The organism is Rhodoferax sp. GW821-FHT10B06 (genome assembly GCF_059415605.1).
The window spans coordinates 149,025-206,695 of record NZ_JBWKNO010000006.1; the positions used below are offsets into that span (position 1 = coordinate 149,025).

Sequence of the window (57,671 nt, forward strand, 5' to 3'; positions counted from 1 at the left end):
GCGCTGCAACCTGGGCCGTCGTCAAGGCAACGATCTGGCTGGTCTTCAGCGCCGCTACATCCACTGTCTCTATCGCAACTGCCTGCGACGTAGTCAAGACCGCCACATTCGTAGAGGTAAAAGCAGGGACCTGGGCTGTCGTCAAAGCGACTACTTGGTTGGTCGTCAACGCCACCGTTTGACCGGTGGTCAAAGCAGCGATTCCGGCCGTGGTCACGGCCTGGATCTGGTTCGTCGTCAACGCGGCAATGCTGTTGGTGCTCAGCGCCGCAATCTGGCTGGTCTTCAGCGCAGCCACATCCACCGTCTCTATCGCAACCACTTGGTTGGTCGTCAGCGCGGCAACACTGCTTGTTGTCAACGAGGACACTTGACCCGTAGTCAACGCGACAATCTGATTAGTGGTCAACGCGACCACTTGTGCCGTGTTCAAGGCGGCCACACCCGCTGTAGTTACAGCTTGCACCTGATTAGTCGTCAACGCGGCAACGCTGTTAGTGCTCAACGCAACGATCTGACTGGTCTTCAGTGCAGCAATGTCCGCCGTCTCAATCGCCACAACCTGGTTCGTGGTAAGTGCTGCCACACTGGACGTCGTCAGGGAAGATACCTGGCTGGTCGTCAACGCAACAATCTGATTGGTCGTCAGCGCGGTAACTTGCGATGTATTCAGGGCTACGATCTGGCCGGTACCCAATGCAGCAATATCGACAGTTTCAATCGCGGCGACCTGGTTAGTCGTCAATGCGGCAATACCCGAGGTGGTCAATGATGCAACCTGGCCTGTCGTCAACGCTACGATCTGATTGGTCGTCAAAGATGACACTTGACCGGTCGTCAGCGCCACGATCTGGCTGGTCTTGAGCGCAGCAAGATCTACGGTCTCAATGGCTACAACCTGGTTCGTAGTCAAAGCCGCAACTTGCCCTGTACTCAGTGAAGTTACTTGACCTGTCGTCAAGGCGACCACTTGGTTGGTGGTCAATGCAACCACCTGTGCCGTGCTCAAGGCAGCCACACTTGCGGTGGTTACAGCCTGGATTTGATTGGTCGTCAGTGCAGCAACGCTATTCGTGCTCAATGCAGCGATCTGGCTGGTCTTCAGAGCAGCAATGTCCACTGTCTCTATCGCTACGATCTGATTCGTCGTGAGAGCAGCGACCCCCGTCGTTGTCAACGAGGATACTTGGCCAGTCGTCAAAGCAACGACTTGATTGGTGGTCAAGGCAACAACCTGAGCGGTACTCAAGGCGGCTATGCCCGACGTAGCTACGGCCTGGATCTGGTTGGTCGTCAGCGCAGCAACGCTGTTGGTGCTCAACGCAGCGATCTGAGCCGTCTTCAGAACTGCAACGTCCGCCGTTTCGATCGCAACGACCTGGTTGGTCGTGAGCGCCGCAACGCTAGAAGTGGTCAGGGAAGATACTTGACCAGTCGTCAAAGCCACGATCTGGTTGGTGGTCAGCGCCGTTACTTGGCTTGTGGTCAGTGCCGCAATGCTGGCCGTGGTCACTGCCTGGATCTGGTTGGTAGTCAGCGCCACCACTGCCGCAGTAGTCAACGCGGCAATTTGGGACGTCTTCAGAGCAGCGATGTCAATCGTTTCGATTGCCGCCACCTGGGTCGTCGTCAAGGCCGCGATATCTGCAGTCGTCAACACCGAAATCTGAGAAGTTTTCAGCGCCACGATCTGGTCGGTCGTGAGGGCTCCGACTTGTGCCGTGGTCAGCGCAACGATGTCACTGGTTCCCAGCGATTGGATCTGGAACGTCGTTAAGGCTGCAATTTGCGCAGTGGTTAGACCAGTAACAATACTCATTTTTCAACCCTTCGACACCGGGATGTCAGCACAATGATTTTGAAGAGTGGCACCCCAACCAGGCGTCCACCCCGTCTCTCAAGCAACTCAACCAGGAGTTTTCAGGCCCTAAAAGCCATGGAACACAAGTTGCGCTTTGACACATATCTTTTCTTTTCGACATGTTTCCCGGCAACTTTAGCCCGGTTTGAATAAAAAAATTTAACCTTTGGAAACATAAAAATAGCCAGCCAAAGACAAAGAACTTGGTGGCTACCCTCTCAGCAAGCCCGCCTCACGCCGAACTTCACGATTCGCAACATTATGTAACTTTACGATACAGAAATGCAATTTGATATGCCTCGTTTTGTGTGCTCTTTTGCACGCCGTTGACCTTCTTGAGCCTGGGCCGGACTCAATTGCGACTCTGAACGCTTCTGATTTGCAAGCGCAGCAGCATCCCCACCAGACGCCGCGACCACGAACCATTTGTGGGCCTCTATCGGGTCTGCAGCCACCCCCTCACCGATTGCATACAAAAGCCCCAGCCGAGATTGCGCACTAGGTACGCCTTGCTGCGCGGCCTCATGCAACCAATAAAACGCCTGCTCGGCATTTTTTTCCACACCCTCACCCTTGCTGTACATCAATGCCAGGTTGTACTGGGCTTCGGGATCTTGCTGCTCTGCTGCCTTGCTCCACCAGAGCACTGCCTGCTCAGGCTTCTTGGTCAACGCATACAGCACACCCAAGGTCGACTGCGCCGCCGCAAAGCCCTGGTCCGCCGCTTTTTGACACCAAATAAAAGCTTGCCGCAGGTTGCGTTTGACCTCGCCCCCGCCGCTGGCATACAAGGAGCCCAGATTCCATTGCGCCTTGGCATCCCCCTGTTCAGCCGCTTTCTGGTACCAGGAAAAAGCCAGTTCAAAGTCTTTTTCAGCTCCAAGCCCCTTTAGATACATGCTGCCCAATGCGCACTGGGCCTGCGCATGACCTTGCTCCGCGGACCGCCGGCACCAGAAAAACGCCTTATGCACATCCTGCTCAACCCCCTTGCCGGACGCATATTGCTGTCCCAGTTGGAACTGGGCTTCGGCATCGCCTTGCTCCGCAACCCGCTTAAAACAGGCGGCAGCCACATGCTCCAAACCATTGCTGAACAAACTACCCAAGGTCAACAATGCATGTGCGTGTCCGGCCTGCGCTGCCTGGGTGTACCAGGAGACGCCAGCAAAAAAATCTTGTTCTACGTCCTGCCCGGAACAATAGCGACGCCCCAGGGCAAACTGCGCCTCCGTATCGCCATGCTCGGCGGCCTTGTGGTACCAGGGCAGGGCCTGCTTGTCCTCGTTGTGTTCATACAGCTTAGCCAGCGCCAATTGCGCGCGAACATCGTCCTGTCTTGCGGCGGAGAGATACCACACCTCAGCCTGCCCCAGATCTTTCTGTATGCCAAGGCCCAGGTCATACATCAGCCCCAGGTGGTACTGCACATTGGCATCACCAGCCTCCGCCGCCTCTACCCACTGGCCGCCCGCTTGCCTGCGCTCCGGCCCAGGAGGTTTGGGACGCCCTCGACCACGCGTTTTGGTACGGCCCAGGCCACTGGCATCCAAGTATTCCAGCGCAACTTGTGCAACAGGAGAGCTTTGCTGAACCGCACGGCGGTACCAAAACAGCGCCGCCTCCATATCCTGGGAACCATCCGTGGCGCTGGCCAACAGATCTGCCAGCGCGCACTGGGCAGACGCCAGCCCTTGCTCGGCCGCCAGGCCATGCCAGTACGCCGCCTGTTTTTCATCTTTCCTGGTTCCCCTGCCGGAAGCGAACTGCACACCCAGTGCGTATTGGGCTTCCGCCAGACCCTGCTCTGCGGCCCTGGCCATGCTTTGGTGCGATAGCTCCTGGGAGCCTGCCGCATACAGTCTGGCCAAGCGGTAAAGGGCTTTGGCGTGCCCTTGCTCACCCGCCTTTTGAAACCAGACCGCCGCCTTGTAGTTGTCCTGGCCTATACCCACTCCGCTGGCATAACGGGTTGCCAGCAGATATTGCGCCGCCGCATAGCCGCGCTCTGACGACTGCATGATCCAGTGGATGGCCTGCTCAAAATCCTGCTCCACCCCAATGCCATTGGCATACATCAGTCCTACTTCGTACTGCGCCTCCCGCAGTCCGAACCGTGCAGACTTGAGCGTGTTGATGAAAGTACGCTTCTCATAGGCAGGGCTTCTCAGCGCCATACGCCTCCACGCCCTGGGTGCAAATAGATCGAGAACCTCATGCCGCAGCTCCACCGCCCAGGGCTTTGTACAACTGGGCCGCCGACTCCAACTGCTGGCGGCGCACCAGTGCAGTCGCCTGCTGCGCCGCAACAATATCGCGTTGCGCATCCAGCACCTCCAAATACCCGACCACGCCAGCATTGAAGCGGGCTTCAGCGATATGAAGCCTCTGACTCTGGGCTTTCATATTGGCCAGGGAGGCCTGCAGCTGCCGAGACAGGGCGGCACGGGCAGACAGCAAATCGGCCACCTCGCGAAACGCCTGTTGTATGGTCTTTTCATACTCCGCCACCGCAATCACCTTGCGCGCCTGCGCTATATCCAGGCCTGCAGCCGTACGCCCGCCGTCAAAAATGGGCAACGACATCAAAGGCTGAAACGCCCAAGCCCCGCCGCTGAACAGGCTGAACAGCCCTTGGCTGGCCACCCCCAGGCTGGCCGTCAGCGTAATCTTGGGCAGAAATGCCGCCCTCGCCGCGTCGATGTTCGCATGGGCCGCCAGCAACCGTTGTTCGGCCGACATCACGTCGGGCCGCAGCAACAACACGTCCGCCGGCAAACCTGGAGCCAGCGCGGTGTCCAGGCCCTGTGTTTGCAGCGACCCCGTTTCCGGCAAGGGGTCCACCACCTTGCCCAACAGCAGATTCAGGCGGTTTGCCGCCAGCGTGTGCTGGTGCTCTATCTCCGCCAATGAGGAACGCGTAGTCTGCACCACGCCCTCGGCTTGCTGGAAGACGTAGTCATCCATACTCCCCAGGTCTTTGCCTTTGGAGATCAAAGCCAGGGATTGTTCGCGCAAATCCAGCGTAGAACGCGTCAGCTCCATCAACTCTTTGGTATGCAAAAGCATGAAATACGATGTCGCGATATCGGAGATCAAAGACAGCTGCACCGCCCGCTGCGCCTCCTCGGTGGCCAGATAGCTGGTCCGGGCCGCTTCGGACAGATTCGCCAACCGCCCCCAAAAGTCCAATTCATAAGACACGCTGGACAGAGACAGGTCAAAACGCCGCCCATTCGCCTTTACACCGTCACCGGTCAATTCGGCTGGCGTACGGGTGTCATTACCCGACCCCAGCAAATTCACCGTGGGCAACTGGTCTGCCTTGACAACGCCGTACTGCGCGCGGGCTTCTGCCACCCGCGCGGCAGCAATGCGTAAATCGCGGTTGTTCTGTAGCGCCGTCTCTATCAGTGTCTGTAACTCGGGGTCCGAAAAGAATGCACGCCAATGCGTCTTGGCTGCCGCATGCGGGCTGTCACCGCCGGTCGCCCCGGGCCAGGCGTTGGGCACGGGCAAGGTCGGCCGGTGGAATTCCGACGTTTGCGAGCATGCCGCCAAAAGTGCGGCAGCAAACAATAGGGTGACCCTGAACATGGTGGCAATACGCGTGGGAGTCGCTGGAAGTTTCCAGATTATTACGGCAGCTTGGGCCGTCGTTACGGGCGAAGTGAACCTCAAAACAGGTGCATTTGCCAGGAGTCAAGTCTCGATTTGCCCCTAAGGTACTATGATTTTTAATTGGTATTTAAGGGCTACATGGAATGACGATGGAAGAGAAATTTGCGTCTGCGGTTTTACGCGCCTGGAAACGTGAACTGACGTTTCCGGAGCTGATAGATTGCACCTCGCAGCTGGAGGCACAGAAACACGCACCCCTTGCCATCGTGCTCTACCAAACCTGGCTCAGCCGCAACGACTCGCCCTACGCCCATGCAGTCAACTTCAATCTGGGCGTGTCGCTGTCCAACGAAAACGACCTGCCCGGCGCACAAGCCGCCTACCAGCGGGCCATTGAACTCGCCCCACCCTTTGTGCCACCCCGCTTGAACCTGGGCATGCTATTGGAGCGTATGGGCCAGGTGGACAAGGCCTTGCTGGAATGGCGCTGGGTGGCGCAGAACGTGCCGCCCAGCTCCACCGACAACCGCCCCTACCTCATCATGGCGCTGAACAATCTGGGGCGGGTGCTGGACACCCAGAAGCAATTCCAGGAAGCCATGCAGTTCCTGGAGCGCAGCCTGGAGCTCGACCCGAACCAGCCAGACGCAGTACACCACTGGGTGCATCTGCGCCAGAAGCAATGCCTGTGGCCGGTCTATGCCCCGCTGAAAGGCATCAGCACTGCCCTCATGCAGGAATCGACCTCCACCCTGGCCATGCTGAGCGTGACCGACGACCCGGTGGTTCAGCTGCAGGCCGCGCGCCGCTTCGTCAGCAAAAAGGTCATATCCGACGTACCCAAGCTGGCGCCCAGCACCCGCTACGGCCACGGCAAGCTGCGTATTGCCTACGTATCTTCAGACTTCTGCATGCACCCGGTGTCACTGCTCACCGCCGAGCTATTCGAGCTGCACGACCGCACCCAATTCGAGGTCTATGGCTTCTGCTGGAGCCCAGAAGACGGCTCGGCCATGCGCCAGCGGGTGATCAGCGCCATGGACCACTTCATCCGCATAGACAAGCTCAGCGACGAAGCCGCTGCCCAGCTGATACGCAGCCATGAAATCGACATCCTGGTGGACCTGCAGGGCCAGACCTCCGGCGCACGGGCCAATATGCTGGCCTACCGCCCGGCGCCCATACAAGTTACCTACCTGGGCTTGCCAGCAAGCACCGGCCTGCCGTCCATAGACTATGTGATTGCCGACCGTTTCCTGATCCCGGAAAACATCGCCCCGTACTACTCGGAAAAGCCGCTGTACATGCCGGACGTCTACCAGGTCAGCGACCGCAAGCGCGGCGTCGGCCCGCTGCCCAGCCGCGAGGCCTGTGGCCTGCCCGCCCAGGGCTTTGTGTTTTGCTCGCTGAACAACAATTACAAATACACACCCGAAGTGTTCGATACCTGGATGCGCATCCTGCAGCGCACGCCCGGCAGCCTGCTGTGGCTGCTGTCGGACAACCCCTGGGCCGAGGCCAATCTGCGGCGTGAAGCGCAGGCCCGGGGCATCGCGCCAGACCGGCTGTACTTTGCCCCCCGCGTCTCCCCCGAAAACTACCTGGCACGCTACACCGTGGCGGATCTGTTTTTAGACACCTTTCCGTTCAACGCTGGCACTACGGCCAATGACGCGCTGTGGATGGGCCTGCCAGTGCTGACCTACTGCGGCCGCGCCTTTGCCTCGCGCATGGCTGGCGCACTGCTGACCGCCGCCAAGCTGGAGCAGTTGGTCACTTACAACCTGCAGGATTACGAAGAAAAGGCGGTCGCGCTGGCCAACAATCCCGAGGCCTGCGCCGCCCTGCGCACGCATTTGCAAGGCGAGCGCGAACACGGCGTGCTGTTCGACACTGCACTGTTCACCCGCAATCTGGAAGCCCGGTTCCAGCAGCTCTGCGCCGCGCTGTAACCGGGAAAGAGATTCAGCGCAGCCGGTTCAGCAAACCGGCGGTAGAGCTGTCCAGCCCCGCCACGTCGCCCGACTGCAGCCGGGGCTCGATGTCCTTGGCAAGCACCTTGCCCAGCTCCACGCCCCACTGGTCGAAACTGTTGATGCCCCACAGCGCGCCGCTGACGAACACACGATGCTCCTGCAGCGCAATCAGCGCGCCGAAGCTGGCGGGCGTCAGGTCGTCCAGCAGCAAGAAGGTGCTGGGCCGGTTGCCCGGGAAGTTGCGGTGGCCGCCGGCATCTTCCTTGCCCACCATCAAGGCCTGGGCCTGCGCAACCACATTGGCAAGCAAGGTGTTGTGGTGGCCCGGCAGGCTGTGGCGCGGTTTTTTCACGGCGACAAATTCGACCGGCACCACATCCGTGCCCTGGTGCAACATCTGGAAGTAAGCATGCTGGCCATTGGTGCCAGGCTCGCCCCACAGCACTGGGCAGGTATCGAACGGCAGCTTGCGGCCCTGCTGGTCAACCTGCTTGCCGTTGCTCTCCATCTCCAGCTGCTGCAGATAGGCCGGCAGACGGCGCAGCGCACTATGGTACGGCGCGATACTGCGGCTGGTAAAGCCGTGAAAGTTGCGATACCACACGTCCAGCAAACCCAGGCGTATGGGTAGGTTTTGCTCCATGGGGGCGGTGCGGAAATGTTCGTCCATGGCCTGTGCACCGGCCAGAAAGTCGCGGAAATTGCCCGCACCAATGGCGATGGCGATCGGCAGTCCGATCGCCGACCACATGGAATAGCGGCCGCCCACCCAGTCCCAGAAGCCAAAGGTGGTGCTGATGCCAAAGCTGTTGGCCGCCGTCACATTGGTGGTCAACGCTGCGAAGTGGCGCGCCGTGTCGGTCCCGCCCTGCGCCTCGAACCAGGCCTTGGCCGAACGGGCGTTGGTCATGGTCTCGGTGGTGGTGAAGGTCTTGGAGGCGATGAGAAACAGCGTGCTCTCCACCTTCAAACGGGGCAGCAGCGCGGCCAGTTCGTGGCCATCCACGTTGGACACAAAATGCATGCGCTTGGTCGGCGTGGCAAACGCATCCAGTGCCAGCGTGGCCATCAGCGGGCCCAGGTCGGAGCCGCCAATGCCGATGTTGACCACGTCGGTGATGGCCGTGTCGGCCCGCACTTTTTCGGCAAAGCCCAGCATAGCATCCAGCGTGGCATGCACCTCGGCTAGTTCATTTTTGATAGCAGCTGACGCAGATTCCCCCTGCGCCAGAGCACTTTTTCTTAATAAAAAATGCATCACCGCCCGGCCTTCGGTGGTGTTGATCTTTTCGCCCGCAAACATGGCGTCGCGGTACTGCTCCACCCCGCACTGGCGAGCCAGGTTGAACAGCAGGTTCTCCGTCACGGCGTCGATGCGGTTCTTCGACAGATCCGCAAACACATAGGGCGCGTCCTGGCTGAATGCCTCGAAGCGTTGCGGGTCGGCGGCAAATGCCTGGCGCAGGTCCAGCGCGGCACCAGACTTTTCAAACTGGGCCTGGAGCTGGGTCCAGGCGGGCACGGCGTCACAACGGGGGCGGTTCAATGCGTCCATGTCAGGGGCTTTCTAGGCTCAAGCGGCTTGCAGCAGTTGGTCAAGCTTGATGGCGTCGGCCACAAAACCGCGGATACCTTCGGCCAGCTTTTCGGTAGCCATGGCGTCCTGGTTCAGGGCGAAACGGAAAGCCGCCTCGTCCAGCTTAACTTCCTGCAGTTCCATAGCCTGGGCGGCTTTGACGTCCAGCGCGCGGCTCAACGGCGCATCTGCCTGGGCCAGTTGGGCCAGCAGGTCTGGGCTGATGGTCAGCAGGTCGCAACCGGCCAGCGCCGTAATCTGGCCGACGTTGCGGAAGCTCGCACCCATGACCTCGGTTTTGATACCGAAGTGCTTGTAGTAGTTGTAGATATTGCGCACCGAGATCACACCAGGGTCTTTGGCCTCAGCGTTGTCGGCCTCCACCCAGGCCGCGCCAGCTGTCTTCTTGTACCAGTCGTAAATGCGACCGACAAAGGGAGAGATCAGCTGCACCTTGGCCTGGCCGCAGGCCACGGCCTGGGCAAAGCTGAACAGCAGCGTGAGGTTGGTGCGGATACCGGCTTTTTCCAGCTCGGCTGCGGCCTGGATGCCCTCCCAGGTGGACGCGACCTTGATCAGGATACGTTCCTTGGCAATGCCCTCGGACGCATACATCTCGATCAGGCGCTTGCCGCGGGCCACGGTGGCGGCCGTATCGAAGCTCAGGCGCGCATCGACTTCGGTAGACACGCGGCCAGGCACGATGGACAGAATTTCGCAGCCAAAGCGCACGATCAGGCGGTCGGTGATCTCGTCCAGCGGGCGGCCACGGTACTTGGCCACGGCCTCGGCCAGCAGCGGCTGGTAGTCGGCCTTTTGCACTGCCTTGAGGATCAGCGATGGGTTGGTGGTGGCGTCGGTAGGCAGGAATACGCCGAGCTGCTTGAAGTCGCCGGTATCGGCCACTACGGTAGTGAACTGCTTGAGGAAATCGAGTTGGGACATAGGAGTGTGTTGCCGTTAAAGGTGAAATGCACGCGTACCGGCCAGGCATGCGCGTCGATTGCCAATGCCTGCGGATAACAGGCTCTATTCGCTGAACCAGCGGGCGCCGCAGCCGACGCCAACAGCCGAATGGTACAAACAAAACCGTCCCTAGCTCCCACCAGGGACATCTTTTAGGTTACGAAACCTTACCCGCAAGGCCGGCAAGTACAGCCCCAGGCGGAGTAACAAGGTTACCAACCCAGCTTAGACCCCAGTTTATCTGCTGCACAACCGGGAAAGTACCAAGCTGCAACACCAGTAAAAGTATTTTTCAGCGCCGCATTTGCAGAAACATGAAACTAAGTTACATTGCGGAAATCATTTTGGATGCAACCCCATGAGCTTTGACCTAGTCCTTTTTGGCGGCACCGGCGACCTTGCCTGGCGCAAACTGATGCCCGCCCTGTTCCAGTCCTTCCGCCACGGCACCCTGCCCGAAGGCGGCCGCATCATTGGCGTAGGCCGCGATGACCTGAGCCACGCCCAGTACCGCGAGCTGATCCAGTCCCGTTTCAATAGCGTGGAAGGCGCCAAGCGCCCGAACGCCGAGGAGTTCGACCGCTTTGCCGCGCTGCTGGAATTCCAGCGCATGGATCTGTCCAAGCCCAACGACTACGCCACCCTGGCCCAAGTGCTGCATGACCGCAATGCCGACTCGGTGGTGATGTATGTCGCGACCGCGCCAGCCTTGTTCACCACCGTCTGCGAACAACTGGCCGCCGCCGGGCTGAACAGCGACAAGACCCGCATCGTGCTGGAAAAGCCGCTGGGCCACGACCTGGCCTCGAACCGCGCCATCAACGAAACCGTGGGCCGCTGCTTCAAGGAAAACCAGGTTTTCCGCATCGACCACTACCTGGGCAAACCTTCGGTGCAGAACCTGTTTGCCATGCGTTTTGGCAATGCCTTGTTTGAACCGCTGTGGAAGCGCGCGCACATCGCCAACATCCAGATCACCATTGCCGAAGACCTGGGCGTGGAAAAGCGCGGCGCCTTCTACGAGAACACCGGCGCCCTGCGCGACATGGTGCAAAACCACGCGCTGCAGCTGCTGTGCGCGATCGGCATGGAGCCGCCCATCAACTCTGGCGCCGACGCCATCCGTGATGAAAAGCTCAAGGTGCTGCGCTCGCTCAAGCCCTGGACGCCTGAAACCCTGTCGCAGCACGTCATCCGCGGCCAATATGCCGCGGGCTCGGCCGGTGGCATGAACGTGCCGGGCTACCGCGACGAAGTAGGCGTCAGCCCCGACAGCCAGACCGAAACCTTTGTCGCCCTGCGCACCGAGATCGCCAACTGGCGCTGGGCCGGTGTGCCCTTCTATATCCGCACCGGCAAGCGCCTGCATGGCCGTGATGCGCACATCGTGGTCAACTTCCAGCCCACGCCGCACCCGATCTTCAACGCCCCGGTGGGCGCCGCCAACCGCCTGGTGATCAATCTGCAACCCAAGGACGGACTGGAGCTGCACCTGCTGGCCCAGGCCCAGGGCAACCGCAGCCGCGCCGCCAGCCAGTCGCTGGCACCCGTGCAGCTGGACCTGGACTTTGACAAACGTTTCGGCTCGGAACGCGTGGGCGCCTACGAACGCCTGCTGCTGGACGTGCTGGATGGCCGCCTGAACCTGTTCGTCCGCAGCGACGAGCAGGAAGAAGCCTGGCGTTGGGTCGAGCCCATCATCGAACACTGGAAGAACGACGCCGCCGGCCCACGCCCCTACAACGCCGGCACCTGGGGCCCCAGCGCCTCCAGCGCCATGATCGCACGCGACGGCTTCTGCTGGAGCGAAGAATCGTGATTCCCCCCCAGGCTTCGCGCACTCCGTGTCGCTTTCGCCAACCCCCTACAGGGGGCGATACCAGTGGTCCGGCAAAGCCGGTTCCACGGTATCTCACCTAAGGTCCGCCCCGACCGCCAACCTATGCTAGACAGAATCAGAGCCTCGTTGTCCTCTCTTGCCCCCGCCGAGCAGCGCGTGGGCAAGCTGGTGCTGACCGACCCACGCGCATTCGCCAACCTGCCGGTGAGCGAGCTGTCCGACCGGGCCCACGTCAGCAAGCCCACCGTGGTGCGCTTCTGCCGCAGCATGGGCTATGACGGGCTCAGCGACTTCAAGCTGAAGCTGGCCGGCAGCGTAAGCGAAGGCGTACCCTTCATCCACCGCAGCGTGGACACAGACGATAAAACCAGCGACGTGATGGTCAAGGTCATCGACAACACCGTCGCCGCCTTTCTGAAATACCGCAACGAAGCCAGCACCAGCGCACTGGAAAAGGCCGCCGAGATCCTGGCCGCCACCTACCAGACCGGCAAGCGCATCGAGTTCTACGGCGCTGGCAACTCCGGCATCGTGGCGCAGGATGCGCAGCACAAGTTCTTCCGCCTGGGCGTGAACGCCATCGCCTACAGCGACGGCCATATGCAGGTGATGAGCGCCTCCATGCTGGGCACGGGCGACTGCGTGGTGATCATCTCCAACTCGGGCCGTACCCGCGACCTGATGGACGCCTGCGACATCGCGCGCAAGAACGGCGCCACCACCATCGTCATCACTACCAGCGGCTCGCCGCTGGCCTCGGCCGGCCACGTACACCTGGCCGCCAACCACCCCGAGGGCTTCGAGCGCTACAGCCCCATGGTGTCGCGCCTGCTGCACCTGATGATCATCGACATCCTAGCTACCTGCGTCGCCCTACGCATAGGCAGCGAGCACCTGCAGCCCAAGCTGCAAGAGATCAAAAACAATCTGCGCAACAAACGCTATACCTAGCACTTGGCAAGTGCTGGCAGAAATTTATAGAAAATCAGGCCCCAGCGCAGAATCCACCTGCGCAGGCAGCTATTGATTCAATAGCAAACCTGGCTGAACCTGCTGCGCTGGCAGGCAGCCCAAGCCCTCCAGCGTCGCCTCTACCGCCGCGTCCAGCGCGGTATGCGGCTCGCGCCCCAGCGCCGCCACCAGCTTGGCATTGTCCAAGCGCACCGGCTGCTGCCACAGGTAGCGCATCTCTTGCAACTCGCGCAGCGTCACCACGAAGGGAGCGGCCAGCCGCATCAACCACCACGGGAAAGCCGCCACACGGGGAGTGACACCACTGCGCCGGGCCACCACACGACAAATCGCCTGGGCCATCTGGCTGCCATCGGCATCCCAGTGGCCACCGAAATGGAAGCTGGCAAATGCGTCCAGGCTGTCACGCCGTGCCAGCAAGGCAACCATGGTGCGGGCCACGTCCGGTAGATAAGCCCACTGGTGGCCCACGCCGACGCGGCCTGGGTTGCTGACGCTGCGCACCGCCCGGCCCGGCTTGACCAGGCCCTGGGCAAACCAGTTATTACCGGCCTGCGGACCAAAGAAGTCGCCAGCCCGCACGATCAGCACCCGCGCGCCCTGCTGGCTGGCGGCCTGCAAGCGCTGCTCCAGCGCCACCCGGATCGCGCCCTTGCGCGTCAGCGGCTGCTGGGGTGCGGTCTCGGTCAGCAGCGGGAATGCATCCGGCCCGTAGTTGTAGACCGTGCCGGGCAGCACGATGGTGGCGCGCTCCGCCTTGGCAGCAGCGATGCTGTTGTCCAGCATGGGCAGCACCAGCTCGGCCCAGCGGCGGTAGCCGGGCGGGTTCACCGCATGCACGATGACGCTGCAGCCCTGGGCCGCGGCCAGCACATCGGCCCGCTGCATGGCGTCGCCGCGCAGCCAGTGGATGCCGTCCTTTGTCTCACCGGCCGCCGGCACGCTGCGCTGCATAGCGCGTACCTTCCAGCCGGCGTCGCGCAGCTGGCGGGCCATTTCGCCGCCAATGCCGCCGGTTGCGCCGAGGACCAAAACCGTCTGCTTGTTGTCCATGAGATGCTCCAAAAAAGTAGGGATGGGGCGATTCTGGAAGCAGCTGCATTCAAATGGAATTGCCGAACATGTACCAGCGGCTATACATTTATGCATGGCAACCGATATTGGCTGGGAACTCTACCGCTCGTTTTTAGGCGTCTTGCAGGAAGGCTCGCTGTCCGGTGCCGCCCGTGCGCTGGGCGTGGCCCAGCCGACGGTGGGCCGGCACATCGCCGCACTGGAAAAGGCCTTGAAGCTGCCCTTGTTCACCCGCTCGCAGGCCGGCCTGCTGCCCACCGAGGCCGCGCTGGCCTTGCGCAGCGACGCCGAAGCCATGGCCAGCACGGCGGCCGCCCTGCAGCGCACCGCGGCCAGCCAGGGTGCAGGCGTGCGCGGCACGGTGCGCGTCACGGCCAGCGAGATCATCGGTGTGGAGGTGCTGCCGCCCATCCTGACCCGCCTGCGCGCACAGTACCCCGGGCTGAAGATCGAGCTGCTGCTGAGCAACCGAGTCCAAGACCTGCTGCACCGCGAGGCCGACATCGCCGTGCGCATGCTGCGGCCCCAGCAAGAGCTGCTGGTGGCGCGCCGCATCGGCGAGGTCGAGCTAGGCCTGCACGCCCACCAAAGCTACCTGGAGCAGCACGGCACTCCGCACAGCCTGCCCGAGCTAGCGCAGCACGCGCTGATCGGCTTCGACACCGAAACCCCATTCATCCGCAGCGTCGGCAAGTCCTTGCAAGGCGTATTCCAGCGCGACAACTTCGCGCTGCGCAGCGACAGCGATCTGGCGCACTGGGCACTGATCCAGGCCGGCGCCGGCATCGGCATCTGCCAGGTGGCGCTGGCGCGGCGCAAGCCAGAGCTGGTGCGGCTATTGCCCAAGCAAGCCAGCCTGCCGCTGGAGACCTGGATCACCATGCACGAGAACCTGCGCCACAGCCCGCGCTGCCGCGCCACCTTCGACGCACTGGTCGAGGGGCTGCAGCAACACATCGCTTAGAGTGGCGCATCCTTTTATTACCGGGAGCCCCCATGAACCAAGAGCTGTTTGACCAAGGTCTGAAAACCCGCCGCGAGGTGCTGGGCGCCGAGTATGTGGACGCGGCGATCCAGAACGCCGACGACTTCAACCGCGACATGCAGGAGCTGGTGACCCAGTACGCCTGGGGCGACATCTGGAACCGCCCAGGCCTGGACCGCAAGACCCGCAGCCTGCTGAACCTGGCCATGCTGACCGCGCTGAACCGCCCGCACGAGCTCAAGCTGCACCTGCGCGGCGCGCTGACCAATGGCGTCAGCAAGGACGAGATCAAGGAGGTGTTTCTGCAAACCGCCGTCTACTGCGGTGCGCCCGCGGCCATCGACAGCTTCCGCACCGCCAAGGAAGTGTTCAAAGAACTGGGCGTTTAAGGCAGCACAGCCTTATGCATAAAAATAGTCTCCAGCGTAGGTATTACCTGCGCAAGCAGCTACTCTTTTAATAGCTTATCCGGCATGCACCACCACCAGCCAGGCGGTGGCCTCGCCCTTGCCCAGGTTGCGGATGGCATGCGGCCGGTCCACCGCATAGCGGGCTGTTTCGCCAGGCTTCAGGCGCTGGCGCTCGTCGCCCGACACGACCTCCAAAGCCCCCGTCAGCACGGTGAGATGCTCTCGCGTGCCAGCCTCGTGCGCCTGCGACTCCAACACGCCCCCGGCTTGTAAAGACAGCGCATACCACTCAAACTGGCCTGCCAACTCGATAGGACCCAGGATGCGCAGCTCACACGCCCCATCCGGATTGCGCAATGAAGGCGTGGCATGCGCCGGCACCACGGTGATGGCCGGCTCGGGCGGGGGCGGCGCGGCCCCCAGCAAGTCGCCCAGGGGCACGCCCAGCGCATTCGCCAGGCGCCAGACAACGGCCACCGTAGGGTTGGCCTGGGCGCGCTCAATTTGCGACAGCATGGACTTGGACACCCCCGCCTTGCGCGACAAGGCATCCAGCGACAAGGCCTGGGCCTGGCGCAGCGCGGCCAGGGTCTCGCCCACGCGGGGCGGCTCGGCACTGGCCGCAACGGCCGGTGCTGGGGTGGTTTTGGAAGAACGTTGCACCATAGTTTTGGAAGGAGATTAATCCACTATATTGATTTTTTGTTCGATATACAGCACAATTTCAATTTACTGCACACACCATTGTGCCCGACACACACCCTACCCACCCGGAAGGATCGCCATGAGCACCACTACCGCCCCGTTTTATGCCCATCTGCAACAAGAGCTGGACGGCATCCGTGCTGCCGGTTTATACAAGTCCGAGCGGGTCATCGCCAGCGCCCAGGGCGCGCGCGTGAAAACCCTGGCGGCCGATGGCTCCGCGCGCGAGGTGCTGAACCTGTGTGCCAACAACTATCTGGGCCTGTCCAGCCACCCGGCGGTGGTGGCCGCGGCGGCAGAGGCGCTGCAAAACCGGGGCTACGGCCTGAGCTCGGTGCGCTTCATCTGCGGCACGCAAGATCTGCACAAGACGCTGGAAGCGCGGCTGTCCAAATTCCTGGGCACAGAGGACACCATCCTCTACGCGGCGGCCTTTGACGCCAACGGCGGCCTGTTCGAACCCCTGCTGGGCGAGCAGGACGCCATCATCAGCGACGCGCTGAACCACGCCTCCATCATCGACGGCATCCGCCTGTGCAAGGCCAAGCGCTATCGCTATGCGCACAACGATATGGCCGACCTGGAGCTGCAGCTGCAGCAAGCCCGCGCCGACGGCGCACGGCATGTGTTGGTGTTCACCGACGGCGTGTTTTCCATGGACGGCACCATCGCCCAGCTGGATGTGATGCGCAAGCTATGCGACCAATACGGTGCGCTGCTGGGCGTGGACGAATGCCATGCCAGTGGCTTCATCGGCGCAACCGGTCGGGGCACGCACGAGTACCGCGGCGTGTTCGGTAAAGTGGACATCATCACCGGCACCCTGGGCAAGGCGCTGGGCGGAGCCTCCGGCGGCTTCACCAGCGCGCGGCGTGAAGTCATCGAGCTGCTGCGCCAACGCTCGCGCCCGTATCTGTTCTCCAACACCGTGGCGCCCAGCATCGTGGGCGCATCGATCGCGGTGCTGGATTTACTTGAGGCCTCCACCGATTTGCGTGACACCCTGGCTGACAATACCGCCTATTTCCGCAGCGCAATAGCCCAGGCCGGGTTCGACATCAAGCCAGGTGAACACCCCATCGTGCCCATCATGGTCTATGACGCCGTGGTGGCACAAAAGCTGGCCGCGCGGCTGCTGGAGCTGGGCGTGTACGTGGTGGGCTTTTTCTTTCCCGTGGTCCCTCGGGAGCAGGCGCGCATTCGCGTACAGCTCAGTGCGGCACACACCCGGGCCGACCTGGAACGCGCCGTAGCAGCCTTCATCCAGGCCGGGCGCGAATTAACTCTGATTCAATAAAAGGAACTTGATGGATACCCGGATTCTCATCGTCGGCGCCAACGGACAAATCGGCACCGAACTGGCCCAGGCTCTGGTGCAGCGCCACGGCAAGGAGGCCGTGGTGACCAGCGATCTGGCACCACTGGGCCGCCTGCCCAGCGTACACCACGAAACGCTGGACGCCACCGAGAACGGCGCCCTCACCGAAGTGGTGGAGCGCAACCACATCACCCAGGTTTACCTGCTGGCCGCCGCCCTGTCGGCACGCGGTGAGCAGCACCCACAATGGGCCTGGGACCTGAACATGAAAAGCCTGCTGAACGTGCTGGAGCTGGCGCGCACGCACAAGCTGCACAAGGTGTTCTGGCCCAGCTCGATCGCCGCTTTCGGCCCCAGCACCCCGCGTGACAACACACCACAGCACACGGTGATGGACCCGAGCACGGTCTACGGCATCTCCAAGCTGGCAGGTGAAGGCTGGTGCAACTGGTACCACCGCAACCACGGTGTGGACGTGCGCAGCCTGCGCTACCCGGGCCTGATCAGCTGGAAGACCGCACCCGGCGGCGGCACCACCGACTATGCGGTGGAGATCTTCCACGCTGCTTTGAAGCACGGTCGCTACACCAGCTTCCTGGCCGCCGACGCCGCCCTGCCCATGATGTACATGCCCGACGCCATCCGCGCCACACTGGAACTGATGGAAGCTCCGGCGGAAAAAATACGTGAGCGCGGCTCCTACAACCTGGGCGGCATCAGCTTCACCCCGACCCAGATCGCCGAGGCGATTGCCCGCTACGTGCCCGGCTTCAGCCTGGAATGCGTGCCCGACTACCGCCAAGCGATAGCCGACAGCTGGCCACGCTCCATTGACGACCAGGCCGCACGTAGCGACTGGGGTTGGAAGGCGGAATACGACCTGGATGCAATGGTGCAGGACATGCTGAAGAACCTGCGGCCGCTGGCTGAACGCCGTTAACTCACCCTGCATTCTCAAGGCAAGCGCAGCGAAGCCCCCTCCAGAGAACCCGCGGAACCGGCTTCGCCGGGCCGCTGGGTTCGCCCCCTGCAAGGGGGTTGGCGAAAGACGCGAAGCGCTGCAGCCTGGGGGTGTGCTCAGCCCCTTCCGTAATCGTCCTGCAAGCGCACGATGTCGTCCTCACCCAGGTAGCTGCCGTACTGCACTTCCATGATTTCCACCGGGCCTGTGGTCTTGTTCGCCAGGCGGTGCACTTCACCGATGGCAATGTCCACATGCTGGCCTGGCTGCAACTCGACCACCTTGTCGCCCACCGTGACGATGGCGGTGCCCACCACCACCACCCAGTGCTCGGCGCGCTGATGGTGCTTTTGCAGGCTCAGCTGCTGGCCGGGGTGCACGCCAATGCGTTTGACCTTGTGGCCAGGAGCCTCGTGCATGTTTTCATACCAGCCCCAGGGGCGCTCGGTACGTTCGATGGAAACGGTGCGTGTAGAAGTATTCATGGGTATGGCGATGCTCTCTGCACTGTGTAAAGTAAAGCTGGCAAGCACTAGATAGTAACCCGTAGTTGTCGCCTACCCCATCGCATCCGGCAGCCTGAAACACCAAGCACAAAAACAAGCGCTAACGCAATAAATTCCTGCACATACAGCTATCTATTCAATAGCAAATAGCACCAAGAATTACCCGTTACAGGTAGCAAACTAATACACCCTGTAACACCTTCCCTGGCAGCACAGCGGCTTCAGTACAGGGTCTCGACCTCGCTGGCCAGCAGATAGCCCGCACCCCGCTCCGTCACGATGAGCTGCGGGTTGGCGGCGTCCAACTCCACCTTGATGCGCAGGCGGCGGATTTGCACATCGATGGTCCGGTCATACACCTCGGCCTCGTGCAGGCGGGACATGGACAGCAGCTGGTCGCGCGACAGCACACGTTGCGGTGCACGGCACAGCGCGGACAGCAGGCTGAATTCGCCATTCGACAGCTCCACCGAATCCCCGCCCGGTGCCACCAGGCGCCGGGTGCGCAGGTTCAGCTCCCAGCCGGCAAAGCGGAATGCGCGGCGGCTGTTGTCGCGTTCCGGCAAAGTGGCTTGCACCTGGTAACGGCGCAGCACCGCACGCACCCGCGCCAGCAGCTCGCGCGGGCTGAAGGGCTTGGTCACGTAGTCGTCGGCCCCCAGCTCCAGCCCCATGACGCGGTCGGCCTCCTCGGCGCGGCCGGTCAGCAGGATGATGGGAATGGTGGCGCGCTCGCGCAGGGTGCGGGCCAGCTGCATGCCGTCTTCACCTGGCAGCTTCAGGTCCAGCAGCACCAGGTCGATGGCTTCGCGGTCCACCATCTCGAACAGCTCCCGACCCGAGGCACCGGCACTGACGCGCAAATCGTTGTCCCCCAGGTATTCCACCACCAGCTCACGGATGTTGGGATCGTCGTCGATCACTAGAATGTGCGGGGCAGTCGATGTTTGCATAAATCAGTAGATGGAAATCTTTACAGAGTATCCGGGATTATGGCCAGCACCGCCCACAGGAGTTTCCATCAGATGCAAGAGACCGACACCACCCGCAAAGCCATAGCGCCGCGTATCTGGGCCTGGGCGCTGGGCCTGGGCTTGCCGCTACTACTGGTGGCGGGCGTCGCACTATGGCATTTGCGCAGCGAAACCATAGACAGCCAGACGCGGGAGTTGAACACCTTGTCGCTAGCCCTGAGCGACGAAATGCACCGCACGCTGCAAGGCATCCAAAGCGGCATGCATGCCATGCAGGACGAATTGCGCTACAACCGCATACCGCTTACCGGCGCCGATGCCGAAGAGGCGCTGCGCACCCGCACCGAGCTGATGACCATGGTGCGCTCGCTCTGGCTGGTCAGCCACGATGGACGGGTGCTGGCGGCGTCCACCGACATGCCGCTGCCGGAGCAGCCCGATTTTTCTCCACCCTTGAATAAACTGGATACCGAGACGACCGCAATCGGCCGCTCTCATCCCGAGCAGAACCGCACCACCACGGCCGTCACGCTGGCCGCGCAGTTCACCACTCCGCAGCACCATGGCTGGATTTATGCAGCCCTGCCATCGAATGCCCTGCTGGGAGCTTTCACCGTGGCGTCCCAGGCGCCAGACGCACATATGTCCGTGTTCCGCCAGGATGGCGTGCTGCTGGCTGCATCCTATGTACGGCAATCGTCGTTGAGTGAGCAAGAGATTGCCCAGCGCCTGGCCAACCACCAACGCACAGCCGTCCACGAATTCCCGGACGGGCGCAAGTATCTGGTGGCCTTGCGGCGCCTGCCCAACTATGGGCTGGACGTGGTCATCACCCGGGATCTGGACGTCATATTGGCCCCATGGCGCGACACCGTGAAAATCACCCTGGCCAGTATTGTGCTGCTGCTTGCCATCATGGGCATCGCGGTGTTTCTGGTAGAGCGCGCCGACCAACGCCGCATTGCCGCCCAGCAGGCTTTGCAGGCCCAGGTGTCGCGTGCCAGCAAGCTGGAGTCGCTAGGCGTGATGGCCGGCAGCGTAGCGCACGACTTCAACAATGCGCTGGCGGCCATTGTCGGCTTCGGTGAAATGGCGCAGGACGCGGCCGCGCCCGGCAGCGCCCAGGCCCGTCACATCGACAAGGTGTTGCAAGCCGCTTTGCGTGGCAAGTCGCTGGTAGAACGCATCCTGTCATTTGGTCGCGGAGGCGGCTGCACCTCCACCGTGTTCGAACTCGAACCCATCATTGAAGAAGTGCTGACCCTGCTGGCCGCCACGCTGCGCCCGGGCGTTGTGCTGCAGCGCGGCCTGGAGGCACATGGTGCCCTGCTGCGCGGTGACCCGACCCAGGCCTTCGAGGCCGTGATGAACCTGTGCACCAATGCCATCCAGGCCATGCCCCACGGCGGCATGGTCAGTGTGCAGCTGGTGCGCAAGACCGTCACTCTGCCCCAGGTGCTGTCCCATACCCAGCTGCCTGCTGGCAACTACCTGGCTTTGACGGTGTCCGACCAAGGAAAAGGCATCAGCCCAGAGGTGATGGAGCGCCTGTTCGAACCCTTCTTCACCACCCGCAGCGCAGACTCCGGCACCGGCCTGGGGCTAGCCGTGGTGCACGGCGTGGTGGCGGAATTCAACGGTGCTATCGACGTGAAAAGCAAACCCCTGCAAGGCGCCCGCTTCACGCTGTACTTTCCGGAATGCACCGATGTGCTGGCCAGCGCCACGCCCTTGCTGCCGTCCGCCCCCTGCGGTGCAGGGCAGACGCTGCTAGTGGTGGACGACGAGCCAGGCCTGGTTGCCATGGCCGAAGAAATACTCGGGAACCTGGGCTACCGCACGGTAGGTTTTACCGACCCGATGGCCGCGCTGCAAGCCCTGCGCGACGGGCCGGAACGCTTCTCGGCCGTGATGACCGACGAAGTCATGCCAACGCTGACCGGCATCCAGCTAACCGATGCTGTGCGCCAATTCGCGCCCCAGCTGCCCATCCTGATGGTCAGCGGCTACGGCGGTGCACTGCTGGCCCAGAGAGCCACCGAGGCCGGTGTATCTCGGCTGTTGACCAAACCGCTGCAACGCGCCGATCTGGCCCGCGCCTTGTCGGAGCTGGTGCGCTAACGGAAAAGGGCTTGTCGATCAGCCGGCATGGCTGATCGACAAGCCCTTTTGACGGGGACAATGTCGACGAGGTCGCTTAGTTCGAGTTCACGTCGATATCGCGCTGGTCTACCGATGCGACCTTGCCGTCGGCGCTGAAGTCCACCTCAAACAGAGCAGGGTTGGAGCCCAAGACACGGTACTCCCACGTTGGACCCGGTTCATTGCCATAACGAACCACGCGTTCGGGTTGGCCCAGGGCCTGCTGCACCGACGCGGCGTCCATGCCGACCTTGATCTGGGTTTCGTCCTGCTGGCCCACCGTGAAACCCGTGGCGGCCTGAGCGGCTGCCACGCCGAACAGCAAACCTGCGGCCAAAAGTGTGCGGGATGTCCAGGAATTGAATGTACGTTGCATGATGGTCTACCTCTTATACATACGGATGGGAAGCTATGCGGGTCTCACGCCATTCCAGCCCTGGAACAACGTGCCTGCAACGCCATGGTGCAAGCATGCTTTCGCACACGCATGACAGCACATCCATTTGCGCGTGACAGATGCAATCGCTTCTGTAAGTAGGTGTTAGCCCTGGGTTAAGCCCAGATAAACACCAGATGAAGCACAGTGAAGATTACATCTGTCATAGAGCCAGCGGGTCACGTCATCAAGTCGTAGGGGCGTGGCGAGAAGATCATGGAACTGCAGAAGCACCTCAACCTGTGACTGCAGCCAAGGAACCACCATGACCGCCCTACTCCATCGCCGAATCGCAGTGCTCGCCCTCGTTGCGGGTCCGCTGCTCTTGATGACCAGCCTGCCTGCAGCCGCAGGCACCACCGACACAGCACTGGGCTGCGCCGTGGAGTCGGCCCTGTCCGCCAGGATGGGCAACGAAGCCAAGGATCTCAGCGCAACGGTGCACAACAGCGATGTCACGCTGCATGGTTGGACCCAACGCCCGCAGCAGGAGGCAAAGGCCCGTGCCATCGCCAGCCAGGTCGCGGGTGTGGGCAATGTGTATAGCCGCATCCGCGTCTTCTCGTCGCGCGACTAGCAACGCCCGCATTCCACGGACCACCTGAAAGCACAGCGCAATGCAGAACACCGAGCACCCCCTGGACACCCGCCCTGGCACCGATGCCCAATTGATCGTCTGTAACTCCGCAGCAGACAAGTACCACAGTGCCTTGCAACGCCTGCGCGATTGGTGGCGCCTGCCGGGCACAGGCCATGCGCCAACCAAGCCTACGCTGCGGCTGCATGTAGACGACCTGCAAGGCAAGCGGGTGGCCACCGTGGCCGACGCCGGCCCGCAACTGGTGCTGGACCTTCCCGCCGGCACCTACCAGGTGACGGCCATCTTGGGTGAGGTCTGCCGCGGTTATACGCTGACGCTACGGCCAGGCGACGCATTCAACCTGCAACTGTGCCACGCGCTGCGAAGCTGAATATCTACCGCCACCAGCATGGCGATGCACAACCCACAGGCTCATGTTGCAGTGCAAAAACAGGGTTAATTCGTAACAAATGGTTAAGTCGCCTTTACGCGCTCAACCCACCGGTTCATCATGCAGACATACCGCCCAATTACGATTTTCCATGTGATACAGCCACATGAATGTGCTGCTTGTGCTCTGCGTTAAAAGCGCGGCCCGCACCAGGAAAACAGTGACCAATATGGGGACAAACACCATGCATCCACAGACATCCGCTACAGAGCCTACCGCTCTGACCACTGCCGCCCAGCTTGCCGCTTCGGACGCCGTCATCGCCGAACTCGTAGGCCAGGTATTCGAGGCTGCACCCACACCTGAAAAGCGCCGCTTGCTGGCACACCTGATACGCCCGCTGGGCTTGCTGTCACTGGTAGCAGTGGCCAATGGCATCTTCGCCAAGCTACGCTTTCGCGATGGCTGGCAAGACATACAGCCACGGCTGGAAGACGTACAACAAGTGCACACCAGTGATGTTGTCGCGCTGGTGGACCATGTGCAGCAAGTCAGCGTGGAGGCGGTGGACAGCCTGGCCCATTTGCTGAAAACTTCACCTGTCGTAACCGGCTCCGCCGCCGCAGCGGTGCTGATCACCATCTTGTTGCAAAGAGCCAATGCCCGGCGCAGCAAAACGGCGCAAACCGACATTGACGACCTCTACGCGGCCTGAGCCCGACGCCCAAAATACGCACAGAAAATGAGCCTCTAGTGCAGGTTGCGCCTGCGCAGGCAGCTATCCAATCTCTAGCGGAAAATGGAGGGACAGATCAGGCCAGCGGCATGTACTGCTCGGCCAGGCTGGCGTACAAGGCGCCGCCCAACGGCAAGATGGCGTCGTTGAAGTCATAGCGGCTGTTATGCAGCGCGCAGCTACCCGGCCCGTTTTCCGTGCCCTGGCCTATGCGCATATAGGCACCGGGCTTGACCTGCAGCATGAACGAGAAATCCTCCGAACCCATGCTGGGGTCCAGATCGCGCACCAGTTGGGCAGCGCCCACCAAGTCCTCGGCAACCCGCATTGCAAACAACGCTTCACTGCGCGAATTCACCGTGGGCGGGTACAGCCGCTCATAGTGCACCGAGGCGGTTGCGCCAAAACCCAGGGCGACAGCGCTGCACAGCTCGGTGATGCGCCGCTCTATCAGGTCCTGCACGGCTGGGTTGAAGGTGCGCACCGTGCCTACCAGTGTGGCCTTGCCAGGCACCACGCTCATGGCGCCCAGGTCGCCGGCCTGCACCGCACAGATGCTGACCACGCCACTGTCTATAGCCCGGATATTGCGCGACACCACACTTTGCAGCGCGGTGATGGTGTGCGCAGCCACTAGCACCGGGTCGATATTCTGGTAGGGATGGGCGCCGTGACCGCCACGGCCGGTGATCTCAATGGTCACCCGGTCCGAGGCCGCCATCATCGGGCCCGGATTCAGGCCGATGGAGCCAGGTCGCATATGCGGCCAGTTGTGCATGCCAAATACCGCCTGGACCGGGAAGCGGTCGAACAAACCATCCTGGATCATGGCCTTGGCGCCCGCGTAACCCTCTTCACCAGGCTGGAAGATCAGCGCCACCGTGCCATCGAAATTGCGCGTTTCCGCCAGGTAACGCGCCGCCCCCACCAGCATGGTGGTGTGGCCGTCATGGCCGCAACCATGCATCAGGCCGGTCTTGGCCGACTTCCAGGCCAGATCGCTCGTCTCGGTCATGGGCAGCGCGTCCATGTCGGCCCGCAGGCCCACAATTTTGTCGCTGCCGGCCTTGCCGTTGCGCCCGTGGATGACGCCCACCACGCCGGTCTTGCCTATGCCGGTATGCACCTCGTCCACACCGCACAACTCCAAAGCCTGCTGGACCCGGGCCGCCGTGTAGACCTCTTCAAAACCCAGCTCGGGATGGGCATGCAGGTCGCGGCGCAAGGCCGTGAGCTCGGGGTGAAACTGGGTGATGTGCGCAAAAGCGCGGCCATTGGCTTGGAGCAAAGAGGTGGGCATATGCGGCGTGAAACAGTGTTCTGCAGGAACGTTCTTAGAACTGTACAAGCTTTACCCTAACCCTTCGCCCTTGTGTGTCAAAAGCCGCGCAGATCGTCCACTGCTTGCAACAGCGGGCCCTGCCGTATCAAACCCAAAGTTTGGCCAACGACGTCCACATCGTTGTCAAAGCCGCCATGGCTGGCCGGCACCTGCTGTAAAGGCGTCTTGCCGTCGACCTGCAGGGCGGTGGTGACCTTGTCGCGGTCCAGTATCTGCAGGCGCCCATCCCGCTGCAGGCCCGCCTGCGCCACCGCACGCCGCCAGTCCTTGAGCGCATCGCCGGTGCTGGCGCTGCCATCCCAGCCGTTGTAGTCCTCCTGGTAGACGTTCTCCATGCCCAGGATGGGCGTGCGCAAATCCACCTCCAGCGCGTTAGACACAAAGTACAAGAGGGACTTGCGATAGATGGACGCCACGTTGTCGTTGCGCTCCACCCGGTCGGACAACACGCTCAGGTGCAGCCGGGCCATCACCGCCGGGTCCATAGCGTAGTGCTTGTTGGCAAAGGCCACGGTGCACGCCGGGGCGTACAGATGGATGGAACTGATGGCGGGCGTGGGCACGCCCCGGCCGGCCAAGGCCGTGAGCATATGGCCTAGGATGATGGAGCCGGCTGAATGGCCCATGAGGTGGATCTCCAGTTTGTCGCCCCAGGTGGCCATCAACTTCTGCAGCGCCTTGATCAGCAACTCGCCACCGCGCCCGGCGCCGAAAGCCAGCTCGGCGTTTTCTTTCATCTCGCTCCAGATGGGCCGGGCCAGCGGACGGCCTATGGCCGTCTCCAGCGCCAGGTCGGTCTTGTCGCTGATCCACTCGGCCAGGCCGCCGGCCAATGTGGGCTGCTTGTGAAACGCATCGCTGACGATGCCGCCAATCGATTCGCGCAGCCCCGTCTTCCACACCAGAAACAACGGGTAGCAGCCGTTACCCACAAAGTGCCGCCCCATGGCGCGAGCGCGTTGAATAGCGTCGCCCTCGCTGTTCAGGCCGCCGTGGGCGTAGAGCACTAGGCGCTTGACATCGCCACTGGCCGGGCTGCGAAACCATTGGTCCGGCAGATCACACACCTGGTGGCCCAGGGTGCGGCTGAGCTCGTCTTCGGTCAGGTAGCGCTTGACGCGGCCATCGTTGCCCAGCACCACGCTGTGCTGGTAGGCCTGGTCTTCGCTCCACCACTGGCTGGTATTGGCATCACCCACCGCGGCGTTGGCCTGCGAGGCCACCACGCTGACACGCCCCACCACCACACCCGGCACACCCATGGCCACCACCCAGGCATCCATGCCATTGGCCAGCCAGTCGGCATAGCCGATCACCCCGAAGCCGCCCATGCCCCAGCCCTTACCCCAGGAGTTCTGCACCACAAAACCCTGGTTGTTGAAGCCCACCAGCGCGAAGGCATGGCCGTTGTCTTCCGACGGCCGTCCGTTGAACGGAATCAGCGGAATATCGGCATGGCCCATGGGGTTCTTTTTGCGTGCCGGCAGGCTGTGCCAGCCTTCGTGGGTGAAAGCCGATACATACACCGCCCCCACCGCCTGGATCGCCGCCTGCAAGTCGGTGATGGACTTCAGGTCGATGCGGTAGTACACGCCCAGCGTGGTCTGCACCGCCTTCTTCGCATAGCCGTAGCGCGGCTGCTCCTGCGTGTAGGGCCAGTCCTCGGCCATGCATACGCCGTGGTTGAACCAGCCCTTCAACGCGCCGCGGCAGCTGGAGCCGCTATAGTTTTCGCCAGCATATTCGTCGTATCGCCGCGCAAAGTTGTACAGCATGCGCGGGCTGACCGACGCCATCTGGGCCGGGCTATTGGCCTTGCGCCAGCGCAGGTAGTTGACCACGCAGGCCAGGCCGAAACCGGTGCAGGCGCCCTCGCCGCCCTGGTCCAGGATCAGGCCGGCCTGGGTGTAGGCAGGTAAAAAGCGGCGTATGGCGTCGTCGCTGGGGTACGCATCGTCCAAGCCCAGCGGCGGCGGTTGGTAAGGTCGGTCACACAGGTCCGGAGGGTCCTTACGTACGGTCAGCTGGCGTGGCACCGGTGCTGCCTTGGCCTTGGTGCTCTTGCTCCGTTTAACCGGCGCGCCCGCCTTGGCCGCCACAGCCTCCACAGGCCAGACCTTGTCGGCCAGCACGAACACATCCTTGAACCGGTCCAGACCGTGCGCGCCGCCGTTGACCAGCTTGCGCGCCACCGCGTAGTCGCCCGTGGCCAGGGCCTGGCGCATGGCGTCGGCCTTGTCGGCAATGAAACGGGCCAGCAACAGGGCCGCCACCTCGGGCGCATTCGCCAGGTCCGGGTTGGCAGCCAAGTCAAAGCCCAGGGCCTTGCCGTAGTTTTGGTAATTGCTGCGCCCAGTCAGCTGCACAAAACCGCGGCCCTTGAAGCGCGCGCCATCGCCGGGCTGGGTATTGCCCAGCGCCTTGCGTCCGTCGTACAGGCCAAACGGCATGCCGCCGGGCGCGGTATTGAACTGCGACACGAACTCGGAAATCGGCAGAAAGCCCTCGGTCTCTGCACGGATGGTGCCCAGTGCAGCACAGATGATGGGCCGGTCCGTCAGGCCCAGCGCGCCCAAGGCCGCCACCACATAGGGCAGGTAGCGGGCGATATTGGCGGGCTTGGTCGCTGGAAAGAGCTGGCGTACGGCGTCCGGTGTCAGTGCCAACTCCATCGCCGGGGCCTTGGCCAGACCCAGCTGCAGCTGGCAATACGGCCCCACCACACCATCGGCCACCAAGCCCACGCCCGACTGCCAGCGCCGGGCCGCAGCCTCCACGTCGGCATCCACCAAGTCGGACGGAGCCCCCTTGGCCAGACTGGGAAAAGCCAGCGCATCGCTGCCCAACACCGCAACCAGCGCCTTACGCAAGGCTGGAATCTCCGGCCCCTGGTAACCCCGAACCCAAAGCATGCCCATGGTGTGCTCCTCTCGACAGAGGGTGTGTCGGGCATGCATTGTGAACCCGCCACAGCACAAAGAACATCCCTTATTTGCGGGATGAACCCAGTGCTTCAATGCCCCTGGCTGGCGCGCATGCGGTTCACATCCAGTTCGGTCACGCCCTGCGCCTGGTTGCCCCAGGCGCTGCGGATATGCGTCAGCACAGCGGCAATGTCGCTATCGTCCAGCACCAGCACAAAGGGCGGCATGCCGAAGGGACGCGGGTTGCCGGCAGTGGCGGGGGCAAAGCCGCCGTTCAGCACGGTCTGCACCAGATTCGCCGTGCTGGCCATGGTGACAGCGCGGTTGCCCGCCAGTGCCGGATACGCGCCGGCCACACCCAGGCCTTGCGCACCATGGCATTGGGCGCAGTGCTTGTCGTACAGCTGCGCGCCGCGCTCCAACATGCGGCCAGGGGTGGGCGACAGGTCGCGCAGTGGCGGCGCGGCCGTGGTCTGCGGCAGGGCCTGCAAATAGGTGGCGACCGCACCCAGGTCGGCTACCGACCAGTACTGCGTGCTCTGCAGCACCACCTCGGCCATGGGGCCTTGCACCAGTGCGCCCGGGGCCATTCCGGTCTGCAGCAGGCGCACCACGTCTTCGCGCGGCCAGCCAGCGACGCCGGCCTCATGTGCCGAGGTCAGTGCGGGTGCGTACCAATTCTGCATGGGGATCAAGCCGCCGGCCAGGTCCAGCTCGCCGCTGCTGGCGCCCAGCGCATTGCGCGCCGTGTGGCAGGCGCCGCAGTGGCCCAGGCCGCGCACCAGATAGGCACCCCGGTTCCATTCGGCCGACTGCTGCGGCTCGGGCTGCTGCACACCCGGCTGAAAGTACAGCGCCCGCCACACCGCCAGCGCTGGCTGGGTGCTGAAGGGCCAGCGCAGCGCATGCGGCGTGGTGGCCTGTGCGGTGGCCGGCAAACTCTGCAGATAGGCGTACAGCGCGTCGGAGTCGGCGCGTGTCACCGCCGTGTAGCTGGTGTATGGGAAGGCCGGGTACAGCAGCCGCCCGTCCTTGGATCGACCGTTGTGCAGCGCGCGCCAGAAGTCGCTAGCCGACCAGCGGCCTATGCCGGTTGCAGCATCCGGCGTGAGGTTGCTGCTGTAGACCGTGCCAAACGGCGTGTCTATGCCGCGCCCACCGGCATAGGGCGTGCCGCCACGCGTGGTGTGGCAGGTCGCGCAATTGCCCAGGCGCGCCAGGTAGGCGCCGCGCTGCAGCAGCTCGGGCGTAACCGTGGGTGCGGCGGATGCATCGTCAGATTCATCGCGCACATTCAAGGCCCACACCAGGGCGCACAGAGCCAGGGCAGCCAGCAGTCCGAAGGTGATCTTCTTCATGGCGCGGGTGCACTTCCGCAAACGATGGTCTTGGCGCCTGGCAAGAGTGCAGGCAAAGCGGCCACCGCGTGGGTATTGGCGGGCAGCGGCTGCGCGGCCAGCCAGGCGGTAACAGCGGACACATCTTCCGGCGGCAGCTTGCGCGCCACGTCGCCCATGCAGTCGGGCGCATGGGCGCGGCGCTGGCCGGTGCGCCAGGCGCCCAGCTGGGCATTCAGGTAGTCGCGCGGCAGACCCAGCAGACCGGGGATATTGGGCGCCACGCCGGTCAGCGCAGCGCCGTGGCATTGGGCGCAGGCGGGGATCTGCCGGGCGGGGTCGCCTTGACTGACTAGTTGTTGGCCTCGGCGCAGTTGCTCAGCTGGGGCACTGCTGGGCTGGGGCGCGGGGTATGGCAAGTCCAAGGCTGCAAAGTACTGGGCAATTTCCATCAGATAGGCATCGCTCAGCGGGTCCACCATTTGCGTCATCAGGCCGTAGTGGCGCCGGTTGTCGCGAAAGTTCAGCAGCTGGTGGTACAGATAGCCGGCCGGCTTGCCGGCGATGCGCGGGTAGTAGCCGTCGCTGGCCGCCCGGCCCTCTTTGCCATGGCAGGCCACGCAGGCCAGGGTGCGCTGGGCCATGCTGTCCTCAAACACGGGCGGCGCGGCCAGGCAGGTGCCAGCGGCCCACAGCAAGGGCAAGACAAGGGTGCGCAGAATAGTTTTCACAGTGGCGGAATCATGCCGGACTTGCCACGCCAGGGACAGCAGCAGTTGGCGTTTAAAAAACCATACCAGATGCCAAAAATGCAAAAATCTACGGATCAGTTGAAAGCATGATGAAACGCTACGAAACCCTAGCCGAGCTGCTGGCCGCCGACATTCGCTCTGGCCTGCGCGCGCCGGGCAGCCGCATGCCGTCCATCCGCACACTCACTGCGCAGCAGGGTGTCAGCCCGTCCACCGCCTTCCAGGCCTATTACCGCCTGGAAGAAAAAGGCCTGGTGCGGGCGCGTGAGCGCTCCGGCTACTTTGTGACGGCCGCCACCAGCCTGCCGCCCGCACCCACGGCCCGCACCGCTCCGTCGCCCGCGCGGGTTGCCGCCAAGGTGGACATCAGCGAGCTGGTATTTGCGGTGTTGGACGCGGCGCAGCAGCGCGACATCGTGCCGCTGGGTTCGGCCTTCCCCTCGCCCGAGCTGTTTCCGCTGCAACGCCTGGCCCAGTCCTTGACCGCCGGCAACCGCCAGACGCAACCCTGGCAAACCGTGCAGCACCTGCCGCAGGGCAGCGCCCACCTGCGCCAGCAGATTGCGCAGCGCTACCTGGCCCTGGGCATGGTGCAACCGGCCGAAGAGCTCATCGTGACCAGTGGCGCGCTGGAAGCGCTTAACCTGTGCCTGAGTGCCGTGGCCCAGCCCGGCGACCTGGTCGCGGTGGAGTCGCCCGGCTTCTACGCCAGCCTGCAGGCGCTGGAGCGGCTGAAAATGCGCGCGCTGGAAATCCCGGTACACCCGCAGCACGGCCTGGACCTGGACGCGCTGGAGCAGGCCTTGAAGCGCCACCCGGTGAAGGCCTGCTGGTTCATGACCAGCTTCCAGAACCCCACCGGTGCCAGCCTGTCTGCGGCGAACAAGCAGCGTCTGGTGGCGCTGCTGGCGGCCCGACAGATTCCACTGATAGAGGACGATGTGTACGCCGAGCTGTACTTCGGCCACCAGGCGCCGCTGCCGGCCAAGGCCTATGACCAACACGGCCTGGTGATGCACTGCAGTTCGTTCAGCAAAACCCTGGCACCCGGCTACCGCGTGGGCTGGGTGGCACCCGGCCGCTTCGGCCAGCGCATACAGCGGCTGAAGCTGATGACCACGCTGGGCGCCAGCCTGCCGGCCCAGGCCGCGCTGGCCGACTATCTGCAGCGCGGCGGTTATGACAAGCACCTGCGCCGGCTGCGCCACACGCTGGAGTCGCAGCACGCCAGCCTGGTCGCGGCCATCGCCCGGCACTTCCCCGCCGATGTGCAGCTATCGCAGCCGGACGGCGGGTATTTTGTGTGGCTTAGCTTTGCGCCCGGCTTCGACACTCTGGCACTGCACCAGCAGGCCTTGGCCCAGGGCATAGGCATCGCGCCGGGGCCGATCTTCTCCGCGCGCCAGGGCCTGCGGAACTGCATACGGCTGAACTACGGCCACCCCTGGGATACGCGCATGGAAGCCGCCATGGCCACGCTGGGTGCGCTGGCACGCGCGCAAGACATTTATAAGAAATAGGCCGCCAGCGCAGGTAATACCTGCGCAAGAAGCTACTTATTTAATAGCAATCAGCGCTATGCCAGCCGCAGGTCCAGGGTCTGCCCGTCTTCCGGCAGATGCACCCGCAGACCTTGCGCGCTGGCCTCTGCCCGCAGATTGCGCGGCACCTGCTGCAAGGCATGCAGACCGCGCAGCACCAGCACGGCCGACCAGAGCTGGCCCTGCCAGCGCAGGTGCAGGTGCTGGCCATCGCGGCGCACATACATCTGCAATGCGGCGTTGCCTTGGGCATCGGGCACCCGCACGCTGCTGGTCTGGCCGTCGGCCAGCTCGAACAGGTGCAGCTCCAGGCCATCGCGGTAGTCGTAGTCGGGCCGGTCGTTGCGCGCGCCCAGGGCCAGCAGGCTGCCGGGGCGTACATACAACGGCAGGCTCAGCATGCCGTGTTGCTCATGGCGCCAGCGGCCGCCGTCCACCACCTCGCCGGTGAACAAGTGGGTCCAGCGGCCCTCGGGCAGGTACACGTCCACCTCGGAATCGCTGCGCAGCACGGGCGCCACCAGCAGCTGGCTGCCCAGCAGGTACTGGCGGTCCAGGCTGTGGGTGTTCAGGTCCTGCGGAAACTCCAGCAGCAGCGGCCGCACCATGGGCGTACCGTGGTCGCGGGCCTGCACGGCGGCGTCCCACAGATAGGGCATGAGGCGGCACTTCCACTGCGTGAAGTGGCGCAGCACGTCCACCGCCTCTTCGTCAAACAGCCATGGCACACGGTAGGACTTGCTGCCGTGCAGCCGGCTGTGGCTGGACAACAGGCCGAACGCACACCAGCGCTTATACACGTCGGCCGGCGCGGTGTTCTCGAAGCCGCCGATGTCATGGCTCCAGTAGCCAAAGCCCGACAAGCCCAGCGACAGGCCGCCGCGCAGGCTCTCGGCCATGGACTCGTAGTTGGAGCTGCAGTCGCCACCCCAGTGCACCGGGAACTGCTGGCCGCCCACCGTAGCGGCGCGGGCGAACAGCACCGCCTCGGTCTCGCCCAGCTTCTCCTGCAGCACATGGTAGACCAGCTGGTTGTATACGAAGCTGTAGTAGTTGTGCATGGCCTGCGGGTCGGAACCATCGTGGTAGACCACGTCGGTAGGGATGCGCTCGCCAAAGTCGGTCTTGAAACAATCCACCCCCATGTCGATCAGGCGGCGCAGGTGGTCGGCATACCAGTCGCAGGCGGCGGGGTTAGTAAAGTCCACCAGGGCCTGGCCGGGCTGCCAACGGTCCCACTGCCAGACGCTGCCATCCGGCCGGCGCAGCAGGTAGCCTTTGGCCATGCCCTCCTGGAACAGCGGCGAGGGCTGGGCGATGTAGGGGTTGATCCAGAGGCAGATCTTCAAACCGCGCTCCTTCAACCGGGCCAGCATGCCCACCGGGTCGGGGAAGTTCTCGCGGTTCCATTCAAAGTCGCACCAGTGGAAGGCCTTCATCCAGAAGCAGTCGAAATGGAACACATGCAGCGGCAGACCGCGCTCGGCCATGCCGTCGATGAAGTGGTTGACGGTCTCTTCGTTGTAGTCGGTCGTGAACGATGTGGTCAGCCACAGGCCAAACGACCACTGCGGTGGCAGCGGCGGGCGGCCGGTGAGCTGGGTGTAGCGGTCCAGCACGTCCTTGGGGCCGGGGCCGTCGATGACGAAGTACTCCAGCGCCTCGCCCTCGGTGCTGAACTGCACCTTGGCAACCTTTTCCGAGCCCACCTCGAAGGACACCAGGCGCGGCGTGTTGACGAACACGCCGTAGCCGCGCGAGCTGAGGTAGAACGGAATGTTCTTGTACGACTGCTCGGAGCTGGTGCCGCCGTCCTGGTTCCAGATATCCACCACCTGGCCGTTGCGCACAAAGGGTGTGAAGCGCTCGCCCAGGCCGTAGATGTTTTCGCCCACGCCCAGGTCCAGGCGTTCGAACATATACGCACGGCCCGTGGCCTCCTCCAGCGCCTGGCCGCCGCTGCGCAGGCCGCTGCCGGTCAGGCGCTGCGCGCCGTGGAAGAAGTCCAGCGCCCAGGGGCCGCTGCGCGGAATGCGGACCGACAACGTGCCGCTGCTGAGCGTGGCGTGCTCGGGCCCCAGCTCCACCTTGGCCGCACTGCCCGCATCGGCATACAGCGTGAAGGCCGGCTTGGCCGGGCCACTGCCCTGGAAATGCTCCATGCGCACACCGATGATGCCGGGGCGCGGCGCAAACAGGCGCAGGGTGAGCAGCGCCGTGTCCAGCTGGTAAGCGCGCTGCGACACGTCCTTGGGCGCGGCGTGCACCAGCAGTTCATTGCCGCGCTGCTGCACCTCGTGCACATGCACCGGGTACATCACTTGCAGGCCCTTGCGGATGAGCCAGTTACCGTCGTTGATCTTCATGGGAATGGTTTCAGAAAAGCAGTGGAACCGTCATAGCGCGGCTTCGGTGGAATGGTCAAAAACATGGACCTGGGCCGGATCTATGCCCAGCGGCACCCAGTCGCCCGGAACAAAAGAGACCCGGCCGGTCTGGGCCAGCGTGACGCTGCAACCCGTCAGGTCGAAAGTGATGAAGGTCATGCTGCCGGTGGACTCCACCGCGTCCACCCGGCCCAGCAGACTGCTGCCTTGCTGGATGCGCAAATGCTCGGGGCGCAGGCCCACCCAGACCGCACGGCCTACGGGGCGTTTGCGGTCCAGCGCCAGCACACGGCCCGCAGCGCCGGTGATGGCCACCTGCAGCCCATCGCCACCCACCACACCCGCTACAAAGTTCATAGCTGGTGAGCCAATGAAACCGGCCACGAAGCGGTTGCCGGGCTTGTCATACAGCTCCAGCGGCGTGCCCACCTGCTCGATGCGGCCGGCGCGCATCACCACCACCTGGTCGGCCATGGTCATGGCCTCGATCTGGTCGTGCGTCACATACACCGAGGTGGCTTGCAGGCGCTGGTGCAGCTTGCGGATCTCGCTGCGCATGTGTACGCGCAGGGCCGCGTCCAGGTTGGACAAGGGCTCGTCGAACAAAAACACCTTGGGCTGGCGCACGATGGCCCGGCCCATGGCCACGCGTTGGCGCTGGCCGCCCGACAGCTCGCGCGGCATGCGCTGCAGCAGGGTCTGCAGGCCCAGGGTGCTGGCCACGCCATCCAGGGCCTTGCCTATCGTCTCGGCCGTGGCTTTTTTCAGGCGCAGCGAATAGCTCATATTGCGCGCCACGTCCATATGCGGGTACAGCGCATACGACTGGAACACCATGGCCACGTCGCGTTCGCGCGGTGGCTTGTGGTTGACCACCGCGCCATCGATGCGCAACGTGCCAGCGGTAATGTCCTCCAGCCCGGCGATGGTGCGCAGCAGTGTGGACTTGCCGCAGCCCGAGGGGCCGACCAGCGCCACAAAGCTGCCGCGCGCGATGTTGAGGTCAATTTCGCGCAGGATGGCGGTACTGCCAAAGGCCTTCACCAGGCCCTGGATTTCGATGGTATTCATGGAGAACCTACTTGAGTGCGCCAGCCGTCAGGCCGCTGACAATGCGCCGCTGCAGCAGCATGAAGGTGATGAGAATCGGCGTGGTGTAGATGGCCGCGTAGGTCATGATTCCTACCCAGTCGGTCTTGGTGTCACCCACAAAAGCCGCCAGCGCCACGGTGGTGGTGGTGTACTTGTCGTCCAGGATCAGCGAGCGCGAGAACACGTACTCACCCAGGGTCTGCAGGAAGACCAGGATGCCGGTCACCAGCACGCTGTTGCGCACCAGCGGCAGCACCACGTGGATGAAAGCCTGGCGCGGCGTGGCGCCGTCTACCAACGCAGCCTCGCGCAGCTCGCGCGGCACCTGCACAAAGGCTGAGCGCATCAGCACCATGTAGAACGGCAGGGTCTTGCTGATCTGTGCCAGCGTGACCGACAGCCGCGGAAAGCCCAGCAGGCCCAGCTCCTGGAAGGCCGCGAAGATGGGCGTCACCATCAGCGCCGGTGGCAGGGCCTGCAGCACCAGCACGGCGAACAGCGCCGTCTCGATCCAGCGGCTGCGCGCCTGGGCCAGGGCGTAGGCCGCGCCGGTGCCCAGCAGCACCGTGGCCGCCGTCACACCGCTGGCAATCACCAGCGAATTCCACAGGTTGCGGCCCATGGCGTAGTCGTGGAACACACGGGCAATATTCGACTGCGCGGCCTCCGGCCAGAAGGTCGGCGGCAGGCGGAACAGCTCGGGGTTGCTCTTGAACGCCGTGATGAACATCCAGTACAGCGGGAACAGGTACAGTGCGGTCAGTGCCAGCGCCAGGCAGAACAGCAGCTTGCGTCGCATCGCCATCTTTTACACCAGCCGCTCGCGGCGGGTGGCACGCACATAGACCACTGCCGTGGCCACCACCACGACAAGCATCAGCGAAGCAATCGCACTGCCCGACGCCACCTCGAATGTCTGGAACGACAGCTGCCACGACCAGTGCTGTGCCAACTGCGAAGCATTCGCCGGGCCACCCTGGGTCAGGGCCGCCACCAGGTCGAACTGCTGGATGGTCATGATGACGCCCAGCGCAATCACAGCCCCTAATGTGGAGGCCATCATCGGCAAGGTGATGGAGGTAAAGCGCTGCCAGGCATTCGCACCGTCCAGCTCGGCGGCCTCGTACAGGTCGCGCGGAATCTGCGCCAGCCCGGCCGACAGCAGCAGCATATTGAAGGGCACGCCCAGCCACACATTGGCGATGATGACGGCGTACAGCGCATAGCGCGCATCCGACAGCCAGTAGATGGACTCGCGCACCAGGCCCAGCTGCAGCAGCACATGGTTCAGCACGCCGTAGTCGCCCGCAAACAGCAGCTTCCAGACCACGCCGGCCACCAGGCCGGGCATGATCCAGCCAGCCAGGAACAGGCCACGCATCACCGTGGCGCCCAGAAATGCCTCCTGGAACAGCAGAGCCAGGCCAAAGCCCAGCACCACCTGGAACAGCAGTGACAGCGCAATGAACAGCCCGGTGTTCAGCCACACGCCGCGCGCCTCGGGGCGCTGCAGCACGTCTATGTAGTTTTCCAGCCCCACCCAGGGTCGCGACCACCAGCTGCCCGGCGCCATGGCATCCACCTCCTGGAAGGACATCAGCAGGTTGTAGAACAGTGGAATGCCGGCAAACACCAACAGATAGGCCAGGCCCAGCACCAGCAGCCATTGCTCGAAGCTGCCGTAGCTGCGCGGGGGCCGGTGCAGGGCGCCATCCCCGCGGCCAGGCCGCAGGGATGGCAGGGATGGCAGGGCCATCGCGCTCTTAGTTTTTGCTGACACGCTGCACCTGGGCTGCTGCGGCGGCCATGGCGGTCTTGGCGTCTGACTGGTGCGTCAGCACCTGTTGCATGGCGCCCGAAATCGCCTTGGAAATTTGCGGCCACTCGGGGTTGGGGCCACGCGGGCGGGCGTACTTCATCTGCTCGGCAAAAGCCTGGTAGGCCTGCGGCCATTTCGGGTCTTTGGACACCGCATCCGATGTCGCGGGCAGGATGCCGAAGTCATTCCAGTTCCGCCCCTGCTGCGAGATCACATATTCCAGAAAGCGGAAGGCCGCCTTGGGGTTGGCCGCCGTCTTGGGGATCACATAGCTTTGCTCGCCCAGGGCCGAGGTGCGCGGGCTGTCGGCCTTCTCGCCGGGCAGCAGGGCCACGCGCCACTTGAACTTGGCGTTCTTGTCTATGCCCGGAATCTCCCACGGGCCGGACACCACCATGGCGGCGTTGCCGTTGACAAAGGTGGCGGTGGAGTCGGACTGGCCACGGTTCAGCGTGTCGCGCGAGGCCAACTTTTCGTCCAGCAGCTTTTGCCAGAACTCTACCGCGCGGATGGCGCCAGGGCTGTTCAGCTTGTCCCAGTCGGCGCCGGTGCTCTGGATATAGGGCAGGAACTGAAAAGTGCCCTCCTCGTTGCCGCGCGCCGAAAAAGCAAAGCCGTAGATGTTCTTGGCCGGGTTGTTCAGCTTGGCTGCCGCGTCGTGCAGCTCGGCCCAGGTGCGCGGTGGCTTGTCGGGGTCCAGGCCGGCTTCGCGGAACATATCGTCGTTGATGTACAGCGCAATGGTGTTGGCACCGCGCGGTATGCCCACCAGCTTGCCCTTCCAGCTGGAGTTGAGGCGCGGGCCGGGGAAGATCTTGTCGGCATTGATGACCTTGGACTGCTTGACCATGTCGTCCAGCTCCAGCAGCGCCTTCTTGGCTGCGAAGAAGGCGACGTTCGGGTTGTCGATAGGCATGATGTCCGGCCCGGTGCCGGAGCGGATGGCGCGCAAGGCCTCGTCGTTCACATCGGAGAACGCAACGCGGCGCACCTCGATGGTCAGGTCCGGGTTCTTGGCCTGGAACTCCTTCACCATGGCTTCGGTGTAGTTGTCCTGCTCGCCAAAGCTCCATATCTTCAGGGTCTCGGCCTGGGCGGCGCTGATGCCGATGCTGAGTGCGGCTATGGCCGTGGTAGCCCATTGCAGGGCAAATCGTCGATGCATGGTTTTGTCTCCTTGTAGTTGGCACATCCAGGCGGGTTGCCCGGCCTGCGGTGGCACAGCGGCTGGGCGCCCAGCGCCCGCGTCCTTGCACCACGTCGTTCTTATCACCCGTTGCTTCCTTCGATTAGCATCACCGGAAACGTTTACGGAAACATATTATTCAATGCTCGAACTAAGTACGTCAAGCTGGGAAATCCCATGAAAACCCTTGGTCTGCCATGCACGACACGCAAAGCAGCGCGGCAGCAAACCCCAGCACTACGCCAGGTTATCGAGATATACGTAACATAGTCGTTTCATATATCGGAGTACAGCAACGTGGGCCTCGTCAAAATCTCGGAACCTATGCACGACAACCTGCGGGTTGCCAGCGCCGCCTTGGGCCGTTCCATCAACGCGCAGGCGGAACACTGGATGCGCATCGGCATGATGGGTGAGCTGAACCCCGAGCTGAAATACGGCGAGCTGTGCCGGCTGCTGATCCAGGACGAAATCCGCGCCGATGCGCAGGTGATGGAGCTCCCCCGAAAGGCCCAGGCATGAAGAGCGAAACCGTCACCATCCGCCCGCCGGCGGAAGTTGCCCTCGCCCGCCGCGCTGGCCATCTGGCCGCCGAGGTGCTGCGCATGATTGGCGAGCACGTGCAGGCCGGCGTGACCACCGACGCGCTGGACAAACTGTGCCATGACTACATCGTCGATGTGCTGGAGGCCATACCCGCCAACATCGGCTACCACGGCTACCCCAAGACGCTATGCACCTCGGTCAACCACGTGATCTGCCACGGCATCCCCTCGGCTAAGGTGCTCAAACGCGGTGACATCATCAACATCGACGTGGCCATCATCAAGGACGGCTGGTTTGGCGACTGCAGCCGCATGTACTTTGTAGGCGAACCCAGCCCGCTGGCGAAACGCCTGGTGGACACCACCTACGAGGCCATGCGCGCCGGCATTCTGCAGGTCAAACCCGGCGCCACCCTGGGCGATGTCGGCCATGCGATCCAGACCGTCGCCCACCGCGAGAACTTCAGCGTGGTGCGGGAATACTGCGGCCATGGCATAGGCCAGATCTACCACGACACGCCCCAGGTGCTGCACTACGGCCGGCGTGGCGAAGGGCTGAAACTGGAGGCCGGCATGATCTTCACCATCGAGCCCATGGTCAACGCCGGGCGGCGCGAAACCAAGGAGCTGCCCGACGGCTGGACGGTGGTCACCAAAGACCACTCGCTGTCCGCCCAGTGGGAACATATGGTCGCGGTGACCGAAACCGGCTTCGAAGTCTTGACGCCCTGGCCCGAGGGCTACGGCAGCTACCCTGCCATCGCCTAAGCCACGGTATTAGCCAGCAACGTCGCTGCCGCCCTGCAGGATGTTCAGCGGCCACAGCTGCTGGAAACCGGCCGCCGGCGTACCCGCATCGGCCGCCGCCATACGTACCAGCAGCGCCTCGGCCAGGCGCGCACCCAACGGGCGCAGGTCTACCGAGAAGCCGCTGAGCCGGGGCGACAGGTACTGCGCCAGCTCACCCGTCAGCACACCGCCAAAAATCGCCATGTCCCGGCCCGGCTGCAAGCCGCGCTCGTGCAGGCCGCCGTAGGCACCTATGGCCATGCAGTCACTTTGCAGAATCACGGCAGTAGGCGGCTCGGGCAAAGCCAGCAGGCGGTGTATTTCGCGGTGGCCGCCGCGCTCGGAAAGCTCTTCACGGCCAACCAGGCCGTTGGCCACCACCAGGCCATGGCGGCGCATGGCGCTGCGGTAGCCTTTGCGCATCAAATGGCCCTGCATGGCGTCGTCTTGCGGGGTGCACAGCGCAATGCGCTGGTGGCCCCGCGCCACCAGGCTGCCCACCACCTGGGCCACGCCCAGTTCAAAGTCCAGGTCCATCCAGGCATGTTCACCGCCCGAGTTGCTGCGGCCCAGCGCCACGTACGGGAAGCCTTGCGCAGCGATGTAGTCCAGGCGCTCGTCCTTGCGGCGCGTGCCGGCCAGCACCAGGCCGTCCACCAGGCGCCGCTCGACCACGCGCTTGAGGCGCGCCAGCTCGTCCGCGTCGTCACGGTTCTGGAACAACACCAGCTCTAGGTCTTCGGAGGCAATGCGGGTCTGTATGCCTTCGGCCAGGGTCAGGAACAATGACCAGGTGTAGTTTTCATGGCTGCTTTTGGGCGGCAACATCAGGCCGATGGTGTTGTGCCGACCCTTGCGCAGGCTGCGGCCCGACTGGTTGGGCGCATAGGCGCGGGCCTGGGCGGCGACTTGCACGCGCAAGCGGGTCTGGGCGCTGACTTCGGGGTGGTTGTTCAGCGCCCGCGACACCGTGGCAATGGACAGGCCCAGGTCCTGGGCCAGGCTTTTGATACCCATGGCGGTGCTCAGGTGGAGTGCAGCGGCCCCAGCTGCGGCAATGCGCGCAAGCGGTAGGCGAAAACAGATAGGGAGGGCATGATTTACTGTAGCACGGCTCCCATACCAGCTTACAGATAAAAAAGGCCACCGGCGCAGATAGTACCTGCGCTAGCAGCTCTCAAATCAATAGCATCAGGGCACACCCAGGAACAGATACACGTTGCTGCTGTGCCCGCTGGCCAGGCCGTAGCCGATGTAGACCGGACCCAGCGGCGTCTCGCCGCCCAGGTAAACCGTGACCGACTCCAGCGTGCCGGTACGCTGCGTTTCGGTGTAACGCGTACCCATGCGCGCGGCTTCCAGCGCCAGGCCGGCGCGCATATCGCCGCGCAGGCCCAGAGGCAGGCTGCCCAGAATGCGCTCCAAGCCGACACGCCCGTAGCGCATATCGTCGCCCAACAACTGGCCGCGCGCATAGCCCGACAGCTTGAGAAAGCCGCCCAGTGAGGCCGCGTCGAACACCGGCAGCGCCCCCCGGGTCGAGCCGGTGTAGGCGAGCTGACTAGTAAAGACATAGCTGCCCAGCGAAAAACTGCCCTGCAGCTGGGTGTCCAGCTTGTCGTAACGGCGCTCGGGAGAGGTGAAGTAGCGGCTGTGCAGCGCCCAGCCGTGGGTGGGAAAGTACAGCCGGTCCAGCTGGTCCAGGTCCAGGCTGGCAAAGCTGCCCTGCACTTGCTGCGATTGGTCGGTGAGCACGGCAACACCGGTCTGCAATGTCGCCCGCCCCAGGGTGTTGGACACGCCCAGGCGCATCTGCCCCAGGCTGCCCAGGTTGACGCCGCCGGCCAGCTCCAGGCGCACGGTGCTGACGTCGTATTCCGCCACCTTGCGGTTGTCCTGGTAGGCCGGGGCCGAACGCGAGGCATAGTGCACGCTGGGCTCGATGAACCAGTTCTGCCGTGGGTCCAGCGGCTGGTAGTACTCGGCGTCCACGCCGGGTTCGCTGCCAATCTGCCCATTCACCAGCAGCTGCCCGCCCATCCGGTTCAGCGCCGTGCGCTGGTAGGCGGCGCGCAGGCTGAAGTCAGAGCCGTTCTTGCGGTCGCTCTCCAGCACCACGGCGAAGCGCAGATAGTCTGGGCCCCAGGGCTTTTCCACCGGGGTCACGCGCAGGATGTTGCGGCCACGCTCGCTCAGCAGGGTGTAGTCCACGCTCTGGTAGTAGCCGTCGCCATAGACCCGCTCCAGGTCGCGGTACAGCGCATCCGCATCCAGCAAACTGCCGGTGCGCTGGCTGATGTGCTGGGCCACCATTTGCGGATCGGTCAGCTTGGGGCCCACGATGTCGATGGCATCGACGATGGCGGTTTTACGCTGCGCGCCGGCCAAGGCCTGGGCCCAGGCGGCGTAGGCATCCGGCTGCATGGACAGCGTCTGCAGCTGGGCTGTCAAAGCCGCAGCGGCCTGGTAGCCACGCTCCACCGCATCGGCATTGCGGTCGAAGTCGCCAGCGGTGATGCCTTCCAGCGCAGGGCGGATATAGATGTCGGCGGGTGTGAGTTCGGCCATGGACTGGCTGACGTTCTGCTCGGTCAGGATGTTGATCATCTGCGCCGACACGCTCAGCGCCGAGCCAATCTGCTCCGGCGCCAGCAGGGGCGAACCCACGTTCACGGCAATCACCACGTCGGGGTGGCACAGCGCGCGCACCTCGCGCACCGGCAGGTTGTCCACCAGGCCGCCATCCACCAGCTTGCGGTCGCGGTAGTCCACCGGCGCCATCAGGGCCGGTACCGACATGCTGGCGCGCATGGCCTGGGTCAGGCTGCCGTCGCGCAGCACCACGCGCTCGCCGGTTCCGATGTCGGTGGCGATGATGGATACCGGCAGCGGCAGGCTTTCGATCAGGCGCTCCGACAGGTCGGCGCGCACCAGTTGGTTGAAGAACAGCTTGATCTTCTGCCCCGCCAGAACACCCGGCGGAGCCACCACGCCAGACGCCCCCAAGCCCAGCTCCAGACCGGGCAGGTAGCGTTGCACCAGCATCTTGTTGCGGTAATTGGTTTCGGGGTAGGCCGTGTCGTCCTGGAACAGGTCGTTCCAGTCGGCCTTGGCCAGGGCGCGCCGCATCGCGTCGGGCGGCAGGCCAGCAGCGAAGGCGCCAGCCACCAGCGCACCCATGCTGGTGCCGGCTATGCAGTCCACCGGCACCCGCAGCTCGTTCAGCACCTCCAGCACGCCCACATGCGCCGCACCTCGGGCTCCGCCGCCGCCCAGCACCAGGCCCACACGCAAACGCTTGGCCAAGACCGGGCCGGCCGCGGGGCCGGCATCGGCCGCGCTTTGGGCCAGGCTGCTGCATGCGACAGCCGCCAAGGCCATGGCTAGAAACACGGAGAAAAGTAAGGGCGGGCGTAGAGCGGGTATCTGCATGCCGGGCATTGTCAACCGCCAGCACCCGGCATGAGGGCGCAAAAAAGCCCGCCGAAGCGGGCTTTTCTGGAGCACCCGGGTATTAGCCCATTAACCCATGTGCAGGCCGCCGTTGACCGAGAAGTCGGCGCCGGTAGCGTAGCCACCTTCTTCCGATGCCAGCCAGGCGATGATGGAGGCGATTTCTGCCGGCTTGCCCAGACGCTTGACCGGCACGGTAGCCACGATCTTGGCCAGCACGTCTTCACGGATGGCGTTGACCATGTCGGTGCCGATGTAGCCAGGACTGACGGTGTTGACCGTCACGCCCTTGGTGGCCAGCTCTTGTGCCAGCGCCATGGAGAAACCATGCATGCCGGCCTTGGCAGCCGAATAGTTGGTCTGACCGGCCTGGCCTTTTTCGCCGTTCACCGAAGAGATGTTGATAATGCGGCCCCAGCCCTTTTCCACCATGTCGGCCACCACTTGTTTGGTGACGTTGAACATGCTGTTCAGGTTGGTTTCGATCACCGAATCCCAGTCTTCACGCGACATCTTCAGGAACATACGGTCCTTGGTGATGCCGGCGTTGTTCACCAGCACGTCGATAGTGCCGTGCTCGGCCTTGGTCTTGGTGAAGGCTTCGACCGTGGAATCCCACGAACCTACATTGCCCACCGACGCGTAGAAGGTGAAGCCCAGTGCAGCCTGCTCAGCCAGCCATTTGGCGTGGTCGCGCGTAGGGCCGCAACCGGCGATGACCTTGAAGCCCTCGGTGTGCAGACGTTGGCAGATGGCGGTCCCGATGCCACCCATGCCGCCGGTGACGTACGCTACTTTTTGACTCATTTTTATCTCCTGTTTGTTTTGAAAAATTCGGTGCTTAACGCTCAATCGTCAGAGCAACTCCCATGCCACCACCAATGCACAGCGATGCAATGCCCTTCTTCGCATCGCGGCGGGCCATCTCGTGCAGCAGGGTCACCAGAATGCGGCAGCCGGACGCGCCGATGGGGTGGCCGATGGCAATTGCGCCGCCGTTCACGTTGACCTTGCTGGTGTCCCAGCCCATTTCGTTGTTTACCGCGCAGGCCTGGGCCGCGAAGGCTTCGTTGATTTCCAGCAGGTCCAGGTCCTGCGCTTTCCAGCCAGCGCGGGCCAGGGCTTTTTGCGATGCGGGCACTGGGCCCATGCCCATGTAGGCGGGGTCCAGGCCGCTGGTGGCGAAGCTGGCGATACGGCCCAGGGGCTTCAGGCCCAGGGCGGCAGCCTTCTTGGCCGTCATCACCATCACGGCAGCAGCGCCGTCGTTGATGCCCGAGGCATTGCCTGCGGTCACACCACCGGCCTTGTCGAAGGCGGGGCGCAGGCCGGCCAGGGCTTCGGCGTTGGTCTTCTTGTTGATGAATTCATCGTTGGCGAAGACGATAGGGTCACCCTTCTTTTGCGGAATGGTGAAAGGGGTGATTTCATCCTTGAACTTGCCGGCTTCCTGGGCGGCGGCAGCCTTTTGCTGGCTGGCCAGGGCCAGGGCATCCTGCATCTCGCGGCTGATGCCGTATTTCTTGGCCACGTTCTCGGCGGTGATGCCCATGTGGTACTGGTTGTACACGTCCCACAGGCCGTCGACGATCATGGTGTCGGTCATCTTCCAGTCACCCATGCGCTGGCCGTCGCGGCTGCCCAGCAGCACGTGGGGCGATGCGCTCATGTTTTCCTGGCCGCCGGCGATCACGATCTCGCTATCACCATAGGCCACGGCCTGGGCCGCCAGCATCACGGCCTTCAGGCCGGAGCCGCAGACTGCGTTGATGGTCAGACCGGGCGTGCCCTGGTTGAAGCCGCCCTTGATGACGGACTGGCGGGCAGGGTTCTGGCCCGCACCTGCGGCCAGCACCTGACCCATGATGACTTCGCCGACCTGCTCGGCGCTCAGGCCGCTGCGCGCCAGCACTTCCTTGATGACGTGCGCGCCCAGTTCGGTCGCGGGGATTTTGGCAAGGCTGCCGCCAAACTTGCCAACAGCCGTACGTGCGGCGGAAACGATGACGATGTCTTCCATTTTGAGCTCCTAGTTTATTGATCTGTTACGGGGTGAATGTCAGTGTAGAGGTTGCTTATGGCAGTTCCGCATACGCAAAACTACGAGGCGCGGGTTTTCACGTAGCGGCCTGGCGCCGGCTCGGTGGCCTTGTACCCGCCTTTACCATAGGCCGTGGGTGCAGCCACCTGCTTACCGGCGTGGCCCTTGAGCCAGACCGACCAGTCGGTCCACCAGCTGCCTGGCTGCTCGGTGGCACCGGCGATCCAGTCCGCCGGCTTGGCCGGGAACTGGCTGGACTCGCTGGTCCAGTAGCTGCGCTTTTTCTTGGCCGGCGGGTTGATCACACCGGCGATGTGGCCGGAAGCCCCCATCACGAAGCGCTTCTTGCCCGGCAGTACCTGGGTGGACGCATAAGCCCCGCCAATCGGCACGATATGGTCTTCACGCGAGCCGTAGATGTAGGCCGGCATATCCAGCTTGCCCAGGTCGATCTTCTGGCCGCAGACCACGGCCTTGCCCGGCTTCACCAGCTTGTTTTCAAGATAGGTGTTGCGCAGATACCAGCAATAGAACGGGCCGGGCAGGTTGGTGGAGTCGCTGTTCCAGTACAGCAGGTCGAACGGCGGCGGGGTTTCACCCTTGAGGTAGTTGCCCACCACGTAGTTCCACACCAGGTCGTTCGGCCGCAGAAAGCTGAAGGTGCTGGACAGGTCGCCGCCCGGCAACAGTCCGCCCTTGCCCAGTTGCAATTCGCGGTACTTGACCATGGCCTCGTCCACGAAGATGTCGATGATGCCGGTGTCGGCAAAGTCCAGCAGCGTGGTCAGCAGGGTCAGGCTGGCCACCGGCTTTTCACCGCGCGCGGCCAGCACCGCCAGCGCCGTGCTGAGAATCGTGCCACCCACACAAAAGCCCAGGGCATTGATCTGCTTGGCGCCCGTGATCTCTTGGGTTACCGCTATGGCTTTAATAGCAGCTTCTTCGATGTAATCGTCCCAGGTCTTGTGGCCCAGGGACGCATCCGGGTTGCGCCAGCTGACCACAAAGGTGCGATGGCCCTGCTCTACCGCGTAGCGGATCAGCGAGTTTTCGGGCTGCAGGTCCAGGATGTAGTACTTGTTGATGCAGGGCGGCACCAGCAGGAACGGGCGCTCGTAGACCTTGGCCGTCAGCGGCTTGTATTCGATAAGTTGGAACAGCTCGTTCTCGAACACCACCGCGCCTTCGGTCGTAGCCACGTTCTTGCCGACTTCGAACAGGCTCTCGTCGGTCATGGACACATGGCCCTGCTGCATGTCGTGCACCAGGTTCTTCAGGCCCTTGGCGATGCTTTCGCCCTGGGTTTCCAGCGCGCGCTTCTGGGCTTCGGCATTCAGCGCCAGGAAGTTGCTGGGCGCCGACGCGGCCATCCACTGCTCGACCGCGAAACGGATGCGGGCACGGGTTTTCTCGTCGGTCTCCACCGCGTCGGCCAGACCCATCAGGGTGCGGCTGGTCAGCAAATAGGCAGCGGCGGAATACGTGGTGAAGGGGTTTTCGGTCCAGGCCTCGGAGGCAAAACGCCTGTCCTTGCGGATGGAGGCCGCGTCCAGGCTCTGGTTCCACAGGGCAGCGGCATCTTGTAGATACTGCTGCTGCAACTCTTGCAGCTTGTCGGGGGAAAACGCGATCTTGGGGGGGGTAGCGGCGCCGTTGACCTGGCCCATGTCCAGACCTTGCAGTGGCTTGATCGCATCGGCCCAGGCACGCGTCCAGCCGTCGCCCAGGGATTGCTGGAATTGCCGGGCGGCTTGCGCCCAGTCCGGTTCAGAATGCATAGTGCTTCCTCACAAAGCTTGTTATTGATTGCAATAACAACTGGCTAAAACTCGCCCTCTACAGAGCACTATCTTTATGTACATCGTTCCGATTGGCTGGCTTTACGTGGCCCTCATGATGGCAGTGGCAGAGGCCACCAATACTAATGGCACTGTACTCGGCGCCGTGTTCACGTTTGTACTCTATGGAGCGGTGCCGGTCGCCTTGGTGGTTTACCTAATGGGGGCTCCGGCTAGGCGCCGCGCCATCAAGGCGCAAGCCGCGTCGGAGCTGGCTGCGCAGCAGGCGGCAGCCTCTGCGCAGACGTCAATCGCCGAGCCAGATACTGGCAGCCATTCGTCCACAAATAGGACTACGCCGGTAGGAGAAAAATCGTAACGAATTGCTAACAGTGCACCACGCCGGGCTGCCGTCGTTGCCATATATGCCGCGCACACCCAGTGCCTGCAACCGCAAACGCGCCAGTCCAGGCAGATCTGCCAGCCATTTACCCGGCCCATGGGGCACAAAGCAGGCGGCCGCCTCGGGCTGGTGGGCCATGAAGGCGGCCGGTACCTCGGGTCCCACTTCAAACTTCTGCGGGCCAATGCACGGGCCCAGCCACGCTATTATTTCTGTAGCTCCTGACGCAGATGCTGCCTGCGCCAGAGCATGTATTTCTTCATAAGCCGCCTCCAGCACGCCCTGCCCGTCCTGGCCCAGCAAACCGCGCCAACCCGCATGGGCTGCGGCCACCGCCCGGCCCTGGGTGTCGGTGAACAGCACCGGCAGGCAGTCGGCCACCATTACCGTACAGGCCTGGCCGGGCTGGTTGCTCACGCTAGCGTCGGCCACGATGGGCGCTGGCTCCTTCGCAGGAAGCCGCACCACGGCCCGGCCATGCACCTGCTGCAAGAACGTGGGTTCGGCCTGTAGCCACTCACCCAACAAGGCCCGGTTGCGCTGCACGTCGGCCAACACATCGCCCACGTGGTCGCCCAGGTTCATGGCGTCGAAAGGCGCGGCCGACACGCCGCCCGCGCGGCTGGTGAACACCGCGTGCACGGAACGGGGGGCGGGCCAGTCGGGCCGCAGCCAGTCGCTGGGAAGGGTCTCAAGTTTCAAGATCGTGTGCTGTGAACTAAGTTGCTGGCAAGCATACATTGCAGCCGCCCTCAATCCAGTTTTCGCACCCTGCATTGCTATTTTTTCAATAGCTGCCAGCGCAGGTATCATGTACGCCAGAGGCACTTTATTCTCACTTTTATGCACACACCTTTACGCTATGGATTCCTGGGCTGCGGCATGATGGGCCAGGAGCATCTGCGCAATATCCAGCTTCTGCCCAACGCCGTAGTGACCGTCATTTTTGAGCCCGACGCCACAATGCGCGCGCGCAGCGCCGCCCTGGTACCGCAGGCCCGGCAGGTGGATTCGCTGGACGCCCTGCTGGCGTCGGACGATCTGGACTGCCTGGTCATCACCAGCCCCAACTTCACCCATGCCGGCCAGCTGCAGACAATTGCCGCGCGCCGCCCCCTACCCTTGCTGGTGGAAAAGCCCGTTTGTACGAACCTGGCCGATGTGGCCGCGCTGCACGCCCTGCGCCAGAGCTACCCCGCGCCGATCTGGGTGGCCATGGAATACCGCTACATGCCGCCCATCGCCACCACGCTGGCCCACACCCATGCGCAAACGCATACCGGCCCGGTGACCCTGTTCAGTCTGCGCGAGCACCGCTTCCCGTTTCTGGAAAAGGTGGGCGACTGGAACCGCTTCAACAAGAACACCGGCGGCACGCTGGTAGAAAAGTGCTGCCATTTCTTCGACCTGATGCGCCTGCTGACCCGCAGCGAGCCGGTGCGCATCTATGCCTCGGCCTCGCAGGCGCACAACCACCTGGATGAGGTGTATGCCGACGGCGTGCCCGACATCCTGGACAACGCCTTTGTGACGGTGGACTTTGCCAACGGCCAGCGCGGCCTGCTGGAGCTGTGCATGTTCGCCGAAGGCTCGCGCTACCAGGAGGAGCTGTGCGTGGTCGGCCGCGACGGCAAGCTCGAATGCTTTGTGCCCGGCCCCACACGCTTCTGGCCCGCCGCGCTAGGCCCAGCGCCCACGCCCAAGGTGGTCATCAGCCCGCGCCATACGCCTGGCCCGCAGGAGCTGGACATCCCCATCGACCCGCGCCTGCTGGAGGCCGGCGACCACAACGGATCGACCTTCTACCAGCACGAGAAGTTCTACCGCGCGGTACGCGGCCAAGGCCCGGTGGAAGTCGGCCTGACTGACGGCCTGAAGGCCGTGGTGATGGGCCTGGCCGCGCAGGAATCGGCGCGCACCGGGCAGGCCATAGACCTGCGCAGCGGGCCTTACGCCATCAGCGCTCTGGATTAAAAAGGCGAGGTGGAGGCCGCGCCGGTCTCCAGCGTGTCCACCGCGAACTGGCCACGCTCAAACACCAGGCCCTTGCCGGGCCGCGAGCCGTAGTGCTCGATCTGACCCAGCAAGATGTCGTGGTCACCGGCCTGCACCGTCTGGTACAGCTTGCAGTCGAACCAGGCCAGGGCCGGCACCAGCTTCAGGCGCTGGCTGTCCAGCCGCACAAATTCACCCGCCGCAAAACGCTCGGCCTGGGTACCACGCGCAAAGGCCTGGGCCAATTCCTGGTGCTCGCTGCCCAGCACGCTGACGGTGTAGCCGCTGCTGCGCACAAAAGCCTCGTGGCTGGCGGCGTTGTGCCGGATATTCCACAGCACCAGGGCCGGGTCCAGCGATACCGCGTTGAACGAGCTGCAGGTCATGCCCCAGTCCTGCCCGTTCCAGTGGGTGGTGACCAGGGTCACACCGGTGGCAAAGCAGCCAAATGCATCGCGCAATGCGCGGTCGGTCGCGGCCTTCATGGCACCTCCACACCGGCGGCCAGGCTGTACAGCTGGTACCAAGTCTCGCGGTCCATGGCGACCTTGAAGGCATCGCCCAGGGCCTGCACGCGGCCCAGGTCGTTGGTGCCCAGCACCGGCACGATGCGCGCCGGGTGGGCCAGCAGCCAGGCCACGGCCACCGCGTCCAGGCCTACGCCGTACTGGCTGGCCAGGCTTTGCAGCAGCGGGCGCACGCGCTGGGCGGCTGCACCGTCACCAAACAGGGCACCACCCGCCAGCGGCGACCAGGCCATGACCGGCTGCTGCCTTTGCTGGTGGTAGGCCAACTGGCCGTTGGTGAACGGGCTTTGTGCCAACAGGCTGAGTTCGATCTGGTTTGTGGCCAGCGGGGTCTGCATGGCCGACTGCAGCAGCTCGCAGTCCCAGGGCTGAAAGTTGGACACGCCCACCGCGCGCACCTTGCCGGACTGCACCAGCTGGTCCAGGCAGGCGCCGGTTTCAGCCGCGTCCATGAAGGGGTCGGGGCGGTGCAGCAACAGCAGGTCGATCACGTCCACGCCAATGTGGCCCAAGGACGCTTCAACCGAAGCGCGGATGTGCGCGGCCGATGTGTCGTAGTGCTTCACCCGGCGCTGCGGGTACTTGGCGAATGTCAGCATGATGCCGCACTTGGTCACGGTCTGCAGCCGGACTTTCAGCTCGGGCGCGGTCTTCAGCGCGGCGCCAAACAGGGCTTCACACTGGTAGTCGCCATAGATGTCAGCGTGGTCAAAGCTGGTAATGCCCTGGTCCAGGCAGGCGTGGACCTTGCGCAAGGTGGCCTGCACCGAGGTATCGGCGCTGTCGGCCAGGCGCCATACGCCATAGACCAAGCGGCTAAGTTCGAGGCCCGAAGCCCCCAAGGCAATGCGTTGCATTAACGACGTTCTCCGAGCCCCAGGGGCGTGTTCGGTGTGGATGGTGGAATGCGCCCGTAGTGTTGCGGCAGCGAAAGCGTTTTCAGGTGGGGCAAGACCTTCTGGCCGAAGATTTCGCATTCGTCCTGGTGCGGGTAGCCCGAGAAAATAAACGCCCGGATACCCATCTTGCGGTAACGCTCTAGTTTACTGAGAACCTGGTCCACACTGCCGACCACCGCCGCGCCGCAGCCGGAGCGGGCCCGGCCAATGCCGGTCCACAGCTGCGGCTCGACAAAACCCTCGGCATCGGATTTTTCGCGATTCTGCGCCTGCAGCGACACGCCAAAGCTCTTCGCGTCCAGCGCGCGGGCGCGGATCTCGGCGCCTTTTTCATCGTCCAGGCGGGACACCAGCTCTTGCGCGTATTCGCGCGCCTCCTGCTCGGTATCGCGCACCACCATATGCACGCGCAGGCCGTAGTCAATCACGCGGCCGTAGTGCTGGGCGCGCTCGTGCACGGCGCGCATGCGCTGGGCCAGCATTTCCTCGGGCTCGGGCCACATCAGGTACACGTCGCAATGCGCGGCGCACAGCTCCACCGCCAGCGGGCTATAGCCGCCGAAGTACAGCAGCGGGCCGCCGTTTTGCTGGTACGGCCGCACCGGGTCGCAGGACAGGCCTTTGAGCTGGTAGATCTGGCCCTCATAGTTGATCTCGTCCTGCGTCCAGGCCTGCTTCAAAATCTCGACCACCTCCCAGGAGCGCTGGTAGCGGTATTCATTGCTGGCGTCCTCGCCGGGAAAGTTAGAGGAGATCACATTCAGCGTCAACCGGCCCTGCAGCATGTGGTCCAGCGTGGCCACGGTGCGCGCCAGCATGGCAGGGTGCAGCTCGCCGCAGCGTATGGCGGCCAGCAGGTTGATGTTGCGCGTCATCGGCGCCACAGCCGAGGCAAAAGTCAGCGTGTCCTGCCCCACCTGGTAGGACGAAGGGCAGAGGATGTTGCGGTAGCCCAGGCGGTCCGCCGTCAGCAGGATGTCGCGGGTGTGTTCCCAGCTGCTGCGCAGGCTGCCATCGGGTACGCCCAGGTAGCGATAGTCGTCCGAACACAGTGGCGCGAACCACGATACCTCGGCTGCGTCCACAGCCTCACTTTTCACCGGCACTACCGCCATACGAACCTCCATGTATTGCGCTTCATCAAATGGACTGCATAATGAATGAATAGTATATGACTTTAGCCTTTTCCACGTGAGCACCAGCAGCCCGGAAACCCTTTTGCCCACGTCCCAGCCGCTGCCGCGCTATCTGCAGGTCAGCGAGATGCTGGGCCGCGAAATCCTGGCCGGCCACTGGCGCGCGGGCGAGCGCATCCCCACCGAGCCGGTGCTGGCCGCATCGCTGGGCGTGGCGGTGGGCACGCTGCGCAAGGCCGTGGCCGAGCTGGAGCAGCGCGGCATGCTGGAGCGGCGCCAAGGCTCGGGCACCTATGTGCGGACACGGGCCGGCCGGGTGAAGAACATCTATGAATTCTTCCGGCTGGAGCTGCTGCAAGGCGGCGGCCTGCCTACGGCGCAGATACTGGCTGTGGACGCTGCCCCGCTGCCCACGGCGCTCATCGCACGCGAGCAACCTGCCTGGCGCAACGGCTGGCGCATACGCCGCCTGCGCGCGCTGAACGGCACGCCGGTGGCGCTGGAAGAAATCTGGATAGACCAGCGCCACGCACTCAGCCCCGCATTGAGCGACGCGCTGTACCAGTTCTACAAAGAGCAACTCGGCTTCTGGATCGCCCGGGTGCAAGACCAACTCTCGGTGGACGCCCTGCCCGCCTGGGCCCCCGCCGCCCTAGGCCTGGAAGCCGGCGCGCCCTGCACTTACATTGAACGCCAAGCCTGGTCGAACAGCCAGGTGGTGGAAGAGGTGTCGCGCACCTGGGTACACCCGCAGCGGGCACGTTACTGCGCACGCTGGCCCTGACACCTTGCTACTGAATCAATAGCTGCCTGTGCAGGCATTACCTGCGCCAGAGGCCGGTTTGGCTTAAATCCACGTCGCAAGGGACAGCCATCGGCCTGACACAGCGCCGGCCAAGCTTTCAGCTAGCTATCACCAAGTGTCGGCGTTTTCTCTGTAACAAAGCCCAGGTGCTGGCAGGCATCATCCACCCATGAATATTTTGTTGGTGGAAGACGACTTGAACCTGGTGGATGCCCTCAGCCGCATGTTGGTGGCGCGCGGCTTTCAGGTCGTTTGCTGTGCCGATGGCCTGGAGGCCTTGGTGATGCTGCGGCAGCGGCAGTTTGATGCGGCCCTGCTGGATTTGACCTTGCCCGGCCTGGATGGCCTGGAGGTGCTGCAGCGCCTGCGCGACGAAGGCTCGCGCCTGCCGGTGCTGGTGATGACCGCCCGCACCGCGGTGGAAGACCGGGTGCTGGGCCTGAACTCGGGTGCCGACGACTACCTGAGCAAACCCTTCGACGTGGAAGAGCTGGTGGCCCGCTTGAAGGCGCTGGTGCGCCGCAGCCTGGGCGTGGAAGACTTCCGCTGCGGTGCCTTGCGCCTGGACCTGGACAAAGGCCGGGTCTTCCGCGGCGCGCTGCCGTTAGAGATGCCGGGGCGCGAACTGGCCCTGCTCAAGGCCTTGATGCTGCACCCCGGCCAGGCCGTGGCCAAGGAGGACTTGCACCAGACCGTGTTCGGCGACGAAGGCCAGGCCGGCTCGGATGCGATCGAGGTGCTGGTACACCGCCTGCGCAAGCGCATCCAGGGCTCGGGCGCCAGCCTGGTCACCTTGCGCGGCGTGGGCTACTACCTGATGGACGACGCGCTTGCCGACAAGCAGGACGCGCCATGAATGCCGGCCCATCCGCTTTCTGGCGGCGCCTGGCAGCCTGGCGGCCCTGGCTGGTAGGCCGCTCCATACGATGGTTTGTATTTGTCTGGGCCGTTGGCCTGCTGCTGGCCCTGGATGCTGCCAGCAGCCTATGGCCGCTGGGGCTGTCTGCCGGGGAATGGTGGGCGTTGAAAACCGGCTTGTTTGCCGCCGCGCTGTGGTGGGTGCTGGGCAAGGCCTTCCGGCCGGCTGTGCTGCTGGGGCAAGACCTGGCCCATCGCCGCGCCGATGACCTGCGCCAGGTGTCCGGCACGCAGCCCATGGAGCTGGAACAGCTGGCCGCCGCCGTCAATGGGTTGATGCAACAGCAGCAAGCCTCGCTGGACCAGCAAAAGAAATTTCTGGCCGATGCCTCGCACCAGCTGCGCACGCCGTTTGCGGTACTGCGTACCCAGCTGCAAGGCGTGATGTCCGGACAACTGGAAACCCGCGAGACCCTGCCCAAAATGCTGGCTACCGTGGACCGGTCCAGCGCATTGGTACGCCAGTTGCTGGCCATGGCCAAGGTGGAGCAGCTGGTGCGCCGCGCCCACTGGACCGAAGTCGACCTGATGGCCGTGGCCCGCGACGTGGTGTTGGAGTTCGCCCCGCTGCTGGCCCGCAAGAAGCTGGACTTCGCGCTGCAGGCGATTCCCGTGCGCCTGCTGACCGACCCCTGGCTGCTGGGCGAAATGGTGCGCAACCTGCTGTCCAATGCCATCCACCACACCCCCAAGGGTGGTGCACTGGGGCTGGTGATACGGGTGCTGCCCAGCGGCACCGAGCTGCTGGTGTGGGACAACGGTGGCGGCATGGACGAGGCTGTGCAATCCCGCCTGTTCGAGCCCTTCCAATCCTCGTCCGGCGCCACAGGTGTGGGTTTGGGCTTGTCGATCTGCCGGCAGATCGCGGTGTCCATGGACGCCACGGTGGACTTGTTCAACCGCGTGCAAGGCGACCGCATCGTGGGGGTGGACGCCGTGGTGCGCTGGCCGCAGGAGCTGTCGCATGGCTAGCGCGGTGCAGTTCCAGGCGGTGGACAAGGTGTTTCCGAACGGCGTGCGGGCACTGAACAATGTGCAGCTGCGCATCCCACCGCGCCAACTGACCACATTGCTCGGCCCATCCGGCTGCGGCAAAACCACCTTGCTGCGCATGGTGGCGGGGCTGGAGCGGCCCACCACAGGCCGGATACACATAGGCGATGTAGACGTGACCGAACTGGACTCGGCACAGCGCCCGATCAGCATGGTGTTTCAAAGCTACGCCTTGTTCCCCCACCTGAATGTGCTGGACAACGTGGGCTATGGGCTGCGCATGCAAAATCTGCCCACGCAGGAATGCGACCACCATGCCATGGAGGCGCTGGAGGCGGTCGGCTTGCAAGCCATTGCTGATAGCAACACCAGCATGCTGTCCGGCGGCCAGCAACAACGCGTGGCCTTGGCCAGAGCCCTGGCCCTGCGCCCCCAGGTGCTATTGCTGGATGAGCCGCTGTCCAACCTGGATGCGGGCTTGCGCCGCCACATCCGCGAGGACATCCGGGCGCTGCAGCAGCGCCTGGGGCTGACGGTGGTCTACGTCACCCACGACCACAACGAAGCCATGGCGGTCAGCGATACGGTGGTCGTCATGCGCGACGGCCAGATCATGCAGATAGGCACGCCACAACAGGTGTACGAGACACCGCACTGCGAATTCGTGGCGGGCTTCATGGGCGATGCCGTGCTGTTCGATGCCGAGGCCGACGCCATCGGCACGGTGCACCTGGGCCCGTTGCGCGTGGGCTCGGGCCTGACGCGGCGCCAAGGCAAGGTGCGCCTGGTCGTGCGGCCACACGCCTGGCGGCTGGAGCCCGCCAGCGGCACCGGCCTGGCCGGCAGGGTGCTGTCGCGTGCCTTTCTGGGCCGCAATACCGAATACCAGGTACTCACCGCCTTGGGCACGTTGCTGGTGCTGGTGCAGGGCGAGGTACAGCCGCGCCAGGTGGACTCGCCCGTCAGCGTGCGTCTGGACACCCAAGGCGTCAGTGTGGTCATGCCCTCGGGCCAGGATGCCACCAACGATCCCTGACGTGGGGGCCATGGGCCCCGCCGTCTTGGCTATTTCAATGTTTTCAATCGGACCCAGGAGGTCCACATACCAGGAGATCCACATGAAAAAAAACAAGTTCTTGATTGCCCCCTTGCTGCTGGCCTTGGGCATGCCAGCCTTTGCCGATGGTGGTGAAGTCAATGTCATTTGCTCGGCCCAGGCAGACTGGTGCAATCTGATCCAGATCACCTTCGGCAAAACCAGTGGCATCAAAGTCAATATGACGCTCAAGGGCTCGGGTGAGGCTCTGGCCCAGATCACGGCAGAACGCGCCAACCCGAAAACCGATCTGTGGTTTGGCGGCACCGGCGACCCGCATTTGTTGGCCGCAGAGCAGAACCTCACCCTGGAATACAAATCCGCCTCCCTGCCCCAGCTCCATACCTGGGCGCAAAAGCAGGCTGAGCAGGCCGGCTACAAGACCGTGGGCGTGTATTCCGGCCCCTTGGGCTTTGCCTACAACACCGAGCTGCTGGCCAAGAAAAAACTGCCCATACCCAAGGTGTGGGCCGATCTGCTGAAGCCCGAGTACAAGGGCGAAATCCAGGTGTCCGACCCGCGCGCCAGTGGCACGGCCTACACCATGATTGCCACCCTGGTGCAGCTCATGGGTGAAGACAAGGCTTTTGAATACCTGGCGGCGCTGCACAAAAACGTCAGCACCTATCCGCGCTCCGGCGTAGGGCCGATCAAGGCTGTTGCACGTGGCGAAGCCGCCGTATCCATCAGCTTTGTGCACGATGCCCCTGGCGAAAAGGCCCAGGGCTTCCCGGTCGAGGCCATCACACCAGCGGACGGCACGGGGGCCGAGATCGGCTCCATGTCCTTGATCAAGGGCGCGCGCAATCTGGACAACGCCAAGAAGCTCTACGAGTGGGCCTTGACGCCGGGCGCGCAGCAATTCGGCGTGGCTTCCAAGCAGTTCCAGCTGCCGTCCAACAAGAGCACAGCAGCCGACCCGCGCATCCCTGATTTCAAGAAGATCAAGCTGATTGACTACGACTACGCCAAGTACGGCCAGGCAGCAGTGCGGCGCCAGTTGATCCTGAACTGGGAACGCAAGGTCTTCAACCAGGCCAAGTAAGCCCGTATCGGCGAGCCCCACCCGGGGCCGCCGATGCCGCCCTGCAGCGCAGCCCATCCATCTCCACAGATCTCCCTCTATGCCAGTCCAATTTACAGAACGAACCCAGCGTGCGATATACGCCTGGGTGCTCATAGGCCTTGCCGCCTACCTAGTCTTGCCGTGGTACTTCTTGCAGAGCGGATCACTGCTCTCGGCCCTGCCCGGGCTCTTCTCCGAACAGGTCAGCGCCAACGGTGTGACGCAGGCCGCCATCCATGGCCGCGCCTGGCTCTGGACCGGCTTTGTCGGCCTGCTGATCGCCGGCATCGGCGCCGTGCTGCCCGCAAGCCGGCGCCAGGGTGGCGTACTGATTGCCGGTGCCCTGGTCGGCCTGCTGGGGCTGGGCATCAGCGGCTTCACCATCGGTGCCGTGGGCTGGTCGTTTGAGTGGCTGAATGCTGCGCTGGGCAGTTTGCCGCAAGGGCAGTTTGGCATGGGCTGGGGCGCGTTCCTGGTCTTGGTCTGCCTGGTGATGTTGCTGGGCTCGGGCATTGCACGCCTGGGCTATTTCCGTGGCGATGTGTTTGTGGCGGCCACGGTGGTGGGCTGCACCGCACTGCTGTGCTTGTTCGTGGTGTTTCCCGTGGCCAAGTCGCTGGCCGCGGCCTTTTATACCGAAGAGGGCAACTTTGCCTTGGCGGCCGTATGGGACCGCATCGGCACCGAACGTGTATGGGGCCTGGCCTGCCTGCACAGCAGCAGCCATTGCGGCGTGGCCTGGAACACCTTGTATCTGGCTTTGCTGACGGCAGCCGGCACTACGGCGCTGGGCACCATGATTGCGCTGATCTCCGAG

Annotated in this window: 49 protein-coding genes (1 of these 49 only partly in view); 21 read left to right on the forward strand and 28 right to left on the reverse strand. The window is 63.6% G+C overall.

Features of this window, described 5'->3' with window-relative positions:
* The 3 genes from AC07O2_RS11930 to AC07O2_RS11940 form a co-directional block, all read right to left on the reverse strand.
* Positions 1 to 1,819: beta strand repeat-containing protein (locus AC07O2_RS11930; protein ID WP_495075958.1), on the reverse strand; the 1,819-nt coding region annotated here is incomplete at its 3' end.
* A gap of 311 nt (positions 1,820 to 2,130) precedes the next feature.
* Entirely contained in the window at positions 2,131 to 4,038 is a 1,908-nt protein-coding gene (locus AC07O2_RS11935) for an SEL1-like repeat protein (RefSeq protein WP_495075959.1), read from the reverse strand.
* A gap of 37 nt (positions 4,039 to 4,075) precedes the next feature.
* Entirely contained in the window at positions 4,076 to 5,458 is a 1,383-nt protein-coding gene (locus tag AC07O2_RS11940) for an efflux transporter outer membrane subunit (RefSeq protein WP_495075960.1), read from the reverse strand.
* Between the two features lie 173 nt (positions 5,459 to 5,631).
* On the opposite strand from AC07O2_RS11940, the gene AC07O2_RS11945 reads away from it, so the two are divergent.
* Positions 5,632 to 7,434: an O-linked N-acetylglucosamine transferase, SPINDLY family protein gene (locus tag AC07O2_RS11945; protein WP_495075961.1), complete on the forward strand. Its 1,803-nt coding sequence runs from the start codon at positions 5,632 to 5,634 to the stop codon at positions 7,432 to 7,434.
* A 13-nt stretch (positions 7,435 to 7,447) separates the two neighbouring features.
* On the opposite strand, the gene pgi is transcribed toward AC07O2_RS11945, so the two are convergent.
* Both pgi and tal read right to left on the reverse strand, forming a co-directional pair.
* A complete protein-coding gene (pgi, locus tag AC07O2_RS11950; protein ID WP_495075962.1) occupies positions 7,448 to 9,013 on the reverse strand; it encodes a glucose-6-phosphate isomerase in 1,566 nt (521 codons plus the stop codon).
* Between the two features lie 18 nt (positions 9,014 to 9,031).
* A complete protein-coding gene (gene tal / locus AC07O2_RS11955; protein WP_495075963.1) occupies positions 9,032 to 9,979 on the reverse strand; it encodes a transaldolase in 948 nt (315 codons plus the stop codon).
* A 379-nt stretch (positions 9,980 to 10,358) separates the two neighbouring features.
* Between tal and zwf the strand changes: the two genes are divergently transcribed.
* Positions 10,359 to 11,819 (forward strand): glucose-6-phosphate dehydrogenase, encoded by a 1,461-nt coding sequence (zwf, locus tag AC07O2_RS11960; protein WP_495075964.1) that lies wholly within the window; start codon positions 10,359 to 10,361, stop codon positions 11,817 to 11,819.
* 123 nt (positions 11,820 to 11,942) lie between these two features.
* Complete coding sequence (locus AC07O2_RS11965; protein ID WP_495075965.1) at positions 11,943 to 12,791, forward strand: MurR/RpiR family transcriptional regulator; 849 nt, start codon at positions 11,943 to 11,945, stop codon at positions 12,789 to 12,791.
* Positions 12,792 to 12,860: 69 nt separating this feature from the next.
* On the opposite strand, the gene AC07O2_RS11970 is transcribed toward AC07O2_RS11965, so the two are convergent.
* Positions 12,861 to 13,865: an SDR family oxidoreductase gene (locus AC07O2_RS11970; RefSeq protein ID WP_495075966.1), complete on the reverse strand. Its 1,005-nt coding sequence runs from the start codon at positions 13,863 to 13,865 to the stop codon at positions 12,861 to 12,863.
* Between the two features lie 94 nt (positions 13,866 to 13,959).
* Between AC07O2_RS11970 and AC07O2_RS11975 the strand changes: the two genes are divergently transcribed.
* On the forward strand, positions 13,960 to 14,850 hold the full coding sequence (locus tag AC07O2_RS11975; RefSeq protein ID WP_495075967.1) for a LysR family transcriptional regulator: 891 nt from the start codon (positions 13,960 to 13,962) through the stop codon (positions 14,848 to 14,850).
* A 32-nt stretch (positions 14,851 to 14,882) separates the two neighbouring features.
* A complete protein-coding gene (gene pcaC, locus AC07O2_RS11980) occupies positions 14,883 to 15,260 on the forward strand; it encodes a 4-carboxymuconolactone decarboxylase (RefSeq protein ID WP_116604149.1) in 378 nt (125 codons plus the stop codon).
* 75 nt (positions 15,261 to 15,335) lie between these two features.
* On the opposite strand, the gene AC07O2_RS11985 is transcribed toward pcaC, so the two are convergent.
* Entirely contained in the window at positions 15,336 to 15,947 is a 612-nt protein-coding gene (locus AC07O2_RS11985; protein WP_495075968.1) for a helix-turn-helix domain-containing protein, read from the reverse strand.
* Positions 15,948 to 16,065: 118 nt separating this feature from the next.
* Here AC07O2_RS11985 and kbl point away from each other — a divergent pair, with 118 nt between their 5' ends.
* A complete protein-coding gene (gene kbl, locus AC07O2_RS11990) occupies positions 16,066 to 17,283 on the forward strand; it encodes a glycine C-acetyltransferase (protein WP_495075969.1) in 1,218 nt (405 codons plus the stop codon).
* A gap of 10 nt (positions 17,284 to 17,293) precedes the next feature.
* Positions 17,294 to 18,244, forward strand: coding sequence for an NAD-dependent epimerase/dehydratase family protein (locus AC07O2_RS11995; RefSeq protein ID WP_495075970.1), 951 nt, complete (start codon positions 17,294 to 17,296; stop codon positions 18,242 to 18,244).
* Between the two features lie 137 nt (positions 18,245 to 18,381).
* On the opposite strand, the gene AC07O2_RS12000 is transcribed toward AC07O2_RS11995, so the two are convergent.
* Both AC07O2_RS12000 and AC07O2_RS12005 read right to left on the reverse strand, forming a co-directional pair.
* Positions 18,382 to 18,750 (reverse strand): phosphomannose isomerase type II C-terminal cupin domain, encoded by a 369-nt coding sequence (locus AC07O2_RS12000; RefSeq protein ID WP_495075971.1) that lies wholly within the window; start codon positions 18,748 to 18,750, stop codon positions 18,382 to 18,384.
* A 242-nt stretch (positions 18,751 to 18,992) separates the two neighbouring features.
* The gene (locus tag AC07O2_RS12005; RefSeq protein ID WP_495075972.1) at positions 18,993 to 19,724 is read right to left on the reverse strand and encodes a response regulator; all 732 of its coding nucleotides are present in this window, start codon (positions 19,722 to 19,724) and stop codon (positions 18,993 to 18,995) included.
* A gap of 72 nt (positions 19,725 to 19,796) precedes the next feature.
* Between AC07O2_RS12005 and AC07O2_RS12010 the strand changes: the two genes are divergently transcribed.
* Positions 19,797 to 21,866 (forward strand): ATP-binding protein, encoded by a 2,070-nt coding sequence (locus AC07O2_RS12010; RefSeq protein ID WP_495075973.1) that lies wholly within the window; start codon positions 19,797 to 19,799, stop codon positions 21,864 to 21,866.
* 76 nt (positions 21,867 to 21,942) lie between these two features.
* Here the strand turns inward: AC07O2_RS12010 and AC07O2_RS12015 are convergent, their stop codons facing one another.
* Positions 21,943 to 22,263 carry a hypothetical protein gene (locus AC07O2_RS12015; RefSeq protein WP_495075974.1) on the reverse strand — a complete coding sequence of 107 codons (321 nt, stop codon included), beginning with the start codon at positions 22,261 to 22,263 and terminating at the stop codon, positions 21,943 to 21,945.
* Positions 22,264 to 22,588: 325 nt separating this feature from the next.
* Here AC07O2_RS12015 and AC07O2_RS12020 point away from each other — a divergent pair, with 325 nt between their 5' ends.
* The 3 genes from AC07O2_RS12020 (at position 22,589) to AC07O2_RS12030 (ending at position 24,009) form a co-directional block, all read left to right on the forward strand.
* Positions 22,589 to 22,900 carry a BON domain-containing protein gene (locus AC07O2_RS12020; RefSeq protein WP_495075975.1) on the forward strand — a complete coding sequence of 104 codons (312 nt, stop codon included), beginning with the start codon at positions 22,589 to 22,591 and terminating at the stop codon, positions 22,898 to 22,900.
* A 40-nt stretch (positions 22,901 to 22,940) separates the two neighbouring features.
* On the forward strand, positions 22,941 to 23,294 hold the full coding sequence (locus AC07O2_RS12025) for a hypothetical protein (protein WP_495075976.1): 354 nt from the start codon (positions 22,941 to 22,943) through the stop codon (positions 23,292 to 23,294).
* Between the two features lie 244 nt (positions 23,295 to 23,538).
* Complete coding sequence (locus AC07O2_RS12030; protein ID WP_495075977.1) at positions 23,539 to 24,009, forward strand: hypothetical protein; 471 nt, start codon at positions 23,539 to 23,541, stop codon at positions 24,007 to 24,009.
* Between the two features lie 97 nt (positions 24,010 to 24,106).
* Here AC07O2_RS12030 and AC07O2_RS12035 read toward each other — a convergent pair whose 3' ends face one another.
* The 4 genes from AC07O2_RS12035 to AC07O2_RS12050 form a co-directional block, all read right to left on the reverse strand.
* Complete coding sequence (locus AC07O2_RS12035; RefSeq protein ID WP_495075978.1) at positions 24,107 to 25,330, reverse strand: M20 aminoacylase family protein; 1,224 nt, start codon at positions 25,328 to 25,330, stop codon at positions 24,107 to 24,109.
* A 77-nt stretch (positions 25,331 to 25,407) separates the two neighbouring features.
* Entirely contained in the window at positions 25,408 to 28,290 is a 2,883-nt protein-coding gene (locus AC07O2_RS12040) for a C1 family peptidase (protein WP_495075979.1), read from the reverse strand.
* Positions 28,291 to 28,385: 95 nt separating this feature from the next.
* Positions 28,386 to 29,654, reverse strand: a complete 1,269-nt coding sequence (locus AC07O2_RS12045; protein ID WP_495075980.1) for a c-type cytochrome — start codon at positions 29,652 to 29,654, stop codon at positions 28,386 to 28,388.
* Positions 29,651 to 30,364, reverse strand: coding sequence for a c-type cytochrome (locus AC07O2_RS12050; protein ID WP_495075981.1), 714 nt, complete (start codon positions 30,362 to 30,364; stop codon positions 29,651 to 29,653). The genes AC07O2_RS12045 and AC07O2_RS12050 overlap by 4 nt, the downstream gene beginning before the upstream one ends.
* Positions 30,365 to 30,474: 110 nt before the next feature.
* Between AC07O2_RS12050 and AC07O2_RS12055 the strand changes: the two genes are divergently transcribed.
* The gene (locus AC07O2_RS12055; protein ID WP_495075982.1) at positions 30,475 to 31,905 is read left to right on the forward strand and encodes an aminotransferase-like domain-containing protein; all 1,431 of its coding nucleotides are present in this window, start codon (positions 30,475 to 30,477) and stop codon (positions 31,903 to 31,905) included.
* Positions 31,906 to 31,961: 56 nt separating this feature from the next.
* Here AC07O2_RS12055 and yicI read toward each other — a convergent pair whose 3' ends face one another.
* From yicI to AC07O2_RS12080, 5 genes are read right to left on the reverse strand one after another with little or no spacing between them, the layout of a single operon-like run.
* Positions 31,962 to 34,292 (reverse strand): alpha-xylosidase, encoded by a 2,331-nt coding sequence (yicI, locus tag AC07O2_RS12060; protein WP_495075983.1) that lies wholly within the window; start codon positions 34,290 to 34,292, stop codon positions 31,962 to 31,964.
* A 30-nt stretch (positions 34,293 to 34,322) separates the two neighbouring features.
* Positions 34,323 to 35,384, reverse strand: coding sequence for an ABC transporter ATP-binding protein (locus AC07O2_RS12065; RefSeq protein WP_495075984.1), 1,062 nt, complete (start codon positions 35,382 to 35,384; stop codon positions 34,323 to 34,325).
* Positions 35,385 to 35,391: 7 nt separating this feature from the next.
* The gene (locus tag AC07O2_RS12070) at positions 35,392 to 36,204 is read right to left on the reverse strand and encodes a carbohydrate ABC transporter permease (protein ID WP_495075985.1); all 813 of its coding nucleotides are present in this window, start codon (positions 36,202 to 36,204) and stop codon (positions 35,392 to 35,394) included.
* Between the two features lie 9 nt (positions 36,205 to 36,213).
* Entirely contained in the window at positions 36,214 to 37,161 is a 948-nt protein-coding gene (locus tag AC07O2_RS12075) for a carbohydrate ABC transporter permease (RefSeq protein ID WP_495075986.1), read from the reverse strand.
* Between the two features lie 7 nt (positions 37,162 to 37,168).
* Positions 37,169 to 38,389: an ABC transporter substrate-binding protein gene (locus AC07O2_RS12080; protein ID WP_495075987.1), complete on the reverse strand. Its 1,221-nt coding sequence runs from the start codon at positions 38,387 to 38,389 to the stop codon at positions 37,169 to 37,171.
* Between the two features lie 318 nt (positions 38,390 to 38,707).
* On the opposite strand from AC07O2_RS12080, the gene AC07O2_RS12085 reads away from it, so the two are divergent.
* Positions 38,708 to 38,932 (forward strand): ParD-like family protein, encoded by a 225-nt coding sequence (locus AC07O2_RS12085; RefSeq protein WP_495075988.1) that lies wholly within the window; start codon positions 38,708 to 38,710, stop codon positions 38,930 to 38,932.
* Positions 38,929 to 39,723 carry a type I methionyl aminopeptidase gene (gene map, locus AC07O2_RS12090; RefSeq protein WP_495075989.1) on the forward strand — a complete coding sequence of 265 codons (795 nt, stop codon included), beginning with the start codon at positions 38,929 to 38,931 and terminating at the stop codon, positions 39,721 to 39,723. The genes AC07O2_RS12085 and map overlap by 4 nt, the downstream gene beginning before the upstream one ends.
* Before the next feature lie 9 nt (positions 39,724 to 39,732).
* Here map and AC07O2_RS12095 read toward each other — a convergent pair whose 3' ends face one another.
* From AC07O2_RS12095 to pgeF, 6 genes are all read right to left on the reverse strand, one after another.
* Entirely contained in the window at positions 39,733 to 40,761 is a 1,029-nt protein-coding gene (locus AC07O2_RS12095) for a LacI family DNA-binding transcriptional regulator (protein WP_495075990.1), read from the reverse strand.
* 174 nt (positions 40,762 to 40,935) lie between these two features.
* On the reverse strand, positions 40,936 to 43,137 hold the full coding sequence (locus AC07O2_RS12100; RefSeq protein ID WP_495075991.1) for a patatin-like phospholipase family protein: 2,202 nt from the start codon (positions 43,135 to 43,137) through the stop codon (positions 40,936 to 40,938).
* Between the two features lie 129 nt (positions 43,138 to 43,266).
* Positions 43,267 to 44,004 carry an acetoacetyl-CoA reductase gene (gene phbB / locus AC07O2_RS12105; protein WP_495075992.1) on the reverse strand — a complete coding sequence of 246 codons (738 nt, stop codon included), beginning with the start codon at positions 44,002 to 44,004 and terminating at the stop codon, positions 43,267 to 43,269.
* A gap of 34 nt (positions 44,005 to 44,038) precedes the next feature.
* On the reverse strand, positions 44,039 to 45,217 hold the full coding sequence (locus AC07O2_RS12110) for an acetyl-CoA C-acetyltransferase (RefSeq protein ID WP_495075993.1): 1,179 nt from the start codon (positions 45,215 to 45,217) through the stop codon (positions 44,039 to 44,041).
* Between the two features lie 80 nt (positions 45,218 to 45,297).
* A complete protein-coding gene (gene phaC, locus AC07O2_RS12115) occupies positions 45,298 to 47,016 on the reverse strand; it encodes a class I poly(R)-hydroxyalkanoic acid synthase (RefSeq protein WP_495075994.1) in 1,719 nt (572 codons plus the stop codon).
* Between the two features lie 307 nt (positions 47,017 to 47,323).
* On the reverse strand, positions 47,324 to 48,121 hold the full coding sequence (gene pgeF / locus AC07O2_RS12120; protein WP_495075995.1) for a peptidoglycan editing factor PgeF: 798 nt from the start codon (positions 48,119 to 48,121) through the stop codon (positions 47,324 to 47,326).
* Positions 48,122 to 48,262: 141 nt separating this feature from the next.
* On the opposite strand from pgeF, the gene AC07O2_RS12125 reads away from it, so the two are divergent.
* The gene (locus tag AC07O2_RS12125) at positions 48,263 to 49,393 is read left to right on the forward strand and encodes a Gfo/Idh/MocA family protein (protein ID WP_495075996.1); all 1,131 of its coding nucleotides are present in this window, start codon (positions 48,263 to 48,265) and stop codon (positions 49,391 to 49,393) included.
* Here the strand turns inward: AC07O2_RS12125 and AC07O2_RS12130 are convergent.
* From AC07O2_RS12130 to AC07O2_RS12140, 3 genes are read right to left on the reverse strand one after another with little or no spacing between them, the layout of a single operon-like run.
* On the reverse strand, positions 49,390 to 49,899 hold the full coding sequence (locus AC07O2_RS12130) for a flavin reductase family protein (protein ID WP_495075997.1): 510 nt from the start codon (positions 49,897 to 49,899) through the stop codon (positions 49,390 to 49,392). The genes AC07O2_RS12125 and AC07O2_RS12130 overlap by 4 nt on opposite strands.
* The gene (locus AC07O2_RS12135; protein WP_495075998.1) at positions 49,896 to 50,798 is read right to left on the reverse strand and encodes an aldo/keto reductase; all 903 of its coding nucleotides are present in this window, start codon (positions 50,796 to 50,798) and stop codon (positions 49,896 to 49,898) included. Before AC07O2_RS12135 ends, AC07O2_RS12130 begins: the two co-directional genes overlap by 4 nt.
* The gene (locus tag AC07O2_RS12140; RefSeq protein ID WP_495075999.1) at positions 50,798 to 51,967 is read right to left on the reverse strand and encodes an LLM class flavin-dependent oxidoreductase; all 1,170 of its coding nucleotides are present in this window, start codon (positions 51,965 to 51,967) and stop codon (positions 50,798 to 50,800) included. Before AC07O2_RS12140 ends, AC07O2_RS12135 begins: the two co-directional genes overlap by 1 nt.
* Before the next feature lie 91 nt (positions 51,968 to 52,058).
* Between AC07O2_RS12140 and AC07O2_RS12145 the strand changes: the two genes are divergently transcribed.
* The 6 genes from AC07O2_RS12145 to AC07O2_RS12170 form a co-directional block, all read left to right on the forward strand.
* Entirely contained in the window at positions 52,059 to 52,760 is a 702-nt protein-coding gene (locus AC07O2_RS12145) for a GntR family transcriptional regulator (protein WP_495076000.1), read from the forward strand.
* Positions 52,761 to 52,950: 190 nt separating this feature from the next.
* A complete protein-coding gene (locus AC07O2_RS12150; protein ID WP_310376146.1) occupies positions 52,951 to 53,637 on the forward strand; it encodes a response regulator transcription factor in 687 nt (228 codons plus the stop codon).
* Positions 53,634 to 54,671: a sensor histidine kinase gene (locus AC07O2_RS12155; RefSeq protein WP_495076001.1), complete on the forward strand. Its 1,038-nt coding sequence runs from the start codon at positions 53,634 to 53,636 to the stop codon at positions 54,669 to 54,671. The genes AC07O2_RS12150 and AC07O2_RS12155 overlap by 4 nt, the downstream gene beginning before the upstream one ends.
* Entirely contained in the window at positions 54,664 to 55,728 is a 1,065-nt protein-coding gene (locus tag AC07O2_RS12160; RefSeq protein ID WP_495076002.1) for an ABC transporter ATP-binding protein, read from the forward strand. Before AC07O2_RS12155 ends, AC07O2_RS12160 begins: the two co-directional genes overlap by 8 nt.
* Positions 55,729 to 55,810: 82 nt before the next feature.
* Entirely contained in the window at positions 55,811 to 56,833 is a 1,023-nt protein-coding gene (locus AC07O2_RS12165) for an ABC transporter substrate-binding protein (protein ID WP_495076003.1), read from the forward strand.
* Positions 56,834 to 56,912: 79 nt separating this feature from the next.
* Positions 56,913 to 57,671 carry the 5' portion of an ABC transporter permease gene (locus AC07O2_RS12170; RefSeq protein WP_495076004.1) on the forward strand. It continues 1,446 nt past the right edge of the window, so the window shows 759 of its 2,205 coding nt (coding positions 1–759); it begins with the start codon at positions 56,913 to 56,915; the stop codon falls past the right edge of the window.

Coding starts and splice junctions, on each gene's coding strand:
- AC07O2_RS11935 (WP_495075959.1), bottom strand. CDS start 4,038: ATGGCGCTGAGAAGCCCTGCCTATGAGAAGCGTACTTTCATCAACACG.
- AC07O2_RS11940 (WP_495075960.1), bottom strand. CDS start 5,458: ATGTTCAGGGTCACCCTATTGTTTGCTGCCGCACTTTTGGCGGCATGC.
- AC07O2_RS11945 (WP_495075961.1), top strand. CDS start 5,632: ATGGAAGAGAAATTTGCGTCTGCGGTTTTACGCGCCTGGAAACGTGAA.
- pgi (WP_495075962.1), bottom strand. CDS start 9,013: ATGGACGCATTGAACCGCCCCCGTTGTGACGCCGTGCCCGCCTGGACC.
- tal (WP_495075963.1), bottom strand. CDS start 9,979: ATGTCCCAACTCGATTTCCTCAAGCAGTTCACTACCGTAGTGGCCGAT.
- zwf (WP_495075964.1), top strand. CDS start 10,359: ATGAGCTTTGACCTAGTCCTTTTTGGCGGCACCGGCGACCTTGCCTGG.
- AC07O2_RS11965 (WP_495075965.1), top strand. CDS start 11,943: ATGCTAGACAGAATCAGAGCCTCGTTGTCCTCTCTTGCCCCCGCCGAG.
- AC07O2_RS11970 (WP_495075966.1), bottom strand. CDS start 13,865: ATGGACAACAAGCAGACGGTTTTGGTCCTCGGCGCAACCGGCGGCATT.
- AC07O2_RS11975 (WP_495075967.1), top strand. CDS start 13,960: ATGGCAACCGATATTGGCTGGGAACTCTACCGCTCGTTTTTAGGCGTC.
- pcaC (WP_116604149.1), top strand. CDS start 14,883: ATGAACCAAGAGCTGTTTGACCAAGGTCTGAAAACCCGCCGCGAGGTG.
- AC07O2_RS11985 (WP_495075968.1), bottom strand. CDS start 15,947: ATGGTGCAACGTTCTTCCAAAACCACCCCAGCACCGGCCGTTGCGGCC.
- kbl (WP_495075969.1), top strand. CDS start 16,066: ATGAGCACCACTACCGCCCCGTTTTATGCCCATCTGCAACAAGAGCTG.
- AC07O2_RS11995 (WP_495075970.1), top strand. CDS start 17,294: ATGGATACCCGGATTCTCATCGTCGGCGCCAACGGACAAATCGGCACC.
- AC07O2_RS12000 (WP_495075971.1), bottom strand. CDS start 18,750: ATGAATACTTCTACACGCACCGTTTCCATCGAACGTACCGAGCGCCCC.
- AC07O2_RS12005 (WP_495075972.1), bottom strand. CDS start 19,724: ATGCAAACATCGACTGCCCCGCACATTCTAGTGATCGACGACGATCCC.
- AC07O2_RS12010 (WP_495075973.1), top strand. CDS start 19,797: ATGCAAGAGACCGACACCACCCGCAAAGCCATAGCGCCGCGTATCTGG.
- AC07O2_RS12015 (WP_495075974.1), bottom strand. CDS start 22,263: ATGCAACGTACATTCAATTCCTGGACATCCCGCACACTTTTGGCCGCA.
- AC07O2_RS12020 (WP_495075975.1), top strand. CDS start 22,589: ATGACCGCCCTACTCCATCGCCGAATCGCAGTGCTCGCCCTCGTTGCG.
- AC07O2_RS12025 (WP_495075976.1), top strand. CDS start 22,941: ATGCAGAACACCGAGCACCCCCTGGACACCCGCCCTGGCACCGATGCC.
- AC07O2_RS12030 (WP_495075977.1), top strand. CDS start 23,539: ATGCATCCACAGACATCCGCTACAGAGCCTACCGCTCTGACCACTGCC.
- AC07O2_RS12035 (WP_495075978.1), bottom strand. CDS start 25,330: ATGCCCACCTCTTTGCTCCAAGCCAATGGCCGCGCTTTTGCGCACATC.
- AC07O2_RS12040 (WP_495075979.1), bottom strand. CDS start 28,290: ATGGGCATGCTTTGGGTTCGGGGTTACCAGGGGCCGGAGATTCCAGCC.
- AC07O2_RS12045 (WP_495075980.1), bottom strand. CDS start 29,654: ATGAAGAAGATCACCTTCGGACTGCTGGCTGCCCTGGCTCTGTGCGCC.
- AC07O2_RS12055 (WP_495075982.1), top strand. CDS start 30,475: ATGAAACGCTACGAAACCCTAGCCGAGCTGCTGGCCGCCGACATTCGC.
- yicI (WP_495075983.1), bottom strand. CDS start 34,292: ATGAAGATCAACGACGGTAACTGGCTCATCCGCAAGGGCCTGCAAGTG.
- AC07O2_RS12065 (WP_495075984.1), bottom strand. CDS start 35,384: ATGAATACCATCGAAATCCAGGGCCTGGTGAAGGCCTTTGGCAGTACC.
- AC07O2_RS12070 (WP_495075985.1), bottom strand. CDS start 36,204: ATGCGACGCAAGCTGCTGTTCTGCCTGGCGCTGGCACTGACCGCACTG.
- AC07O2_RS12075 (WP_495075986.1), bottom strand. CDS start 37,161: ATGGCCCTGCCATCCCTGCCATCCCTGCGGCCTGGCCGCGGGGATGGC.
- AC07O2_RS12080 (WP_495075987.1), bottom strand. CDS start 38,389: ATGCATCGACGATTTGCCCTGCAATGGGCTACCACGGCCATAGCCGCA.
- map (WP_495075989.1), top strand. CDS start 38,929: ATGAAGAGCGAAACCGTCACCATCCGCCCGCCGGCGGAAGTTGCCCTC.
- AC07O2_RS12095 (WP_495075990.1), bottom strand. CDS start 40,761: ATGGGTATCAAAAGCCTGGCCCAGGACCTGGGCCTGTCCATTGCCACG.
- phbB (WP_495075992.1), bottom strand. CDS start 44,004: ATGAGTCAAAAAGTAGCGTACGTCACCGGCGGCATGGGTGGCATCGGG.
- AC07O2_RS12110 (WP_495075993.1), bottom strand. CDS start 45,217: ATGGAAGACATCGTCATCGTTTCCGCCGCACGTACGGCTGTTGGCAAG.
- phaC (WP_495075994.1), bottom strand. CDS start 47,016: ATGCATTCTGAACCGGACTGGGCGCAAGCCGCCCGGCAATTCCAGCAA.
- AC07O2_RS12125 (WP_495075996.1), top strand. CDS start 48,263: ATGCACACACCTTTACGCTATGGATTCCTGGGCTGCGGCATGATGGGC.
- AC07O2_RS12130 (WP_495075997.1), bottom strand. CDS start 49,899: ATGAAGGCCGCGACCGACCGCGCATTGCGCGATGCATTTGGCTGCTTT.
- AC07O2_RS12135 (WP_495075998.1), bottom strand. CDS start 50,798: ATGCAACGCATTGCCTTGGGGGCTTCGGGCCTCGAACTTAGCCGCTTG.
- AC07O2_RS12140 (WP_495075999.1), bottom strand. CDS start 51,967: ATGGAGGTTCGTATGGCGGTAGTGCCGGTGAAAAGTGAGGCTGTGGAC.
- AC07O2_RS12150 (WP_310376146.1), top strand. CDS start 52,951: ATGAATATTTTGTTGGTGGAAGACGACTTGAACCTGGTGGATGCCCTC.
- AC07O2_RS12155 (WP_495076001.1), top strand. CDS start 53,634: ATGAATGCCGGCCCATCCGCTTTCTGGCGGCGCCTGGCAGCCTGGCGG.
- AC07O2_RS12160 (WP_495076002.1), top strand. CDS start 54,664: ATGGCTAGCGCGGTGCAGTTCCAGGCGGTGGACAAGGTGTTTCCGAAC.
- AC07O2_RS12165 (WP_495076003.1), top strand. CDS start 55,811: ATGAAAAAAAACAAGTTCTTGATTGCCCCCTTGCTGCTGGCCTTGGGC.